This window comes from Pseudomonas sp. Irchel s3b5, assembly GCF_900187435.1.
Classification (GTDB): domain Bacteria; phylum Pseudomonadota; class Gammaproteobacteria; order Pseudomonadales; family Pseudomonadaceae; genus Aquipseudomonas.
On the sequence record NZ_FYDY01000003.1, the window covers coordinates 226,731 to 284,401 of the forward strand.

The following is a 57,671-nucleotide window of genomic DNA, read 5'->3' on the forward strand; positions in this document are numbered from 1 at the left end:
TGGGCACGCAGACTTCCAGATAGCGCTTATCAACAGAGCTGACCAGCAAGGCCCCGCTGGCTCCGCCAATGAAACCGCAAATAACCAGGAATCGGCCCTCGCGCCACTCGATCATTCCTTTGCGAGCAAAGGTTGCGGTTGCCGAAATGGTTGCCGAGGCGGCCTGAAACTTGTTCGTTGCAATGGCACTGATGGGGTCAACCCCAGCCAAAAACAGTGCTGGCAGAGTTATTAACCCGCCGCCACCTGCTATTGCATCAAAGAAGCCAGCGCAAAACGCGACGAGCGCCAACATGCCAATAACGTCCCAAGACATCTCACCCTCTCTTTTACAATTATTGGCCAGTCTTCCACTTGTCCAGCCATTCAATGGATTGAATCTGCGTTAGGCGTCAGCCCTGAAGTCGCAACGGGTCGTCTGTTATTACGATGGGAGAAGAAAACTTCGAGAGTCCGAAGATGCGGACCAGAACGCGCCTGTTGTCTTTGATCCGGTCACGACAGTGCAGAGCCCGGACGTTATTGATGACCATTGCCGACTCTTGCGTCAGGGTGTGCTCGACTGGAGTTGCTTCACCTATGCTCTGGCACAAGGCGGCGAAGGCTGTTTTGGCAAAGTGAGAGGCGTTGTCGCTGACCGAAAAACGATAGGCGTTGAAACGGACCGCGAATCCGACCTTGTCATCGAACTCCAGAATCGAAACGTTGCGCCCGTCCTCTCCTTTGCCGCTGACAAAGGAGTCACTACGGGTGAATTGAAAATTCCCTGTAGTCAAAGCAAGACAGTTGGTTACACCGATTTTTTCCAGAACGGGTGGCAGCGCAATGACCGAGGTCGGCTCCAGGCTTGGGTTCCATAGGGCCGAGAGGATGAGCGACGACGGCGAGGGAGAGTGCCCATCTTTCGCGTTTATTGCGCACCAGTAAGGCGCTTCGGTGTGTGGGCCGAGAGCCAGGCCTGAGTGGGAACTCAGTTCTTTGATGTCCGGCTCGGCAGGGACTTTGATAAGTCCGCCGCCCTTGAAATTCGCCACCAGCCGAACCAGTTTTCCTTCATTGTCCATGTCGTAGGCAAAGGCGCTGTTGTCCACCAGTTTCAACAAGATCTGATTACGCGCGGCCAGGCAAAGGACGTCGTATCGATTCTCCAGGGATGTCAGGGCGGGCAATTCATTGGGGGGGCTGACATCGGTGATTTTTTGCAGCCCCTCAAAGATCAACACGCAAACAAGGCCATCGGAGTAGGTGCCCAGCAGTTCGCATTGGTCTTTCGAGAAAGAGAGCTTCAACTCAATGGCTGCCAAAGAGGCTTTCGAGTCGGCTCCTGGGGCCTGCGGCCCGCCGATCGCGGCCAGTCCTTCGGCGAGCGTGCGAAGCAATGTTGACTGCCGCTTATCAAAATTTAGAGTCCTGATCTCTTGCCCAGAGAAAAGCTCAGTGGTTTCTACCTCTGGTTTGATGACGTTAGTCATTGGCGACATCCCTGTTGTGTCTCTGCTGCCGGGTATGCGGCAGCTCCTCCTGCGATTCTGCACAAACTGTAAGTCGGCGTATGTCATCCCTTTCCGTTAAGGCGTTGGGAGCGTTCTGACAGACAAAAGACAAGCAGAAATAACTGATATCCAATGCCTGAAGGCATTTCTGGACTCAGCCTGGGATGGGGGGATTTTGTCGCTTCGATGATGCCTGGGGGAGTGCCTCGTCAAATCGCAGGCATAAAAACCCCTGAATCTTGCGATTCAGGGGTTTCGGTATTTGGTGCCAGAGACAAAATCGAACCATTGGCTACAGGCTGCGCATGTACTGAGTTGTATGTTGAGTGGGGCCAAGGCTGGGCACAACTGAGGGCGCGACTGAGGAAAAAGGTTCTTCCTGACGTGCCGCTCATGTCGGCTCAAGTTTGACCAGGTGGTTTTTTAACAAGTGCAGACCATGTTGAAAGACCAAGCTTGATCTAAAAACAATATTGGTTTGTTGTTCACAACTGCACGCCCTAGACCGACAAAGCCTAGGGCGTTGAAAATACCAAAAACCAATATTCCGTGAATCGTATTGCTGCTCCGCTTAAGTGCAGCAAACGGAATGGGCTTTTGCATTTCAGGCACTACGACTTAAGAAACCGAACGCGCCACACCTTGAGTTGCATTGGTCGGTTGCAGCTTGAACACGTAGAACAACACCGTCAGCAGCACCAGGAACGCAGGCCCCACATACAGCGCCACGCGGGTGTCCGGGAAGTACGCCATCAGGCCGACCACCAGCACCAGGAACGCCAGCGCCAGGTAGGAGCTGACCGGGTACAGCCACATGCGGTATTTCAGACCGGCACGTTCGCTGGCACTCAGGCCTTTGCGGAATTTCAGCTGGGCCAGCAGGATCATCGCCCAGGTCCAGATCGCGCCGAAGGTGGCAATCGCCGTCACCCAGACGAAGACTTTTTCCGGCACCAGGTAATTGAGCAACACGCCCAGCAGCAAGGCGCCAATCGACAGCAGCAGCGCACGACGCGGTACGCCGTTGTTCGAAGTCTTGGCGAAACCGGCCGGGGCCTGGCCGTTCTGCGCCAGGCTGTACAGCATGCGCCCGGTGCTGAAGATGCCGCCGTTGCACGACGACAATGCCGCGGTGATCACCACGAAGTTGATGATACCGGCAGCGGTCTTGATGCCCAGTCGCTCGAAGGTCATCACGAACGGACTGCCCTGGGTGCCGATTTCGTTCCACGGGTAAATCGACAGGATCACGAACAACGCACCGACGTAGAACAGCAGGATTCGCCAGAACACCGAGCCAATCGCATCGGGAATGGTTTTCTGCGGGTTCTTCGCTTCACCGGCGGTCAGGCCGATCATCTCGACGCCCAGGTAAGCGAACATCACCATTTGCAGGGACATCAGCACGCCTTGCACGCCGTTGGGCATGAAGCCGCCGTGGGTCCACAGGTTGGAAATGCCCAACGCCACACCGTCGTTGCCGAAACCGAAGGCAATGACGCCGATGCCGCCGAACACCATGGCAACGATGGTGACGATCTTGATCAGGGCGAACCAGAACTCGAACTCACCGAAGGCCTTGACCGCGATCAGGTTGATCGAGCCCATGCTGATCAGTGCCGCCAGGGCCCAGATCCAGCGCGGCACATCAGGGAACCAGACGCCCATGTACACCGCCACCGCGGTGATTTCCGCAACGCAGGTCACCAGCCACAGAAACCAGTAGTTCCAGCCAGTCAGGAAGCCCGCCAATGGGCCGAGGTAGTCTTGGGCGTAACGGCTGAACGAGCCGGCGACCGGGTTGTGCACGGCCATTTCGCCGAGGGCGCGCATGATCACCAGAATCGCCAGACCGCCGATGATGTAGGACAGCATGATGGCCGGACCGGCCATTTCGATGGCCTTGGCCGAACCGAGGAACAGGCCGACGCCGATGCAGGCACCGAGTGCCATCAAGCGAATATGCCGTTCGCCGAGTTCGCGTTTGAGCGGGCCGCCCTGAGTGGTATCGCCATGGGGTAAGTGATTGCCTACGGGCATAAGGGGCACCTCATCTTGTTATTGGATATGACCACCGAGCGTCGAAGCGCCGACCCATAAGCCAGTTGCTTCGCGTAACCGGGCCTGCGTTGTGGGCAAGCCCGTTCTGTAGGACAAAGCCTGCAGACCAGCGGGATATGCAGTATAAAAAGCTTATGCCAGTCGTTTTCACTATATAGCCAACAAAATACAGCCATAACTACCTGAAAATTTCCAAATAATGGACTGATTCTGTTTGGTTAAGTATTTTCGACTATATCCATGAACGGTCGGAAAATCCGAAGCCCTCAGATAAGGACTACGTATTTTTTTGTATCCATACACCAGTCCGCTACTGCTGAGGACAGCGGTTCTGACCGCAGCCCCGAAAAAATAAATGGGCTCGCCTGCCGTCGTTGCACTTGGCCATGGCCGTTCGTGTTTGGGGTGCGATGGGCCAAAGGTAACGACTCGGTCTGCCGTTGGATTCAGGTACTCAACAAGAGGCGCTTTAAATCCTCACCTATGGTTGTTTTCTGAAAGATCTCGCAGGCCTTGATCCGCAAGGCCTCCAGGGGATTACCAGAATCTGCGGACTAATACCCGTCTACACGACGCGTAAACGGATTGACCGCGCCAGAGCTTTGAGCCGGTGGGCATAATTTCGAGATACAAGCCTTCACCATCCGCGAGCTTGTAAGGCTACTCCCGGGGTTTGGCTGCGTTGAGAGCGGAGTCGCTCAGGGGCGTGACTTTCAGGGCCGTGAAGCACCATTTTGTTGGGGGCATGACCGAACCGGTCATGCCCCCAACCTTGCCCCCAAAACTTTGGGCTGCCTAGGTCAGTTTAGGAAACCATAGACAACAAAAAGCCCGCACTAGGCGGGCTTCTTGTGTGCTTTCAGGTGTGCTTGGCATCACCTGAAAACGAAAGGTGGTGCCCAGAGACGGAATCGAACCGCCGACACGGGGATTTTCAATCCCCTGCTCTACCGACTGAGCTATCTGGGCAACGGGGCGCATTAAACGGGTTTTTCAGGGGGTCGTCAAGCAAGTTTTCAAAAAAATTTTAATTATTACCGTCGCTTACGTGCCGCCCCCCGATAAATCGGGGTTATTCCGACGGCGGCACGTAGCCTTCGGCCTTGGCGTAATCCTCGCCGGAGAAGTACTTGTCCATTTCTCCCTGAAGATATTTGCGATCTTCGGCGTTCATCATGTTCAGGCGTTTTTCGTTGATCAGCAGGGTCTGGTGTTTTTGCCAGTCGGCCCAGGCCTTTTGCGAGACGTGATCAAAAATGTCCTGGCCTTTGGCGCCCGGGAACGGAGCGCGCTCCAGGCCTGGCAGTTCTTCTTTGTACTTGCGGCACATGATGGTGCGGGTCATGACGACTCTCCTGCGTTCAATACGGCGGCCGCGCGTTCGAGCAAGGTTTTGACCGGGGCGGCAAGGCCCAGGCGCGGCGGGGTGGCGAGGTTATACCAGAGCCAGTCGGCCTCGGCCACGTGATGGCCGGACTCCTGGACCTGAACCAGCCAGGGTTCGATGGATAACTGGAAATGGCTGAAGGTGTGCACCAGGTTTGGCAGCGCCTGTTGTGCGCCCAGCTCCAGCGAGTGCTGCGACGCCAGATGTTGCAGGTCGTCGAGGTCGTCGAGTTCCGGCAAGCTCCAGAGACCGCCCCACAGGCCCGTGGAAGGGCGACGATAAAGCAGGATCGCACCTTCACCGTTGGCGAGCATCGGCATCAACGTGCGCTTCTGTGGGATGGCTTTGCGCGGCTTGGGGATCGGGTAGCGGGTTTCCAGGCCGAGCATGTGCGCTTCACAGCCCTTTTCCAGCGGGCAGAGCAGGCAACTCGGTTTGCTGCGGGTGCAAAGCGTAGCGCCCAAATCCATCATCGCCTGGGTGTAGGCGTTGACCCGATCATGCGGCGTAAAGCGCTCAGCGTTGGCCCAGAGCTGTTTGGCGACCTTCGGCTCGCCGGGGTAGCCCTCCTGCGCGGTAAAGCGCGCCAGCACGCGTTTGACGTTGCCGTCGAGGATCGGCGCGCGCAGGCCCATGCTGATGCTGGCGATGGCGCCAGCGGTGGACAGGCCGATCCCCGGCAAATCAGTGAGTTTTTCCACATCCCGAGGAAATTCGCCGCCGTACTGTTCGACGACGATCTTCGCGGTCTTCTGCAAATTGCGCGCACGGGTGTAGTAACCCAGGCCCGTCCACAAGTGCAGCACTTCGTCTTCCGGTGCCGCTGCCAGGGCTTCGACCGTCGGCAACGAGGCCATGAAACGGTCAAAGTAGTTCAGCACGGTGCTGACCTGGGTCTGCTGCAACATGATTTCCGAGACCCATACCCGATACGGGTTGATGTCCTGCTGCCAGGGCAAATCGTGCCGGCCATGGCGGTCGAACCAGTCCAGCACCGCCGTTGAAAACTGCTCGGCTCTCATTGCTTGAACAGCCCCTTGAGCGCGTCTTTCAGTTTCGGGTCGACCTTGTCGCCCCATTTCTCGTCGATTTTTTCGCTGATTCTGTCGCCAGCCAGCTTGCCCGCGACCTGGCCCATGCGGTCGTTATCCAGGCGGCAAGCCTTGGCGCCCAGCTCCAGCGGGCCGCGGCAGCGCAGTGGCCACTCGATGGCGGCAAACTTCTCGTTGACCTGGCAAGCCGGGTCCGGCATGTCGCTCTTGTCGCCTTCGACGACAATGCCGACGCGGTAATCCATACCCAGGACTCTCAAGTCGATGTCGCCATTGCCGTTGACGGTCATGCCCGGGATGCGCACTTTCAGATCCGGGTTGCTGGCCACGCCATTACGGAACGTCAGGTTACCCTTGAGCTCCTGGAACGGTGTGTCCTTGCCGCGAGGCTCGCCGCTGAGGGATTTGCGGTTGAGCGTGGCGATGCCTTTGCACAGCTGTTGTTCGAGGTTGGCATTGAGCAGCACGCCGTTGTTGATGACGAAGCTGGTGGTGCCGTTGAGGGTTTCGATCAGCGCTTTCTGGCTGTTGCCGTTGCCGGTCAGGTTGCTGTTGAGCGTGACCAGGCCTTTGACCGGCGGATTCTTGCCCTGGCTTTCGAGGATTTTCTCTGCCGGGACGCGGCTGATCTTCGTCAGCAGGTTCAGCGCCGGTACAGGCTGGCGCAGATCGAGGGTGCCAGCGGCGTTGAAGTTGCCTTCGTACAGGTTGCCGCTCAGGTTCACCAGGGTCAGCAGACCGCCCTGGCCGGTGGCCTTGAGCGCGGCGTTTTGAATCGGCAGGTTTTCCAGGGTCAACAGGCCGAAGCTCAGGTCGGCGTCCACATCGAGTTTGCTCAGGCGCTCCACCGGCAACAGGCGTTCGTTGCTCCAGGCCTCCTTGGTCGGCGATGGAGGCAGCGGGGTGCTGCCGGCGCCCGCCATGGCATCGGCTTCGGTACTTGCGACTTCGGCTTGGCGCACTTGCTTGGCGCTGTTGGCCTCAGCAGATTTCGGCGGCAGGTAACGGTCAACGTTGAAGGTGTCTGCCTTGAGGTTGGCGCGCAGTGATTGCTTGGCGAAGTCTTCGACGGCGATGCGGCCGCTGAAAGTGCTTTCATCGAGTTTCAGGTTGATGTTGTCGAATGCCACGCTGGTCGGCGTGCCCGTCAGGCGAGTGACCAGCTCGACTTTACTCAGGCTGCCTTCGGCCATGGCCGGGAGTTTCTGACCGATGCTGTCGACGAATTTCGCCAGGTCGAATTGGGCAATCGAAAGGCCGCCGTTGACCTGTGGGGTCTTGTCGAGGTCGTTGACCTTCAGTTCACCCAGTGCCCGCAACTGGTTCGCGGAAATTTTGATACCGGTCCACTCGGCGACATTGGCAGCCTTGTCCAGCAGCAGCTGGCCCTGAGCGGCGAAGGTCATGGTTTTGCCTTGCAGCGGGTCGCCGGAGACTTCGCCGGACAGCTTCATGTCTTCGAATTTGTAGCGCTGCAAGGCGCGCTCGAAGCGCAGCTCGCCATTGAGTTCAGTGCGCACACGCAAGACCGGTTGATTGGTGCCCAGGAATGCGGTGAGTTTGACCGGAATGTTGGTGGAATCATGCACTGCGCCGGTGCTCAGCTGGATACTTTCAGCGCTGAACTGCTTGCCGGTTTTTTCGTCGTTGTACTCGACGCGGGCGTTGTTGACGGTGAGGCTGTCGATGTCCAGCCGCATCGGCTGCGACGGTTTTTCCGCTTGGGCGGTCGTGTCCGGGGCAGGCTCGCCGGCGTTCGCCGCAGGCGCGGTGGTGGCGTCGGCAGTGGTCGGGACAGGCTTCTTGCCCACGTCTTCCCAGTTGCCGTGGCCATCCTTGTCGCGGTTCAGGCGCAGGTTCAGGCCTTCGACGCGTACGTCGCTCATTTGCACTTCGCGGCGCAGCAGCGGCAGTACGCGCACCGACAGACCGAGCATTTGCAAGTCGGCGAACGGTTCGGCCGGTTTGACCAGGGTCGCGACACTGGCGTCGTGCAATTCCAGGCCCAGCCACGGGAACAGGCTCCAGCCGATATCGCCATTGAGCGTCAGCTCGATGTGGGCCTTGTCGCGGGCAATCTGGCGAATCTCGTCTTTGTAGTCGTTGGGATCGAAGAGGTGGGTCAGGGCAAAGCCCAGTGCCACAATGATCAGCAACAGCCCGAGAAGTACCAGACCCAGGATTTTGCCGAACGCTTTCATGGGCGAGTCCTTGTAGTTAGTCGAATTCGAAATTTAGCCGGGGAGTATAGCGCCCCGGAACGGACGACCGGTCAGCGATCAGTCGGTCAATACCTGCAGGGACACGTTCAGTTTGGTCGCCAGCGCCTGAGCCTCCAAATGCCCGGCAGGTGCCAGCAGACACAATGTCGCGCCCGATTGCGCAGCCATACTCCGGGCTTCAGTCACCAGGCGTTCGGCGACCCCACGGCGACGGGTAATTTTTCGTACGCAAATTTGGGACAAGTACCAAACGTCTTGGTGCCGTTGCAAACGAGCGGCTCCGAGCAGGCGGTCATTGAAGCGGCCAGCGATCAGCGAGCCGTCTCGCAAACAGTCTTCGATCAGTTGTGCATCCCCGGAAAACGGGGCGAACAGCCATTCGGGAGCGTCGCGGTAAATTTTTTGCAGATCCTGCTGATCCTGATTAGTGGCCTGGTTTAGCGGCTCGACAATGATCGGCATGGGGACTCCTGTGCAGTTAGAGGGTGCCATTTTCTGTAGGCGTTCACATAATGATGAGATCAGTCGACGTACGAGTCGTGATGTCAGTTTGGTTTTTCTGTCAGCTGCAAATGGTAACCTTCGCCCGTTCGTCCGTCTTTCTGCGACCTGTTGTCGCGCAACAAGGTGTTCACTCAAAAAAACGGTCATGCCTGCGTGCATAAAGGCCCGGGGTGAGCAGTGGCTGGCGAACCATACTAATAATTGGGGATTCACAATGACCACGAGTATCACGGCGGACGGCTTAAATGCCGACCAGCCTGCGTTCTTGTCCAAGGAACGCATTATCGCCAGGCCCGGTTTCAACCGCTGGCTGGTGCCACCGGCCGCGTTGGCCATTCACCTTTGCATCGGCATGGCCTACGGGTTTTCGGTGTTCTGGTTGCCGCTGTCCAAGGCGCTGGGCGTCACCGCACCGGTCGCCTGCGCGCCGGACATGAGCTTTATCGCACAAGTCTTTTCATCCCAGTGTGACTGGCCGATCTCGATGCTCGGCTGGATCTACACCCTGTTCTTCATCTTCCTCGGCTGCTCGGCCGCGATCTGGGGCGGCTGGCTGGAACATGCCGGGCCACGCAAGGCTGGCGTTGTATCGGCCTTGTGCTGGTGCGGTGGCCTGCTGATTTCGGCGCTGGGGGTGTATACCCACCAGATCTGGCTGATGTGGATCGGCTCCGGGGTCATTGGCGGTATCGGCCTGGGCCTGGGTTACATCTCGCCGGTGTCGACCTTGATCAAGTGGTTCCCGGACAAGCGCGGCATGGCAACTGGCATGGCGATCATGGGCTTCGGCGGTGGCGCGATGGTCGGTGCGCCGTTGGCTGCAGCGCTGATGGGCCACTTCGCTTCGCCAACCAGCGTCGGTGTGTGGCAGAGCTTTTTGGTGATGGCCGCGATTTACTTCGTGTTCATGATCGGTGGCGCGTTGTCCTACCGCGTTCCGCCAACCGGCTGGAAGCCTGAAGGCTGGACCGCTCCGGCGAAAAAAGCCTCGAACGCCATGATCACTCACCGTCACGTACACGTGAACGTAGCGTGGAAAACGCCGCAATTTCGTCTGGTGTGGCTGGTGCTGTGCCTGAACGTATCGGCCGGTATCGGCATCCTGGGCATGGCGTCGCCGCTGTTGCAGGAAGTGTTCGCGGGCAAATTGCTGGGCAATGACCTGACCTTCGGTCAACTGGACGCCTCGCAACTGGCTTCGATTGCCGCCATCGCTGCCGGTTTCACCGGTTTGCTGAGTCTGTTCAACATCGGTGGGCGCTTCTTCTGGGCTTCGTTTTCGGACTACCTGGGCCGTAAAAACACTTACTTCGTGTTCTTCGCTCTGGGCTTTGCCTTGTACGGACTGATTCCGAACCTGGGTCACCTGGGCAGCATCGCGCTGTTCGTGGCGGCGTTTTGCATCATTCTGTCGATGTATGGCGGTGGTTTCGCGACGGTTCCAGCGTATCTGGCCGACCTGTTCGGTACGCAAATGGTCGGCGCGATTCACGGTCGCCTGCTGACGGCGTGGGCTGCTGCTGGCGTATTGGGTCCGGTGTTGGTGAACTATCTGCGTGAGTATCAGCTGAGTATCGGCGTCGAGCGCGCGGCAGCGTACGACATCACGCTGTACATCCTCGCCGGCCTGCTGGTGCTGGGTTTCCTGTGCAACCTGCTGGTGCGTCCGGTGGCGGACAAGTACTTCATGACCGACGCTGAACTGGCTGCCGAACAGGCCCTGGGCCACGACAAAGGCGCGGACAGCAGCACGTCGCTGGAGTGGAAAGCGGCGCCGGGCACCAAGCCGTTGGCGATTGCCGCGTGGTTGGTAGTGGGTATTCCGTTGGCGTGGGGTGTTTGGGTGACCTTGCAGAAGACGGCAGTGCTGTTCCACTAACGCCCAACTTCTGTAGGAGCCGGCTTGCTGGCGATCAATGCGACGCGGTGTGTCAGGCACACCGCCATCGCTGGCAAGCCAGCTCCTACATGTCATGACAGGTATAGCTCCAGGGTTGATGAGTTCACTCCGTCAGCCATATCACCTCCCATGTTTCTGTTTCGCGCCCGCGCCCCTATAATGGCTGCCTTTTTCGCCCAATGATTTTGCGGAGCTGGTGATGGCCGAACGTAAGGCGTCTGTCGAGCGCGACACTCTGGAAACCCAGATCAAAGCCTCGATCAACCTCGATGGCACCGGAAAGGCCCGATTCGATATCGGTGTTCCTTTTCTTGAGCACATGCTGGACCAGATCGCCCGTCACGGGTTGATCGACCTGGATATTGTCAGCAAGGGCGACCTGCATATCGATGACCACCACACCGTGGAAGACGTCGGTATCACCCTCGGCCAGGCATTTGCCAAAGCCATCGGCGACAAGAAAGGCATCCGTCGCTACGGCCACGCCTACGTGCCTCTCGATGAAGCGCTGTCGCGCGTGGTGATCGACTTCTCCGGTCGCCCAGGCCTGCAAATGCACGTGCCGTACACCCGCGCCACTGTGGGCGGCTTCGACGTTGACCTGTTCCAGGAATTCTTCCAGGGCTTCGTCAACCACGCGCTGGTCAGCCTGCATATCGACAACCTGCGTGGCACCAACACCCACCACCAGATTGAAACCGTGTTCAAGGCTTTCGGCCGCGCCCTGCGCATGGCCGTCGAGCTCGATGACCGCATGGCCGGGCAAATGCCGTCGACCAAAGGCGTTCTGTAATGCAGACAGTCGCGGTTATCGATTACGGCATGGGTAACCTGCACTCGGTGGCCAAGGCCCTCGAGCACGTCGGTGCCGGCAAGGTCCTGATCACCAGCGATGCCAACGTGATTCGCGAAGCCGACCGGGTGGTTTTCCCCGGCGTTGGCGCGATTCGCGATTGCATGGCGGAGATCCGTCGCCTCGGTTTCGATTCGCTGGTACGTGAAGTCAGCCAGGACCGGCCGTTCCTCGGCATCTGCGTCGGCATGCAAGCCTTGCTCGACACCAGCGAAGAGAATGATGGCGTTGACTGCATCGGCCTGTTCCCGGGCCAGGTGAAGTTCTTCGGCAAGGACCTGCATGAAGACGGCGAACACCTGAAAGTCCCGCACATGGGCTGGAACCAGGTGAAGCAGAAGGTCAGCCACCCGCTGTGGCACGACATTCCGGACATGGCGCGTTTCTACTTCGTGCACAGCTACTACATCGCCGCCACTAATGCGCGGCAGGTGGTCGGTGGCGGTCATTACGGTGTCGATTTTGCTGCGGCGCTGGCCGAAGGCTCGCGTTTCGCCGTGCAGTTCCACCCGGAGAAAAGCCATACCCATGGCCTGCAATTGCTGCAGAACTTCGCTGCGTGGGACGGTCGCTGGTAAATGGCAGTCAAGAAGAAGCCGCCGATCCTGACCCTCACTCCCGAACAGGAGAACGAGGCCAATCACAAGATCAAGCGTTTCATGGAGGACCGCTTCGAACTTGACCTCGGTTCGTTCGAGGCGGGGGAGATTCTTGAGCTGTTTACCCGCGAAATTGCTCCGCACTACTACAACAGGGCGATTTTCGATGTGCAGGCGCACCTCAAAGAGAGGTTCGAAAGCATTGAAAGCGACCTGTGGGCGCTCGAGAAAAACTGATTTCCGAGCCAAGCTGATCATTCAAATTTGAAGGTTTGCCAGATGCTGATTATTCCCGCTATCGATCTTAAAGACGGTGCCTGTGTTCGTCTGCGCCAGGGCCGTATGGAAGATTCCACAGTGTTCTCCGATGACCCGGTGAGCATGGCTGCCAAGTGGGTGGAGGGCGGTTGCCGTCGTCTGCATCTGGTCGACCTGAACGGCGCCTTCGAAGGCCAGCCAGTCAACGGCGAAGTTGTCACCGCGATTGCCAAGCGCTACCCGAACCTGCCGATCCAGATCGGCGGTGGTATCCGCTCCCTGGAAACCATCGAGCACTACGTGAAAGCGGGCGTGAGCTACGTCATCATCGGCACCAAAGCCGTGAAAGACCCGGCTTTCGTCGCCGAAGCCTGCCGCGCTTTCCCGGGCAAAATCATCGTGGGTCTGGATGCCAAGGACGGGTTCGTCGCCACTGACGGCTGGGCTGAAATCAGCACCGTTCAGGTGATCGATCTGGCCAAGCAGTTTGAAGCTGACGGCGTGTCTTCGATCGTTTACACCGACATCGCCAAAGACGGCATGATGCAGGGCTGCAACGTACCGTTCACCGCTGCGCTGGCGGCTGCCACGAAGATCCCGGTGATCGCTTCCGGCGGCATCCACAACCTCGGTGACATCAAGTCGCTGCTCGACGCCAAGGCGCCAGGCATCATCGGTGCGATCACAGGCCGCGCGATTTATGAGGGCACTCTGGATGTTGCTGAGGCTCAAGCTTTTTGTGATGGCTACGCGGCCAGCTCCAAGCTGTAAGCTGCAAGCTGCAAGTTAAAAGCGCGACCGCGATCCGCTCTTACTTGCAGCTTATAGCTTGAAGCTTGCAACTCTTAATCGGAGATTAAGTATGGCTCTGGCCAAACGCATCATCCCTTGCCTGGACGTGGACAACGGCCGGGTGGTCAAGGGTGTGAAATTCGAAAACATCCGCGACGCCGGTGACCCGGTGGAAATCGCCCGTCGTTACGACGAGCAGGGTGCCGACGAGATTACCTTTCTCGATATCACCGCCAGCGTCGACGGTCGCGACACCACGCTGCATACCGTCGAGCGCATGGCCAGCCAGGTGTTCATCCCGCTGACCGTGGGCGGTGGCGTGCGTACCGTGCAAGACATCCGCAACCTGCTCAATGCCGGTGCGGACAAGGTCTCGATCAACACCGCAGCGGTGTTCAACCCTGAATTCGTCGGCGAAGCGGCGCAGCATTTCGGCTCGCAGTGCATTGTCGTCGCGATCGACGCGAAGAAGGTTTCCGGACCGGGCGAAACCCCGCGCTGGGAAATCTTCACCCACGGCGGTCGCAAGCCGACCGGCTTGGACGCTGTCGAATGGGCGAAGAAGATGGAAGGCCTGGGTGCCGGTGAAATCCTGCTGACCAGCATGGATCAGGACGGCATGAAGAACGGCTTTGACCTGGGGGTTACCCGCGCCATCAGCGATGCGCTGGGCATTCCGGTGATTGCTTCCGGCGGTGTCGGCAACCTGCAACACCTGGCCGATGGCATTATCGAAGGTCACGCCAGCGCGGTGTTGGCGGCGAGTATTTTCCACTTCGGCGAATACACCGTGCAGGAAGCCAAGGCCTACATGGCTCATCGCGCAATTGTGATGCGCTAAACAAACCGATGCAGGCCAGTGGACATCATGGCGTGCCCAAGGCACTCTTGGGTACGCCAAGGATCTCGGTAGCCAGACATGCTTAAACGCTTTCTTTTAGTTCTCGCCAGCGCTTCCCTGTTGTTGATCAACGGGGTACACGCCAAAGACAGCCCCGATACCGACCTGGTGTTGCTCACGGAAAACTTCCCTCCGTACAACATGGCGAAGAACGGCAAGAACTTCGCTCAGGACGAGAACATCAATGGCATCGCCGTGGACATCGTCCGCGAGATGTTCAAACGCGCCGATATTACCTACAGCCTGACGCTGCGTTTCCCTTGGGAGCGTGTCTACAAACTCGCCCTGGAAAACCCCGGTTACGGTGCATTCGTGATGGCGCGCCTGCCGGATCGCGAGAGGCTGTTCAAGTGGGTCGGGCCGATCGGCCCGGACGACTGGATCATGCTGGCCAAGGCGGACAGTAAAATCACCCTGGGAACCCTGGATGACGCCCGCAAGTACAAGGTCGGCGCCTACAAGGGCGATGCCATTGCCACGACGCTGGCCAAGCAAGGCTTGAACCCGGTGGTGGTTTTGCGCGATCAGGATAACGCGAAGAAACTGGTCAGCGGCCAGATCGATTTGTGGGCTACCGGAGATCCTGCCGGACGTTATCTGGCGCGGCAAGAAGGCGTGAGCGGCCTCAAGACAGTGCTGCGCTTCAACAGCGCAGAACTGTATCTGGCCCTGAATAAAGAGGTGTCCGACGAGGTCGTCGCCAAGCTTCAGGCCGCGCTGGATCAATTGCGCAAAGAAGGTGTGGTTGACGACATCATGGCACGGTATCTGTAGCGGTTGGCAGATCGGGTGATGCCTGTGCAATGACATTGGCGTCGCTGGTGTTTTCAACAGTGTCTGTGCTCGTCGTCAGTGGAGGGCACTCTTCTTTTTCTGGTGGATATTGCGTCAGGTGAACGCTGGAGTCGTCGGTATAGCCGATTTTTCCAGTCACTTGGGTGCCGTCCTCACGTGTTAACTCGTAGTGACTTTCCAACAGGTAAACCGCCACAGATTTGTGTTTTGCAGCCATGGCGATGATCACCAGAGGGGGCGATTCGCTCCATCCGTTCGAGCCTGATTCGGTGTGAGTGAAGTTCTTGGGCAGGCAGGCCGAGAACTTTGTCGTCCGGACATCGCTTGGTGCGGTGTTCGGCCAGGCCCTTTCGAAATCAACAGAAGTTTGTCTATTGAATGACTGCATTTGCCTTGGGCTTTGAACAGGGTCAATTGTCCATTTGATTGGCCGGGTCTTGTCCGTTGTGTTTCGCTCGTATCCGACCAACACGTAGTGGTCGGTTCTTTTCAGGTCGTAGTACGGGGATTTCAGGAGTTGTTCGCTGGGCTGCACGTAGTCCATGACCGCGAACCAGGGGAGTCGGGCTATTTGCGTAACGTTGGCTGCTTCGTCCACTGGTGGTTTGGCGTGTCCGGAGAGTGCCGGCGCTTGTGGTGGGGAAGTGACTTGCAGTGGGATCTGCATCCGCAATGCGTACGCGGTGACCGGTGTTACAGGCTTGCTGTAGCTTTGGTTGCCTGTGAATGTGCCTGGGGTGAAGTAGAGATCGCCCGGCTCGGCGGTCGGCGGCTCAATGCTCCAGGCGCTGAAGCTCATCTTTGCACCGCTGCCTTTGTCGTTCCAGATCAGATCGCTGACATTTGCAGCGATAACCAGATCCGCCCTGACGCAGCGGACAGCATTGAGCGAAGGTTTGTTGTAGTCGTTGGCGCAGACCAGCCCCAACGCAACATAGCCGGCAGGCGGAATCGGGCGCCAGATCGAAGCGCGTGTGACTGCGCCCGACCCTGAGTCTTTCCAATAAAGTTCGAAGTCGGTGGGCCGGCTGAGTGCGTTTCCTTTCGTGTCGTCGCCAGGTGAATTTCCCTCGCGCACGACGACCGCGATCACTTCGCCGTTGATGTTGCCGTCGCGGTGAATGGCAATGTCACCCAGCGGGAAGTATCCCGGCAATGCATCCGGGGCGGGTGTGGGGCGCCAAAAGGCAACGGTTTTTGCCCGTGTTCCGTTGGTATCCCAGATCCGCTGAAATTCTGTCGTGAAGTTGATCAGCAGGTTGTCGAGCTTAATGGGTTCCATTTGCCGGGTTGGCAATGTGGCATCGTCATGGGTAGTCATAGTCAATCCTGATAGTTGAAAGGCGACTCAAGAGGGTCGCGACCTTTGGGAGGTCTCACTATCCGGAATGACGCTGGGTATTTGGTGGTAACTATTTATAGGATGTAACGGGGTGTTTATCTGTAAACGCCGTCTTTGCCATGAGCGGCCGTGGCGCGATTGCCGCGCACGCTGATCATCTGCTTGATATCAATCCACTCGATCCCCTGGGCTTTCAGCTTGGGCAGTTCTCGCTCCAGCACTGCCAGCGTTTGCGGATACGGATGCCCGATCATGACCGCCGAGCCCTGTTTGTGCGCAAGACTGATTGCCGTCTGTAGCTGTGTGAAGATCGCCGCTTCCGTTGCTTCATCATCCAGAAAAACATCCCGCGAAACGCTCGCCAACCCGATCTTCTGCGCTTCGGCCGCCGCGACGGTTTGCGCGCTGGTGCGGCTGTCGACAAAGAGTTTGTGCCGGCGCTGCAGGTCGGCCATCAACCAGGTCATGGCCGGTCGCTGGGCGGTCATGCGACTGCCCATGTGGTTATTGATGCCGCTGGTGTACGGGACCATTTTGAACGCGGCGTTCAGGCGTTTTTCCAGTTCTTCGATGGGCAGCTCAGGGTGCCAGGCGAACGGCCCGGTGGCCGGGTCCATCGGCATGTGCAGGATGACGATCTTGCCGGCGCGATGGGCTTCGCGGGCGAATTCGGTGGCGTGGGGGGTGTCGGGCATGATTGCCGCAGTCACCGGGCCGGGCAGGGCCAGTACGCGGCGATCTCGGGGCAGGTTCTGCCCCAGGTCATCGATGATCAGGCTTAAGTAGGCCTTGTGAGGCGTTGAGTCGGCGGGCGCTGCGTGAGCAACACCCGCCAGGCAAAACAACAGACCGATCAGTAATCGCAGAAACATCTCAGCGGCCGGACGTGATGCTCAGCCCTTTGAGCAGGCTCAGGGCCTGGGCCAATTGGTAATCGTCGTCCTGCGGCATCGGCTTGGCTTTGCCGCCGGAACCGGTCGGTTTGTCGGCGCCGCCGTTGCCATTGCCCAGGTGACCCTGCAGGTCGGCTTCCTTGAAGTAGTCGCTGTCCTGCTCGCTGGTGATCTTGGCCTTGCGCACTTCGATGTCCGGCACGATGCCCTGGGCCTGGATCGAGCGACCGTTCGGCGTGTAGTACAACGCGGTGGTGATCTTCAGCGCACGGTCGTTGTTCAGTGGCAGCACGGTTTGTACCGAACCTTTGCCGAAACTGGTGGTGCCCATGACGACTGCGCGTTTCTGGTCCTGCAGGGCACCGGCGACAATTTCCGACGCCGAGGCACTGCCGCCGTTGATCAATACGACCATCGGCACGGCTTCGCTTTCGTCCTTGCCGGTGGCGGAGAAGCGCAGTTCGGAGTTGGCGATGCGGCCCTTGGTATAGACGATCAGGCCCTTGGTGATGAAGTGGTCGACCACTTCCACCGCGGCTTGCAGTACACCGCCAGGGTTGTTGCGCAGGTCGAGGATGATGCCCTTGAGCTTCTTGCCATTGTCCTTGCGCAGCTTGGCCAGGGCCTTGGAGACCTCTTCGCCGGTCTTGACCTGGAACTGGGTTATGCGGATGTAGCCGTAGCCCGATTCCAGCAACTGGCTCTTCACGCTCTTCACTTGAATGACCGCGCGGGCCAGCGTTACGTCGAACGGCGTGCCGCCATCGCGTACCAGGGTCAGGGTGATTTTTTCGCCGATCTTGCCGCGCATCTTGTCCACGGCTTCGGTCATGCTCTGGCCGCGTGTTGGCTGGCCGTTGATCTTGACGATGAAGTCGCCAGCCTGAATGCCGGCTTTGGAGGCTGGCGTGTCGTCGATGGGCGAGACCACCTTGATGAAACCGTCTTCGGCGCCGACTTCGATACCCAGGCCGCCGAATTCGCCGCTGGTGCTTTCCTGCAGCTCGGCGAAATCTTCAGGGCCCAGGTACGCGGAGTGCGGATCGAGGTTGCTGAGCATGCCCTTGATGGCGTTTTCCAGCAGGGTCTTGTCGTCCACCGGCTCGACATAAGCGGCCTTGATCCGGTCCATTACCTCGGCAAACGTGCGCAACTCATCCAGCGGCAATGGCGCCTTGGTGGTCGCAGCAGTGCCCGCTGGCGCGACCGCCGGGGCTGGTTGAGCGGCAAACGCCAAAGGCGCGCCGATCACCAGGGCGATCGTCAGGGCCAGCGAGGTAAGGCGGGACAAATGCAGCATGTCGAACAAACTCCTGAATTAGGTAACGCGCTTATCCTTGCGCGCGGCACCATTGCGCCGGATCACTCGGGTGACCCTGCTGACGAATAGCAAAATACAGCGCTGGCGTGTCCTGCCCGCCACTGTTGCCGACAGTGGAGATGGACTCGCCGGCTTTAACCACATCACCCGCAGACTTGAGCAGTGTCTGGTTGTGACCATAAAGACTCAAAAAACCGTTGCCGTGGTCGAGGATCACCAGCAGCCCGGCGCCTCGTAGCCAGTCGGCAAACACTACGCGACCACCATGCACCGCATGTACGGTGCTGCCGGCAGACGCGCTGATCATCACGCCGTCCCACTTGGTCCGGGAGTCGTCGCCACGGCCTTCACCGAAACGTGCCAGCAGTCGACCGTCGACAGGCCATGGAAGTTTGCCGCGGGTTGACGCAAAAGGGCCACCAAAGGTCTCGCCGGAACTGGACACCAGTGCTCCGGGTGACGACTTAACGGGTTTGCGTGGGGCATCATCGCCGGCATCTGCCTGCGCCTGGGCCTCACGTAAACGCTTTTTTTCGGCTTCCTGCTGGGCGATCAGCGCTTTTTGCCGCGCTTCTTCTGCCTCACGAGCCTGGCGGGCCAGGGTTTCTTCAATGGTTTTAAGGACTTTAGACAGATCTGCCTGATCCTGCTCGCGGGCTGCCAGTTTCTGGTCGCGAGCCTTTACATCGGTATTGAGCTTGGCCAGGACTTGCTGGCGTTCCTGGCGGACTTTGTCGAGCTCGTCGCGCTGGGTGTCGAGGCTGCTTTTCTGCACCAGCAACTGCGCCTGCTGCATGGCGATGTCTTTTTCGACATTGGCCAACTGGCGCAGGGTTTCGTTGAAATTCTTCAGCTGCTCCAGGCGGGCCTGGCTCAGATAGTCGTAATAGGTGAGGGTGCGGGCGAATTTTTCCGGGTTCTGCTGGTTGAGCAGCAGCTTGAGGTACTCCTGACGACCATTCTGGTAAGCCGCACGGGCCTGAATGGCGATCAGGTGTTGCTGTTCAGTGCGCGCGCTCTGGAGTTTTTTTTTCTCTGCATCGAGTCGCTGCAGCTCGGTTTCGCTTTTCTTCAGCTCTTTTTGCAGGGCGTCGACCTGCTTCTCAAGCTTGCCCATTTCGGTTTCGGTGCCCTTGAGCTCCTTCTGCACACCGGATTTTTCTTCCTGGAGCTTGCCCAGCAGCTTTTTCAGCTCGGCAATGTCTTGACGCGTGGCGTCCAACTGTTGTTGGGTGTCCGCGCGCTCGTCAGCGAAAGCCGGTTGGAGCAGGCAGGTCAGGGCTAGGGCAGTCAGGATGCGGAGCATAGGGGCGGGCGGCACCAGGGAAAGGGACGGCCTAGTATGCCCGCCATGGACGGCAAAAAAAACGCCCATTTCTGACTGCGTGATAACTGGCCCCAACGTCAGGCTGAATTTCATTTCGAAAACACCACAAACCACTGTGGGAGCTGGCTTGCCAGCGATTGCGTCGGCACATTCAACATAGCAGTTGGTGCCAGATTGCTATCGCTGGCAAGCCAGCTCCTACAGGGTTTAGCGGTGTTTCGGGGAAGCCGATCAGACCAGAATCGAAGTTCCGGTCATTTCCTTCGGCTGCTCCAGACCCAGCAGCTTCAGCATGGTCGGCGCCACGTCCGCCAGTACGCCGCCTTCACGGACTTTCAGGTCGCGTTTGCCGACATAGATGAACGGCACAGGTTCAGTGGTGTGCGCAGTGTGCGCCTGGCCGGTGGATTCGTCGGACATTTGCTCGACGTTGCCGTGGTCAGCCGTGATCAGCGCTTCGCCGCCGACTTTTTCCAGCGCCTCGACGATACGGCCGACGCAGACGTCCAGGCATTCAACGGCTTTGACAGCGGCTTCGAACACGCCGCTATGGCCGACCATGTCGCCGTTGGCGTAGTTGACCACGATCACGTCGTATCGCTGGTTTTCGATGGCGTCGACGATGCGGTCGGTCACTTCAGGCGCGCTCATTTCCGGCTGCAAGTCGTAGGTGGCGACTTGCGGCGACGGGATCAGGATGCGCTCTTCGCCCGGGAACGGTTCTTCGCGACCGCCGGAGAAGAAGAAGGTCACGTGGGCATACTTCTCGGTTTCGGCAATACGCAACTGAGTCTTGCCGTTTTTCGCGAGGTAATCGCCCAGCACGTTTTCCAGGCTGCCGGCAGCGAAAGCCGACGGTGCAGGGATGCTGGCGGCGTATTGGGTCAGCATGACGAAACCGGCCAGTTTCGGCTGGCGGGCACGCTCGAACTCACTGAAGTTGTCTTCGACGAACACGCGGGTCAGCTCGCGGGCACGGTCGGCGCGGAAGTTCATGAACACCACGGCGTCGCCGTCTTCGACTTTTACCGGCTCGCCGATGGAAGTGGCTTTGACGAATTCGTCGCTCTCGCCACGTTCATAAGCTGCTTGCAGGCCTTCCTGGGCGGTGGCGGCGTTGAATTGGCCGTGACCGTCAACGATCAGGTTGTAGGCCTGGGAAACGCGGTCCCACCGGTTGTCGCGGTCCATGGCGAAGTAGCGGCCAATGATGCTGGCGATCCGGCCTTTGCCCAAGGCCTGGAACGTGGCATCGAGCAGCTCGATGGACGATTGCGCGCTTTTCGGCGGGGTGTCGCGGCCGTCGAGGAAAGCGTGCAGGTAAATTTTTTCGGCGCCGCGCTTGAAGGCCAGTTCGGCCATGGCGACCAGGTGATCCTGGTGGCTATGCACGCCGCCATCGGACAGCAGACCCATGAAATGCACGGCTTTACCGGCAGCGACGGCTTTGTCCACGGCGGCGCAGATGGTCGGGTTCTCGAAGAACTCGCCGTCGCGGATCGATTTGGTCACGCGAGTGAAGTCCTGATACACCACGCGGCCGGCGCCGAGGTTCATGTGGCCGACTTCGGAGTTGCCCATCTGGCCATCCGGGAGGCCGACGTCCATGCCGCTGCCCGAGATCAGGCCGTTCGGCACGGTGGCCCACAAACGGTCGAGCACAGGCTTCTTCGCGGCAAAGATTGCGTTGGATTCTGGGTTGTCGCTGTGACCGAAGCCGTCGAGAATCATCAGGACCAAAGGTTTAGGCGTGGTAGTCATGGAATCCGCTCTGGCTTAAGTAAAAAAGGGGCGATGGAAAAGGGAGTCGCAGTTTAAAGCTAAGTTCCGGCCACGTCACCGCCGGACGGGGTTTGGCCCACCATAGGGGCTGTGTATACTGGCCGACATTTTAACGCCCTGGAACCTCCTTCGATGGTTGCTCACCTGATTGAATTTGCCACTAACCACTACATTCTCGTCGGTATCTTCGTCGTACTGCTGGCGTTGCTGATTGCCTATCAAATGCAGGGCGGCGGCCGTAGCCTGAGCACCGGCGAACTGACCGGGCTGGTCAACAAGGACGCAGGCGTGGTGATCGACATTCGTCCGACCAAGGATTTCGCCGCCGGTCACATTGTCGGCGCGCTGAACATTCCTCAGGACAAGCTGACCGCCCGCGTCGGTGAACTGGAAAAGCACAAGGCCAAGACCATCATCCTGGTCGACGCCATGGGCCAGACCGCCGGCACCCACGCTCGCGAGCTGATGAAGTCCGGCTTCACCGCCGCCAAGCTGTCCGGTGGTATCTCCAGCTGGAAAGCCGACAATCTGCCGCTGGTGAAGTGATATGAGCAACGTCGTCGTCTACTCCAGCGATTACTGCCCTTACTGCTCGCGAGCCAAGTACCTGCTCGAGAACAAAGGCGTGGACTTCGAAGAGATCAAGGTCGATGGCAAGCCGCAGGTACGCGCCGCCATGGCCCAGAAAGCCGGACGCACGTCCGTGCCGCAGATCTGGATCGGCAGCACCCACGTCGGCGGTTGTGATGATTTGTTCGCTCTGGAGCGCGCCGGCAAGCTCGACGCGCTACTCAGGGCCTGAATTCCATACCCTATAAAAGCCCAAGATCAGAAAGGATCTGAGATGACTGACCAACAGAACACTGCAGCTAGCGAAGAAGAAACCGCACCGCAATTCTCCTTGCAGCGCATCTACGTACGTGACTTGTCCTTCGAAGCTCCGAAAAGCCCGGCGATCTTCCGCCAGCAGTGGGAGCCGAGTGTCGGTCTGGACCTGAACACCCGTCAAAAGGCGCTGGAAGGAGACTTCCACGAAGTCGTGCTGACCCTGTCGGTGACCGTGAAAAACGGTGACGAAGTGGCGTTCATTGCTGAAGTGCAACAGGCCGGTATCTTCCTGATCAAGAATCTGGACGACGCTTCGATGAGCCACACCCTGGGTGCGTTCTGCCCGAACATCCTGTTCCCGTACGCTCGCGAAACCCTGGACAGCCTGGTCACCCGTGGTTCGTTCCCGGCACTGATGCTGGCTCCGGTGAACTTCGACGCGCTGTACGCGCAAGAGCTGCAACGCATGCAGGCTGCCGGCGAAACTCCAACCGTTCAATAAACGGCGGATGGAAAAAAAAGCGCCGTAACAGGCGCTTTTTTATTGGGAAAACGAAGCCGTGTGATCCATGGAGACCTTTGTAGGAGCTGGCTTGCCAGCGAAGGGGCCGTAACATTCGACATCTCTGTTGGCAGTTACATCGCTTTCGCTGGCAAGCCAGCTCCTACAAGGACGGTGGTGTTACTTGAAGCCGTTCTGACGCCAGGCTTCGTACACGGCGACGGCCACGGTGTTGGACAGGTTCAGGCTGCGACAGCCTTCACGCATCGGCAAACGCAAGCGTTGCTCGGCGGGCAATGCGTCGAGCACTTCAGGCGGCAAACCACGGCTTTCCGGGCCAAAGATAAACGCATCGCCCGGGGCAAAGCTGGCATCGTGGAACGGCCGCGAGCCCTTGGTGGTAAAGGCGAACAGCCGTGGATGACCGAGGCTTTCCAGGCAGCTGGCGAGGTCCGCGTGGCGTTGCAGGGTGGCATACTCGTGGTAGTCGAGGCCAGCCCGGCGCAGGCGCTTGTCATCCATGTCGAAGCCCAGCGGTTCGATCAAATGCAGGTGGCAGCCACTGTTGGCGCACAGCCTGATAACGTTGCCGGTATTCGGCGGAATTTCTGGTTGGAAAAGGATGACGTGAAACATGCACGGCTCCGAAGGTAAAGATGAGCGGCATTCTACGCCGCAAGCCGACCTGCGTTCGAAACTATTCCTGAGGGTGATGGCGTCGCTGGCGATTGTCGGGGTGATGGTGGGGCTGATGATCGGTCGCCTGACCACGCCAGACCCCAGCGTGCTGCAGCAGATTGAAGTGACGAGCGATGGCCTGGTGGTGTGGTTCAACAACGAACCCAAGACTCACGGCGAGATCGTCGAGGGCAGCGTCGCGCTGTTGTTCGGCGCTGAAGGCAAGGCACAGAAAGGCCAGCTCAAGTTGGGCGACAAGGACGTGAACTGGCGGGTGCGATTGAGTGATGGCGGGTTGTTGCTGACACTGGTGGCGGCCCGGCCCCTGCAGGGCGACTGGGCCGGTAGTGAGGTTGATAACCGCTGGCGGCTGGTGATTCATCTGCGGGAGCAATAAAAGAGGGAATCCCCGGCCTGCCTGTACCAAGGTCCCCAAAACGGGAGGCTCGTCGCGAGTGCGGTGTGAGCCTGGTGTAAAGAAGGAACCCCTGACCTGCCTGTATCAAGGGCCCCAAAACGGGTGGGCTCGTCGCAAGTGCGGTGTGAGCCCGATGTAAAGAGGGGAATCCCCGGCCTGCCTGTACCAAGGTCCCCGAAACCGGGTAGTGAACTGAATCACTGAATGGACTATTGCAGGCGGCGTGCCAGTTTTCACAAAGAGAAACAAAAAACCGATTTAGAACGCTGAAAGCCCCGGAATCCGGGGCTTTCGTGTTTTTTCGGAAAGGATTCGATTGCGAAAGAGGGCAGGGTTTCGAAGTGGTTTTTGTGCGCGATTGCGGTTCACGGTGCATTGCGGCGGTGCACAAACAAAAAAAGATCGCAGCCTTCTGCAGCTCCTTGTATCTACGGGTGTTCGCATTAACCCTGTAGGAGCTGCCGAAGGCTGCGATCTTTTCGCTGGCGGCTAATTTCTGAAGACGAACCTAGCCCTCATCCCCCTCATCCTCATCCCCGCCATCCACCTTCATCCCCAGTTCCTTGATCTTGCGCGTCAGGGTGTTGCGGCCCCAGCCCAGCAGAACGGCGGCATCGCGACGGCGACCGGCGGTGTGCTTGAGGGCGGTCTCGATCATGATCCGCTCGAAGGCCGGCACGGCACTGTCGAGCAAGCTCGATTGACCGCGAGCCAGCGCCTGATCGGCCCACTGACGCAGCGCCTGTTCCCAGTTGGTCACGGGCGCCGAATCCTGAGGCAGGCTCAGCAGCTCTGGCGGCAAATCGCCGATGTGCACTTCGCGACCCGAAGCCATCACCGTGATCCAGCGGCAGGTGTTCTCCAGCTGGCGCACGTTGCCCGGCCATGGCAGGTTTTTCAGGTATTCCTCGGTCTCGCTTTTCAGCAGCTTCGGCTCGACGGCCAGCTCCTGGGCGGCACGGCTGAGGAAGTGCTTGGCCAGGGTCGGGATGTCTTCGCGACGGTCCGACAGGCGTGGAATGTGGATGCGGATCACGTTCAGACGGTGGAACAAGTCCTCACGGAATTTTCCGGCATGCACCAGGGTTTCCAGATTCTGGTGGGTCGCGGCGATGATGCGCACATCGACCTTCACCGGCACATGACCGCCAACGCGGTAGAACTCGCCGTCGGCCAGTACGCGCAGCAAGCGGGTTTGAGTGTCGGCCGGCATGTCGCCGATTTCATCGAGGAACAGCGTGCCGCCATCGGCTTGCTCGAAACGCCCGCGACGCAGATTGGCCGCGCCGGTGAACGCGCCTTTCTCGTGGCCGAACAGTTCGGACTCCATCAGGTCTTTGGGGATCGCCGCCATGTTCAGGGCAATGAACGGCGAAGCGGCGCGAGGGCTGTGTCGATGCAGGGCGTGGGCCACCAGTTCTTTACCGGTACCCGATTCGCCGTTGATCAGCACAGTGATGTTGGAATGGCTCAAGCGCCCGATGGCGCGAAACACTTCCTGCATCGCCGGTGCTTCGCCGATGATTTCCGGGGTGCGGGTCAGGGTAGGGACCACTTCCAGACCCTGTTGCTCCTGGGCGTGCTGGTTGGCGCGCTTGACCAGGGAAACCGCTTCGTCGACATCGAACGGCTTTGGCAGGTACTCGAATGCGCCGCCCTGATAGGACGCGACAGCGCTGTCCAGATCCGAGTGGGCCGTCATGATGATCACCGGCAGCCGTGGGTGCGATTCGCGAATCCGCGCCAGAAGGTCCAGGCCGCTGGCGCCGGGCATGCGGATGTCGGAGATGATCACATCCGGTTGCTGGCGCGCCAGGCGGCTCATCACGCCATCGGCGCTGTCGAAGCTTTGCGTCGTCATGCCTTCCTGTTGCAAGGCTTTTTCCAGGACCCAGCGGATAGAACGGTCGTCATCGACGATCCACACGGTTTCACTACGGCTCATGTCGATGTGGCTCCTTGTTCCAGTGGCAGAAAGATCGAGAAGGTGGTGTGGCCTGGATGGCTGTCACATTCGATCAGGCCCTGGTGCTGGCTGATGATGTTCTGGGTGATGGCCAGGCCGAGCCCGGTACCGTCCGGGCGTCCGCTGACCATGGGGAAGAAAATGGTTTCCTGGAGTTCAGCAGGAATGCCTGGGCCGTTGTCGATGATCTCGATCTTGGTCACCAGGCGATGGCGCACATGGCCGATGGTGAACTGGCGCATGGCGCGGGTGCGCAGGCTGATGCGGCCCAGGCGCAACTCGTTCTGGCTGCTGATGGCCTGCATTGCGTTGCGCACGATGTTCAATACGGCCTGGATCATTTGTTCGCGGTCGATCAGGACGTCGGGAATGCTCGGATCGTAATCACGCACCAATGTGATGCGCCCCTGGCTTTCAGCCTCGACCAGATGACACACGCGCTCCAGCACTTCGTGAATGTTGCACATCGCCAACGAAGGCAGCTTGTTGGAGCCGAGCATGCGGTCGACCAGGTTACGCAGGCGGTCCGCTTCTTCAATGATGACGTTGGTGTAATCCTTCAGGCTTTCTTCCGGCAGTTCACGGGCCAGCAATTGCGCTGCGCCACGAATCCCGCCCAGTGGATTCTTGATTTCGTGAGCGAGGCCGCGCACCAGCATCTTGCTGGTTTCCTGTTTGGAGAGTTGTGCTTCTTCCTTGGTGATGCGCAGTAAGCGATCCCGGGGATGGACTTCGAGCAGCAACAAAGTGTCGCCATTGCTCAGAATCGGCGTGACCGCGTAATCGACGGTCAGGGTCTGGCCGGTGAGGGCCGTGAGCATGGCTTCGCGCTTGGTGAACGGATGCGCCTGCTCGACGGCCTGACGCAAGGAATTGAGCGCCTCGGTGGATTCGGTGAACAGTTCGCTGATGAACTGCCCATGACTTCGCTGGCCGCTGATGGCCAGCAGCATCTCCGCCGCCGGGTTCATGTACTCAAGGCGCAGTTCCGCGTCGAGCAGAATGGTGGCGGTCGTCAAGTTGTCGAGTAGCAGACGATGCAGTGCGTCACTGATGGTCATTCAGGACCTCTTTTGGAGCAGGGCGCGCGCATGAATAAAGCGCTGATACGGACAAAATGCAAAAACCAAACCAAGGCTCCGAAAAGAAGCGCTAAAGGCCTGAAACAGGCGTTTAACGCTCGGTTGCGTGGCGTTCTGCCGGCTTTTGCGGGTACTTTCGAACCAAAATGGGGTGGAGTTGGGCGGTAGTGCAACCATTCGCACCAATATAGTGCGCAAAGCTGAGCGATGTCAGAAAAGTATCAGGAACGAGGAAAAGCTTGGCGCAGGCCTTCAGCGTTTGTGCACTCGCTGAACGGTGAAGGTGATGGAAGGGCTTTGCTGGATGAGCGTCTCGCCGTCGATTACCTGTACCGCCAGGCTGTGTTCTCCGCGATCAATGTTGACCAGTTGCAGGCTCGGGACATTGCTTGGCTGACCGTAAGGTTGGTTGTCCAGCAGCAGACGCAACCGATGGGGAGCTTGCAGGCGTGGGTTGATCAAGACATTCACCGTGAACGTGCCATTGTTGGCGCGCAGGGCTTCGGTGGTGGGCAGTCCGGTGAGCTCCAGTGTCTCGTAGGCCTTGGGGGGTGGTTTGTTCGCTTGGGTTGGCGCCGGGGAGGTTGGCGTGACCTGGGGTTCAACGGTATTGAGCGGTGGCAGTTCGACCGTTTGAGTCTTCACGCCATCCGGGGGTTGATTGCTGTACGCGGTGTTGCCATTGGCATCCGTGTACTTGTAGATCTGCGCGGTGGCGGGCAATGCGATCAGCAGCAGAATGAAGAGAAGTCCACGACCCATGGAATCGACCGGAAACGAAAGCGTTGGGTTGCAGCATAGGTCAGACGGGGTGGTTATCCCAAGCCGAAAACATTTGGGCAAGATTTAACGAGATGCTCCAGACACCCGAAAAAGCGCCCACAGGAAAATTTGGCAATAAAAAAGGCCTCCCGAAGGAGGCCTCTTTTTTGTCACGCCGCGTGCTGCGGCGCTACCGGATCAGCAGCTGTAGTACAGCTCGTATTCCAGTGGGTGTACGAAGGTGCGTACTTTGATTTCTTCTTCGCTTTTCAGAGCGATGTAAGCGTCGATGAAGTCGTCGGAGAACACGCCGCCTTTGGTCAGGAACGCGCGACCTTTGTCCAGCTCTTCCAGGGCTTCTTTCAGGCTGCCGCAAACTTGTGGGATCTCTTTCGCCTCTTCAGGCGGCAGGTCGTACAGGTTTTTGTCAGCAGCGTCGCCAGGGTGGATCTTGTTCTGGATGCCGTCCAGGCCAGCCATCAACAGTGCGGCGAAGCACAAGTATGGGTTGGCAGCCGGATCCGGGAAGCGGGCTTCGATACGGCGGGCTTTCGGGCTCGACACGTAAGGAATACGGATCGAAGCGGAGCGGTTGCGAGCCGAGTAGGCGAGCATCACTGGCGCTTCGAAGCCTGGAACCAGACGCTTGTAGGAGTTGGTGGCCGGGTTGGTGAAGCCGTTCAGCGCCTTACCGTGCTTGATGATGCCGCCGATGAAGTACAGAGCGGTGTCGGACAGGCCGGCATAACCTTCGCCAGCGAAGGTGTTCTTGCCATCTTTCCAGATGGACATGTGCACGTGCATGCCCGAGCCGTTGTCGCCGTACAGAGGCTTAGGCATGAAGGTCGCGGTGCGGCCGTAAGCGTCAGCAACGTTGTGGACAACGTACTTCAGGGTCTGGGTTTCGTCGGCTTTCTTCACCAGGGTGTTGAACTTGACGCCGATTTCGTTCTGGCCGGCAGTCGCCACTTCGTGGTGGTGAACTTCGACGGTCAGGCCCATTTCTTCCAGTGCGTTGCACATGGAGGTACGGATTTCGTGGTCGTGGTCGAACGGCGGAACCGGGAAGTAGCCGCCTTTGACGCCTGGACGGTGGCCCTTGTTGCCGCCTTCTACGTCCTGGTCGGACATCCACGAACCTTGTTCGGAGTAGATCTTGAACATGGAACCGGAGATGTCGGACTTGAACTTCACTTGGTCGAAGATGAAGAACTCTGGCTCTGGACCAGCGAATACGGTGTCACCGATACCGGTGGCTTTCAGGTGTTCTTCGGCGCGACGGGCGATCGCACGTGGGTCGCGGTCGTAGCCTTGCATGCTCGAAGGTTCGATGATGTCGCAGACCAGGATCAGGGTCGGCTCTTCGGTGAACGGGTCGAGAACGGCAGTGCTGTCGTCCGGCATCAGGATCATGTCGGAAGCTTCGATGCCTTTCCAGCCAGCGATGGAGGAACCGTCGAACATTTTGCCTTCTTCGAAGAAAGCGTCATCCAGCGCGTCGCGAGCCGGCATGGTCACGTGGTGCTGAGTGCCTTTGGTGTCCGTGAAGCGCAGATCAATCCATTTGACGTCATGATCTTTGATGAGTTGAACCGACTTCGACATAGTGTCCTCCGGGGTGGCTTCGGGCTTAGTAATGGATAGCCCTTGGAATGTGGGTGATGCCGGCGCGAATACTCTGCCAAGGCAACCTGCCTCACAAGGGAGCAAATTGCATGCCAGTGCCCCACCATGGGTTTTTTGCCCCAAAAACACGCTTATAAGCCTTCTATACGCGTTAAAGCAGAAAATGGCGCCCTTTAATGTAGCGTCGAATTCAACAAATGACCTGTTTTGGTGCGCGCGAAACCTTCTGCACATTAACTGGTTAAACCTTGAGCAATTTCCGCTATAATCCGCGCCCCCCTTTTTCGGCAGGCCATGCGCGCGCTGTTTCCATGAAATTAATCGTAAAAGTCTTCCCCGAGATCACCATCAAGAGCCGCCCGGTACGGATGCGTTTCATCCGTCAATTGGCCAAGAACATCCGTGCCGTGCTCCGCGATCTGGACCCGGCCGTGGTGGTGAACGGCGTGTGGGACAACCTCGAGCTGGAAACCCGCGTCACCGAGCCCAAGGCCTTGAAGGAGATGACCGAGCGCCTGAGCTGCATGCCGGGCATCGCGCACTTCCTGCAGATCGATGAGTACCCGCTGGGCGATTTCGACGACATCGTTGAAAAGTGCAAGCAGCACTACGGTGATGCGCTGGCCGGGAAGATTTTCTCGGTGCGTTGCAAACGGGCCGGCAAGCACCCATTTAGCTCCATAGACATCGAAAAATATGTCGGCAGCCAGTTGCGCCGTCAGTGTGGTGCCGCCGGGATCGACCTGAAAAAGCCGGAAATCGAAGTCCGGATCGAAGTTCGCGACCAACGGTTGTTTGTGATCCACAGTCAGCACACCGGCATCGGCGGTTATCCGCTGGGAGCACTGGAGCAGACGCTCGTGCTGATGTCCGGTGGCTTCGACTCCACCGTGGCGGCCTACCAGATCATGCGCCGCGGCCTGATGGCCCACTTCTGCTTCTTTAACCTGGGCGGACGGGCCCACGAACTGGGCGTCATGGAAGTCGCGCATTTCATCTGGAAGAAGTACGGCAGCTCTCAACGCGTGCTATTTGTCAGTGTGCCGTTCGAGGAAGTCCTGGGCGAAATTCTCGGCAAAGTCGATAACAGTCATATGGGCGTAGTATTGAAGCGTATGATGTTGCGCGCTTCCTCCCAAATTGCCGATCGACTGCAAATCGAGGCGCTGGTGACGGGTGAGGCGATCTCCCAGGTGTCGAGCCAGACGTTGCCGAACCTGAACGTGATCGACTGTGTGACCGAGAAGCTGGTCTTGCGCCCGCTGATCGCCAGCCACAAGCAGGACATCATCGACCTGGCCAACGAAATCGGCACCGCCGATTTCGCCCGGCACATGCCGGAGTACTGTGGCGTCATTTCGGTCAATCCGAAGACCGCAGCCAAACGCCATCGCGTCGAGCATGAAGAGAAAGAGTTCGACATGGCAGTGCTCGAGCGTGCGCTTGAGAATGCCAAACTGGTGCCGATCGATCGCGTGATCGATGAATTGGGCCAGGATCTGCAAATTGAAGAAGTCAGCGAGGCGCTGGCCGGTCAGATCGTCATCGATATCCGTCACCCGGATGCCGCTGAAGACGACCCGCTGGATCTGGCTGGCATCGAGGTACAAACGATGCCGTTTTATGCACTGAACGCTCGTTTCAAGGAACTGGACCCTACTCGCCAGTACCTGCTTTATTGCGACAAAGGCGTGATGAGTCGCCTGCATGCCCACCATTTGCTCAGTGAGGGGCATGCCAATGTGCGCGTTTATCGACCGAGCTAAGAGCCCGGGGCTGTATGCCTGTGGCCTGCGTCACCGGCCCCCCGACTCTGCCGTCAAGCTGTAACGGCAAGGCCTGACTCTACTGTAAATCGCTGCCAAGACTTGTCAGCACACCGAATCCTCTGATCGAGATACACAAGTGATCGAAAATCTACGCAACATCGCCATCATTGCTCACGTTGACCATGGTAAGACCACCCTGGTAGACAAACTCTTGCGTCAATCCGGCACCCTGGAGCGCAACGAGCTCAACGACGAGCGCGTGATGGACTCCAACGACCAGGAAAAAGAGCGCGGTATTACCATTCTGGCGAAAAACACCGCCATCAACTGGAACGGCTACCACATCAACATCGTGGACACCCCGGGCCACGCCGACTTCGGCGGCGAAGTTGAACGCGTAATGTCGATGGTTGACTCCGTTCTGCTGCTGGTTGACGCTCAAGACGGCCCTATGCCGCAAACCCGTTTCGTGACCAAGAAGGCTTTCGAAGCCGGCCTGCGTCCAATCGTGGTAATCAACAAGGTTGACCGTCCAGGCGCGCGTCCGGACTGGGTTCTGGACCAGATCTTCGACCTGTTCGACAACCTGGGTGCCACCGAAGAACAGCTGGACTTCAAAGTCGTCTACGCCTCGGCCCTGAACGGTATTGCTGGTCTTGAACACACCAACATGGCTGAAGACATGACCCCGCTGTACCAGTCGATCATCGACGACGTACCTGCGCCGAAAGTCGACCGCGATGGCCCGTTCCAGATGCAAATCTCGGCACTGGACTACAACAGCTTCCTGGGTGTTATCGGCGTTGGCCGTATCGCTCGTGGTCGCGTCAAGCCGAACACCCAGGTTGTGGCGATCGACGCTGACGGCAAGCGCCGTAACGGTCGTATCCTGAAGCTGATGGGTCACCACGGTCTGCACCGCATCGACGTTGAAGAAGCAGCTGCCGGCGACATCGTCTGCATCAGCGGCTTCGACCAGCTGTTCATCTCCGACACTCTGTGCGACCCACTGAACGTCGAAGCGATGAAGCCGCTGACCGTTGACGAGCCAACCGTTTCGATGACCTTCCAGGTTAACGACTCGCCGTTCTGCGGCCGTGAAGGCAAGTTCGTGACCAGCCGTAACATCAAGGAACGTCTGGACAAAGAGCTGCTGTACAACGTTGCACTGCGCGTTGAAGAAGGCGACTCGGCTGACAAGTTCAAGGTTTCCGGCCGTGGTGAGCTGCACCTCTCGGTACTGATCGAAACCATGCGTCGCGAAGGCTTCGAAATGGGCGTTGGTCGTCCGGAAGTGATCATCCGCATGGTTGATGGCGTCAAGCACGAACCGTACGAAAACGTGACCATCGACCTGCCGGAAGAATCCCAGGGCGCGATCATGGAGCAAATGGGTCTGCGTAAAGGCGACCTGACCAACATGGTTCCGGATGGCAAGGGCCGTGTGCGCCTTGAGTACAACATCCCGGCCCGTGGCCTGATCGGTTTCCGTAACGAGTTCCTGACCCTGACCTCCGGCGGCGGCATCCTGACCTCGATCTTCGACCGTTACGACGCGATGAAGTCCGGCGACATGTCCGGCCGTCAGAACGGCGTGCTGGTATCGGTAGCTACCGGTAAGGCTCTGACCTACTCGCTGGAAACCCTGCAGGCACGTGGCAAACTGTTCGTTGAACACGGCCAGGACATCTACGAAGGTCAAATCGTTGGCTTGAACAGCCGCGACAACGACCTGGGTGTGAACCCAACCAAAGGCAAGAAGCTCGACAACATGCGTGCTTCGGGTAAAGACGAAACCATCGCTCTGGTTCCGCCTGTCAAGTTCACTCTGGAGCAAGCTCTGGAATTCGTACAGGAAGATGAGCTGTGTGAAGTGACTCCTAAGTCCATCCGTCTTCGCAAGAAGATCCTGGGCGAAAGCGAGCGTACCCGCGCTGCCAAGAAGTCCGGTAACTAAGTCATTTAGTTAGCTGGCAAAAAAACGCCCCCGGTCGAAAGGCCGGGGGCGTTTTTGTTTGTCTGGGATTTATGCGGTTGTTTGTTCCGGCCTCATCGCTGGCAAGCCAGCTCCTACACGGTTGCGTGTCGTACGCATTGTAGGAGCTGGCTTGCCAGCGATAGCGGTGGATCAACCGCCGCAAATTTCAAGAGCTATCAGAACCGCTCGATACTCCGCGAAGTTCGCTCGCGCTCCACTTCCTTCGGCTTGTACGCGCAATACCCCGGCCGCGGGCCGATTTTCGGGTGGTTGCGGCAGGTATCCGGGCGCTTTTCATAAATAGTGCACAGACGGCTCTTACGATCCAGATAGTAGCAATCGTTATTGCTCATGCGCTGGAGGGTGAAGATCCCCGACTTCTGGTTAAAACGCTCGACCAGGCCTTCTTTCTGCAGACGCTTGGCGATGTTCTTCGGCGGATCACCCAGCTCGAACTCGTCGACGATGCCGATACGGATCAGATCCTTGATCTTGACCTCGACGGGCAGGGTGCAGCAGCTGGACACGCACGAGCCGCACATCGGGGCGGAGTACTTGGCCCAGGTATCGAGTCGGTCGATCTCCGCGGCGGCGATCAGGTTGGGCTTCATCATCGGTTGTTACCAGCGTGTGCATCAGGGCGCGCGATCATACCGGGACTGGTGGATTTTTGAACAACCTTTCGCCAGATTTTTTTCATGTGCGGCTCAACAAGATCAAAATTCGGCACGGCCCCTGCATTCATTCAGGTACACGATCCAGCTCACACTCATGGGAAAAACTGCCGAACCAGAGTCTCTACCGCCTGTCAGACCGTCTAGGCTCAGACAATTCCAAGCTCGCTCGAGGTCCTATCGATGACTCAAGAACCACTTGTTCGCGAAGCAGAGGTGGCCGCATTCCGCGACGCCGTCTTGACCAAACTCACCTACGCGGTGGGCAAAGACCCGGATCACGCCTTCGACCATGACTGGTTCGAAGCCATTGCCCTGGCGGCGCGTGATCACATGGTCGAGCACTGGATGGACCACACGCGACAGATCTACCGCAAAGGTCAGAAGCGCGTTTATTACCTCTCCCTGGAATTTCTCATCGGCCGGCTGCTCTACGACAGCTTGAGCAACCTCGGCCTGCTCGACGTGGCGCGCGAGGCCATGACCGAGCTCGGCGTCGACCTTGAACGCATCCGCCTGCTGGAGCCTGACGCGGCCCTGGGCAACGGTGGTCTCGGGCGATTGGCGGCGTGTTTCATGGAGAGCATGTCGACCCTCGGCATTGCGGGTCACGGTTACGGCATTCGTTACGAACACGGCTTGTTTCGGCAGGCCATCGTCGACGGCTGGCAGCAAGAACAAACCGAGCATTGGCTGGATTTCGGCAACCCATGGGAGTTCGAGCGCCCGGAGGTGGTTTACCCGATCGGCTTTGGCGGCAGTGTCGAGACCGTGACCGATGACAGCGGCAAGTCCAGGCAAGTCTGGCATCCGGCAGAAACCGTGCGGGCCATTGCCTACGACACGCCGGTGGTCGGTTGGCGCGGGGCGAGCGTCAATACGCTGCGGCTGTGGCGAGCCCGGGCCATGGAAGATTTGCACCTGGAGCGCTTCAACGCCGGCGACCACCTGGGCGCCGTGGCCGAAGTGGCCCGGGCCGAAAGTATCTCCCGCGTGCTTTACCCGGCGGACAGCACCGAAGCGGGGCAGGAATTGCGTCTGCGTCAGGAATATTTTTTCGTCGCCGCGTCGTTGCAGGACCTGCTGCGCCGTCACCGCAACATGCACACTTCGGTGCTGACCCTGGGCGACCACGCGGCGATCCAGCTCAACGACACCCACCCTTCGATTGCCGTGGCCGAACTGATGCGGCAACTGGTCGACGTGTACGACGTCGCGTGGGACGCGGCGTGGCAGGTCACTGTCGATACGCTGTCCTACACCAACCACACGTTGCTGCCGGAGGCGCTGGAAACCTGGCCGGTCGGGCTGATGGAACGCATGCTGCCGCGGCACATGCAGATCATCTACCTGATCAACGCCCATCACATCGACTCCCTGCGGGCCAAAGGCATCCACGATTTCGACGTGTTGCGCGCGGTGTCGCTGATCGAGGAAGACAACGGACGCAGAGTGCGCATGGGTAACCTGGCGTTTCTCGGTTCCCACAGCATCAACGGCGTGTCCGGGCTGCACACGCAGCTGATGCGCCAGACGGTGTTCTCCGAACTGCACAAGCTCTATCCGCAGCGGATCAACAACAAAACCAACGGCATTACCTTCCGCCGCTGGCTGTATCAGGCCAATCCCGAGCTGACCTCGATGCTGGTGGATTCCCTTGGGGCGCAGCTGCTGGATAACCCCGAAGAGCGTTTGCTCGCCCTCGAACCGTTCGCCGAGAAAGCCGGGTTCCGCAAGGCCTTTGCCGAGCAGCGGCTGCACAGCAAGAAAGCCCTGGCGTACCTGATTCATGAGCGGCTGGGCGTGGCGGTCAATCCGGCGGCGATGTTCGACGTGCAGGTCAAGCGGATCCACGAGTACAAACGGCAATTGCTTAACCTGCTGCACACCGTGGCGTTGTACCAGGCGATCCGTGCCGAACCGGAAGTCGACTGGGTGCCGCGGGTGAAGATCTTTGCGGGTAAAGCGGCGGCCAGTTATCACCAGGCCAAGCTGATCATCAAACTGACCAACGACATCGCCCGGGTCGTGAACAACGATCCGACCGTGCGCGGTCTGCTCAAAGTGGTGTTCCTGCCCAACTACAACGTCAGCCTGGCGGAGAGCATCATTCCGGCGGCGGATCTGTCCGAGCAGATATCCACCGCCGGGTTTGAAGCGTCCGGCACCAGTAACATGAAATTCGGCCTGAACGGGGCGCTGACCATCGGCACCCTGGACGGTGCCAACGTGGAAATGTGCGATCGCATCGGCGCCGAGCACATGTTCATCTTCGGCCTCAGCGCGCAGCAAGTGGAAGCGCGCAAGCAGAACCATGAGTTCAATGCCACGCAGGACATTACCGCATCGCACCGATTGGGCGATGTGCTGCAAGCGATTCGCAGCGGGGTGTTTTCGCCGGATGATCCGTCCCGTTACACCGGGCTGATCGATTCGCTGGTAGATTACGACCGCTTTCTGGTCTGCGCCGATTTCGATTCGTACTGGAACGCCCAGATGCGCGTCGAAGCCCATTGGCACGATTCGAAGGAGTGGTGGCGTTCGGCAGTGTTGAACACATCGCGGATGGGCTGGTTCTCGTCCGACCGGACCATTCGCGAGTACGCGACGGAAATCTGGAAGGCGTTGGAGTAACTTTCCACTCTGCTCGACAGGTTGGTGGGCTGGAAAAGATCGCAGCCTTCGGCAGCTTCTACACAGCGCGGTATTGCGCTATCCCGTAGGAGCTGCCGAAGGCTGCGATCTTTTTGTATCCGGCTGGGCTAATCTTTCCAGGTTGGCCAATACGATTAGGGATATCGACCATGCAATGGATGTTGATGCTGATTGGGCTGGTGCTCGGCTGGATACTCGACGAAGAGTTCAGCGAAGCGCTGCTGGGCGCGTTGCTCGGGTTGGGAATCGGCCAGGCCATTCGCATCGGGCGTCTGGACTCGCAAGCGGCCGGACAGCATCGTCTGTTGGAGCAGACGAAAGTTGCGCTGCACGCGGTCGAGCAGCGGCTGGCGGTGTTGGAGGTGCCGGGTGCCAAGACGTTCGAAAGCGCCGAGCCTGTTGTCTCCGCTGAAACCGTAAAGGATGAAAACCAGATCACCACCGAGCTGATCTGGGAACTCCCCCCCGAACTCGAACCGACTCCCGCGATGGCCAGCGAACCCGTTCGTGCGCTGCCGGTCGATGCCTGGAAGCCCGATCCGGTTGCCCGTGAGCCACAACAACCTGCCGAGCCGCGCGGCCCGAATGTGATTGATCGAGCTATTGCCCACGCCCGCGCCTGGCTGTTCGGCGGCAACACCGTGTTGCGCGTCGGTGTGGTGCTGTTGTTTCTCGGCCTGGCTTTCTTGCTGCGATACGCCACCGAAGGCGTGGTGGTGCCGGTCGAGCTGCGTTACGCCGGTGTTGCGGCGGCGGCCTTGGGTTTACTCGGCTTGGGTTGGTGGCTGAGAACCCGCAATCCCGGTTACGCATTGATCCTGCAAGGCACCGGCATCGCCGTGCTGTACCTGACGGTGTTCGCCGCGATGCGCCTGCATCCGTTGCTTGACCCATCGGCGGCGTTTGGCCTGCTGGTGGCGGTGACAGCGTTCTCGGCGATTCTCGCCATTACCCAGGACTCCCTCGGCCTGGCCGCCGCCGCCGCGTTGGGCGGTTTCGCTGCGCCGCTGTTGGCGTCCACGGGCACCGGCAGCCATGTCGCATTGTTCAGTTACTTTGTCCTGCTCAACAGCGGCATCCTTGCCATCGCCTGGTTCAAGGCCTGGCGGGTGCTCAATGTCATTGGCTTCGTCGGCACGTTCGGCATCGGTTTTGCCTGGGGCATTCGCTCCTACCATCCCGAGATGCTGTGGAGCACCGAGCCGTTCCTGATGGTGTTCTTCCTGATGTACCTGGCCATCGGTCTGTTGTACGCCCGCCGCACGTTGCTGCAGATGAGCGACGCGCCCGAGGAGAGCGATCGCGAGGCGCTGCTGCGCTGGTCGGCGCGCAAGGGTGATTACGTCGATGGTTCGCTGCTCTTCGGTCCGCCGCTGGTGGGTTTCGGTTTGCAATTCGCGTTGGTCCAGCATCTGGAATTCGCAGCCGCGTTCAGTGCCCTGGTGCTGGGCATGATCTACATGGGCCTGGCCCGTTTGTTGATGGGCGGCCGCGCGACGTTGCTGGGAGAGACCTGCCTGGCGCTGGGCGTCATTTTCACCAGCCTGGCGATTCCGCTGGGGCTGGATGCGCGCTGGACGACAGCGGCGTGGGCAGTGGAGGGCGCGGGGATTTTCTGGCTCGGCCTGCGCCAGCAACGCGCGCTGGCCCGGGCATTCGCCCTGTTGCTGCAACTGGGGGCGGCGCTGGCGTTTCTCAGCGAGTTGCACAGCAGCGAGAGCAGCCTGCTCGATGGCTCGACCTTGGGTGCATTGATGCTGGGTACTGCGCTGTTGTTCAGCTTCTATCGACTACGCAAAGCGCTGCCCGAACAAACCTCGTCGTGGGAACGCCAAAGTTTGCCGGTGCTGGCGGGACTTGGCCTGGCGTTTCTTTATCTGCTGGCGCCGCTGTTTTTCTTCGGACACGGCACGGCGATCAGTTGGGCCTTGGCCGGATTGCTCACGTTGTTTGCCGGTTTGCACCTGCAATCACGCACCTTCCTGTTTGCCGGGCTTGCCGTGCAGACGCTGGGCGGCGCGTTGTACCTGGTGGCGGGGTCGGTGTTGGGTGACGAGGTGCGGCCCTTGGCCCATGGCGAGTTCTGGGCGCCGTTGGTGCTGGGGCTGGTGGCGTTTGTCGGCGCCTGGCGTTTGCAGCGCGATAAGCCTGCCACGACGTTTGAAGGGGTGAGTGTGCAGCGCTTGTCCCAGGCGTTGCTGGTGTGGGGCGCGGGTTGGTGGGCGCTGGCATGGATCAGCGAAGTGCTGCGGTTTGCGCCGTTACCCTTGCAAGCGACGCTGTTGCTGGCCATAGCGGCGGTGAGCGCTGCGTTGTGGGCGGTGTTGGCGCTGCGCCTGAAATGGCCCTCGTTGGGGTTGCTGTGCACCTTGCTGATTCCAACCGCCGCGTGGGTGTTGTTGGCCGCCTGGCATTCGCGGTATCACCCGGCGGCCGATTGGGGTTGGCTGATGTGGGCGGCGGTGTTTGTCGTGCATTTCGTTTCGCTGCGACGTCTGGCTTCGATGTTGCCGGCGCAAGCCTTGAGCGCCGCCCATGTGCTGGGTTGCTGGTTGCTGATCGGGGTGCTGGCGCTGGAGTTGCGCTATGTCTTGCTGCTGATGTCCGAGCAGTACAACGCCTGGCGCTGGCTGGGTTGGGCGATTTTGCCGAGCCTGTATCTGGTGCTGATGGCCGCAACCCGCGCCTGGCCATGGCCGGTATCGGCTTACCCTCGTGAATATCGTCTTTACGCCGCTGCGCCGCTGGCACTGTTGATGCTCGGCTGGTTCTGGCTGGCGAACGCTTTCAGTGACGGCACCGCCGAGCCGTTGCCCTACGTGCCGCTGATCAACCCGCTGGAATTGGGCCTGATGTTTGCGCTGTTCGGCATCTACGTCTGGTCCCGCAGCGCGGCGACGCAACTGACACTGCGCCAGAGCTCCGCCGCGAACGCGACACAAGTGATCGCCGGCGTGTCGCTGTTCATGTTCTTTACTGCAATGGTCATGCGCACGGCACATCACTGGAGCGGCGTGCCGTTTGAACTGGATCTGTCGCTGGCGTCGATGCGGGTGCAGGCCGGGCTGTCTATCGTCTGGACCTTGATAGCATTGAGTCTGATGATCGGCGGGCACCTGCGCCAGCGTCGCGAAGTCTGGTTGATTGGCGCGGCGTTGATCGGCGTGGTCGTGGCCAAGCTGTTCTTTGTCGAACTGAGCAATCGCGGCGGACTGGCGCGGATCGTGTCGTTTATCGGCGTTGGCGTCCTGTTGCTGGTGGTGGGCTATTTCGCACCGCTGCCGCCCAAACGTGTCGAGTCTGTGCCGGATGCTGAAAAACCGGGCGCGGACACCGAAGGAGTGTCGTCATGAGCCAGAAGCTGAACCTGGGCTGGTTAGGCGCTGTTGCCGTGGCGGTGACCCTATCGGCCGGCGCTCAGGAAAAACCGGCGGACTTCAGCACTCAAGTGCCCTTGTCGGTGACGGGTGACGGCCCGTGGTATCGCCTCGAATTGCCGTTGGTGGTGCAACTGAGTGCGCGGCAGACCGACTTGAGCGATGTGCGCGTGTTCAACGCCGCCGGGGATGTTCAGGCGTATGCCCTGGCCCGGGAGGCGGCGAAGACCGACGACAATCGCTCGCTCACTGACGTGAAGTGGTTTCCGCTGTACGACGCGGCGGGCGCCACCGGGCAAGCGCCGAGCGTGCGCGTGCAATCGAACACCAATGGCACGTTGGTTGAAGTGCAGCCTTCCAGTCAGTTGGAGGCCGGCGAGGAAGAACTGCGCGGCTGGTTGCTCGACGCGTCCGCCATCAAGGCACCGTTGCGGCAGTTGATCCTCGACTGGACCAGCGAACGCGACGGCTTCCAGCGTTTCACCATCGAAGCCAGCGACGATTTGCAACACTGGCAGTCCTGGGGTGAAGGGCAGGTGGCGCGCCTGACGTTTTCCGATGAACGGGTCGAGCAGCATGAAATTGGTTTGCCGGGCCAATCGGCGCGTTACTTGCGACTGCTATGGAGCACGCCGCAATCGGCGCCGACATTGACCTCGGCGCAACTGGTCAGCGTCAGCCCCCGTAGTCTGCCGCTGCCGTTGGTCTGGTCACAACCGTTGGCCGGCAGCACCGGGAAGGCCGGTGAATACACCTGGCAGTTGCCGATGGACCTGAGCGTAGAGCGGGTGCAGGTTGAGTTGAGTCAGCCCAACAGCCTGGCGCCGGTGACCCTGTGGGGTCGTCGCGATAACAGCCTGCCATGGCAAACGCTGAGCAGCGGTTTGCTCTATCGCCTGACCCAGAACGGTCAGGATGTGGTGCAAAACGAATTGCAGCTGCCGGGGCAAACGGTTCAGCAATTGAAACTGACCGTGGACGAGCGCGGCGGTGGCTTGGGCGCAGAGGCGCCCACTGTGAAGTTCGCCGTACGTGCAACGCACCTGGTGTTTCTGGCCCGCGGCCCAGGGCCCTATACGCTGGCGCTGGGCAATTCGACGATGAAGGCAGCCAACTTGCCGTTGTCGACACTGATACCGGACTACAGCGCGGCGAAACTGGCGACGCTGGGCAGGGCGATGGTGGACGGTGGGGCGGTGGTTACCCCGGCAGTTTCGACAGCGCCGGCAGCATCGGGTATCCACTGGAAGAAATTCGGCCTGTGGTCGGTGTTGTTGCTCAGCGTTTTGTTTTTGGCGGCAATGGCGTTCAGCTTGTTGCGCAAGCCTTCGGCCAAAACTTGAATCTGTGACGAGGGCGCTTGCTCCCGTTCGGTTGCGAAGCAGCCGTGAGAGGTACGGAACAGGGCCGCTTCGCGCCCCGACGGGAGCAAGCGCCCTCGCCACAATTGGGTGGATTTGCAACTACGCTCAACCCCGCGCCTGAACTCTCTTTGGCCGATCACGTCTGATAGGAGGAAATGCGCCCCGACTCGCGTTAAACTGCGCGGGTTTTTAGCCCCCCATTCCTCCGGAGCCTTCCATGTCCCGCGTTACCTTGAGTCGCTATTTGATTGAGCAGACCCGCAGCAACAACACTCCTGCCGATCTGCGCTTCCTGATCGAAGTGGTGGCGCGTGCCTGCAAGGAGATCAACCACGCCGTGTCCAAAGGCGCCCTCGGCGGCGTTCTGGGCAGCATGGGCACTGAAAACGTCCAGGGCGAAGTGCAGAAGAAGCTCGACGTGATCTCCAACGAGATCCTGCTCGAAGCCAACGAATGGGGCGGTCACCTGGCCGGCATGGCGTCCGAAGAAATGGACAATGCCTACCAGATCCCGGGCAAATACCCGAAAGGCGCCTACCTGCTGGTATTCGACCCGCTGGACGGTTCGTCGAACATCGACATCAACGCCCCGGTCGGCACGATCTTCTCGGTACTGCGTTGCCCGAACGAATACCTGAGCCAGAACGAGCCTTTGAATGAAAAGGCCTTCCTGCAGCCAGGTACTCAGCAAGTGGCCGCCGGTTACGCGATCTACGGTCCACAGACCATGCTGATCCTGACCCTGGGCGACGGCGTGAAAGGTTTCACCCTGGACCGTGAAATGGGCAGCTTCGTACTGACCCACGAAAACATCACCATTCCTGAAAGCACCCAGGAATTCGCCATCAACATGTCCAACCAGCGTCACTGGGAAGCTCCGGTCCAACGTTACGTCGGCGAGTTGCTGGCTGGCGAAGAAGGTCCGCTGAAGAAGAACTACAACATGCGTTGGGTCGCAGCGATGGTTGCCGACGTACACCGCATCCTGACCCGTGGCGGTCTGTTCATGTACCCACGCGACAACCGCGAGCCGTCCAAGCCGGGCAAACTGCGTCTGATGTACGAAGCCAACCCGATGTCGTTCCTCGTGGAACAAGCGGGTGGCGCTTCGACCAACGGCCACCAGCGCATCCTCGACATCCAGCCGGAAGGCCTGCACCAGCGTGTAGCGGTGTTCCTGGGTTCGAAGGAAGAAGTTGCACGCGCCACGGCTTACCACAAGGAATAAACCATGAACGCGCCCTGGCAGCCGCTGCTCGATTGGTGGTTCGGAAGTTCCGGATCAGCGAGCGAAGTAGCGGCGCAGAAGGGCAAGTTGTGGTTCGGCAAGCGCGACAGCCAGGACCTCGAAGCGCGCACGCGCTTCGAGGACCAGGTCGAGCAGGCACTGGCCGGCGGATTGACCGAGTGGATGCAACGTCCCGAAGGTTGGCTGGCACTGGTGCTGTTACTCGATCAACTCCCGCGAATGATCTTTCGCGACACACCCAAAGCGTTTTCCGGCGATTCCCGGGCACAGAAACTCGTGGCCCAAGGCATTGCGGCGGATTTCGATCGGCAGTTGCGGCCGATTCAACGGGTGTTCATCTATCTGGTGTTCGAGCACAGCGAAAACCTCGCGGTGCAGAACGAAGGCGTCTCGCGTTACATCGAATTGGTGGCGCAGCAGCCTGAAGGTGACCGGGCACTGTTTGCCGATTACCTGGATTACGCCGAGAGGCACCAGAAAATCATTGCGCAGTTCGGACGGTTTCCCCATCGCAATGCGGTGTTGGGAAGGGAGAGTACTGCACAGGAACTCGCGTTTCTGTCGAAGCCGGGCTCTCGGTTCTGATTTTTCGCTGTTGCTGATGCCGCCATCGCTGGCAAGCCAGCTCCTACAGTAGATCTCCAGTACGACAAAGATCCCTGTAGGAGCTGGCTTGCCAGCGATGGGGCCCGCGAAAGCGCCTCAGATCCTGAAACTACCCACCAACTGCTTCAACCGCGCCGCCTGCTGCTCAAGATCGGCACACGCATGCAAGGTCGACTGCAGGTTCTCCACACCTTCCTGGTTCAGCGTGTTGATCTCGGTAATGTCGACGTTGATCGACTCCACCACAGCCGTTTGCTCTTCTGTCGCGGTCGCAACCGACTGGTTCATGCCATCAATCTCGCCGATACGCTGGGTCACGCTCTCCAGTCGCTCACCCGCCTGATTGGCGATGCCGACACTGCTTTCGCTCTGGCGCTGGCTGTCGGTCATGATGCCCACCGCTGCGCGGGCGCCGACTTGCAGCTCTTCAATCATGGTTTGCACTTGCTGCGCAGAATCCTGCGTGCGGTGGGCGAGGTTGCGCACTTCGTCGGCAACTACCGCGAAACCGCGTCCGGCTTCACCCGCTCGTGCGGCTTCAATGGCGGCGTTGAGCGCCAGCAGGTTGGTCTGCTGGGAGATGCTGGTGATCACTTCCAGAATCTGCCCGATGTTGACCGTGTTGCTGTTGAGCGTCTCGATGTTGCCGCACGAATCGCTGATCTTCGCCGAGAGCTGTTGCATGGCGGCGATGGTTTTATCCACAACCTGTTGGCCGTCTTCAGCCAAGGCACGGGCGTCGCTCGAATGTTGCGAGGCAAGGGCGGCGTTCTGGGCGATTTCCTGGGCGGCAGCGCCGAGCTGGTTGATTGCGGCGGCCACGCTGCTGGTGCGCGAGGCTTGCTGGTCGGAGTTGAACATCGACGAATTGGACGCCGCCACAACGCGCAGGGCGACTTCGTTGACCTGGCCGGTGGCCGAGGACACTTCGCTGATCGAGGCGTGAATACGCTCGACGAAACGGTTGAACGACAACCCCAGCGCGCCGAACTCGTCGTGACCGTGGATGGTCAGGCGTTTGGTCAGGTCACCGTCGCCTTCGGCGATGTCATGCATGGCGCGGCCCATGGTCAGCAGCGGTTGCATCAACAGGCTGATCAGCATGCCCAGCAACGCGATGATGATCACCACCGCAATCACCATGGCAATGATCGCCGAAGTGCGGAATTCGCTGAGCATCGAAAACGCGGTGTCCTGGTCGAGCACCAGTGCCACGTACCAGTCTGCCGACGGCACGCCGTTGACGTGGGTGAAAGAGATGAACTGACGCTTGCCGTCGATCTCGACTTCTTTCATGCCCGGGCTGACTTTTGGCGCGCCATTGGGGTAGGCCTCGGTCAGGTTCTTGAGCACCAGTTTGCTGTTCGGGTGGATCAGGATCTTGCCGTCGGCACTGACGATGAAGGCATGGCCGTGACCGCTAAAGTTCAGCGAGTTGATGATCGCACTGACGCTGGACAGATCAATGTCAGCGCCTGCTACACCGATCATCTGGCCCTGGTGCTGCACCGGGGTTGCCACGGTGATCACCAGTTTTCCGGACGATGCGGCGATGTACGGTTCGGTGACGATGGTCTGCTGCGCGCTGTTGGCTGCCTTGTACCAGCCACGGGCGCGCGGATCGTAGTCCGCTGCGCGATTGCCCGCCGGGACCGAGAACATCACGCCGTCGGTACCGCCAAAGTAGCTCAGCTGGAAATTGCCGGTGTAGGCGGGCAGGTCAATGATGCGCTTCAGGCTGGCCGGGGCATTGCCATCGGCTGTGACCTGTTGAGCCATCGACTGCAATAACTGCATGCGGCTTTCCAGCCAGGTCTGGATGTTGCTGGTGGTCAGGCTGCCGAGTTCCTGCATCGACGCTTCGGTGCTGCTGCGCAGGGTCTGGCGCTGGCGATAGTCGTTGAACAGGATGAAACAAGCGAATGCGACGGCCACCACGAGGGCGGCAGCCAGCAAGATCTTGTGGCTGAACTTCATGTTTCTGGTCATTTGGATGAGCTACCGCAGAGGGTCGGGTCAACAAAGGGGAGGCAAACGCCACAGGCGTGGCTTTCGCGTTGCACCTATGTCGACTGTGCGGCGCCAAAGATTAGGCGGATTTGATGAAAATCGACGAAAAACCGGATAGACAAAAAAAGTGATTGGTTTTTCGGCCGATGGATGACGAGCGGGCCAACAAATAGCCATGGGGTCAGGGAACCAGAGAGGGGTTTTCTCTTCTAAGCTTCAGCTTGGCAGCCATGCCATTCCCCTACACCCCGGAGTTACACCATGTCGCTGCGTTCCATCGCCCTGCTTTCCTTCTGCGTGTTGCTCGCTGCGTGCGGCAAGGTCAATCAGGAAAACTATTCGAAGCTCTCGTCAGGAATGACCAAGGCCGAGGTCGAAACCCTGTTGGGCAAGCCCGCCGATTGTTCAGGCGCGCTCGGCATGTCCAGCTGCACCTGGGGTGACAAGAACAGCTTTATCAGCGTGCAGTATGCCGGTGAAAAAGTGCTGATGTTTTCTGGCCAAGGCCTGAAGTAAACCGGGGCGGACTGCCCACGGGAGAAGAACAATGAAGCGGTTATTTATCATCCTTTTTGCCGGCCTGGTGTTGGCTGGCTGTGCCACGTCTGGCCAGGATACGTTGGCGCCAAAAACCGTCAACAGCGTCAACCTCAAGCGTTACCAGGGCAAGTGGTACGAATTGGCCCGTTTGCCGATGTACTTCCAGCGCGACTGTGCGCAATCCGAAGCTCATTACACGCTCAAACCCGACGGCAACGTCGGGGTGTTGAATCGCTGCCTGACGGCGCAGTGGCAATGGGAGGAGGTCAAGGGCACCGCTTATCCACAGGTGCCGGGCAAGACCGACAAATTGTGGGTCGAGTTCGATACCTGGTTTTCGCGGCTGATTCCGGGTACGGCGAAGGGCGAGTATTGGGTGTTGTACGTCAGCGATGACTACAAGACCGCCATCGTCGGTGATCCGAGCCGCAAATACTTGTGGCTGTTGTCGCGCACACCCACCGTAAACGGTGTGGTGCGTGAAGAACTGCTAAGCAAGGCGCGTCAGCAGGGTTACGACACCACGCGGCTGATCTGGCGGGCGTCGGATACGCAGATGGCGAAGACCTCGAACTAATCACGCAACCCCTGTAGGAGCTGGGTTGCCAGCGATGGCGGCCTGTCAGGCAACAATGATGTTGAATCTGACGGCCTCATCGCTGGCAAGCCAGCTCCTGCAAGGGTTTTAGGTCAGCCCAGAAGATCGCGCAGGACCTGGGTGAAGGCGCGATTGCTGTCCTCTTCATCCGCATGCCGCCCGTCACGCACCACCCACTGGCCATTCACCAATACATCCCGCACCTGACGATCTCCACCGGCAAACAACCAGCGATTCAGAATCCCGTCACCATTGGCTGTCGCCAGGTACGGATCGTTGCCGTCCAGCACCAGCCAGTCGGCGCGCTTGCCGACTTCCAGCGCACCAATCGGTTGCCCCAGCGCCTGAGCGCCGCCGTCCAGCGCCGCATCAAACAAGGTGCGTCCGACCATTGGTTGATCTGCGCCATACAAGCGGTTGCGTCGCTGATCTCGCAGACGCTGGCCGTATTCCAGCCAACGAAGTTCTTCCACCACACTCAGCGACACATGGCTGTCGGACCCGATACCCATGCGTCCGCCCTGGGCGAGGAAATCCACTGCCGGGAAAATTCCGTCGCCGAGGTTGGCTTCGGTCGTCAGGCACAGGCCGGCAATGGCGCGACTCTTGGCCATCAGCGTGACTTCTTCCGGGTTGGCGTGGGTGGCGTGGACGAGGCACCAGCGCTGATCGACTTCAGTATTTTCGTACAGCCATTGCAGCGGACGACGACCGCTCCAGGTCAGGCAGTCGTCGACTTCTTTCTGCTGTTCAGCGATGTGGATGTGCACCGGGCATTGCTTGTCGCTGGCTGCCAGCACTTCGCTGATCTGCTGCGGCGTGACCGCACGCAACGAGTGGAAACACAGGCCCAGCGATTGCGCCGGTTGCTGCGCCAGTAACGGTTGCAGCCTCGATTGCAGCGTGAGGTAGTTTTCAGTGCTGTTGATAAAGCGGCGCTGACCCTCGTTTGGCGCTTGGCCGCCGAAACCGGAATGGCTGTACAGCACCGGCAGCAGGGTCAGGCCGATCCCGGCGGAGCTGGCGGCCTGACTGATGCGCAGCGCCAGTTCGGCCGGATCAGCGTAAGGCTGACCGTTGTTGTCGTGGTGCACGTAATGAAACTCCGCCACCGAGGTGTAACCGGCCTTGAGCATTTCGATGTACAGCTGACGGGCGATGACGCCGAGTTGCTCCGGGCTGATTTTTCCGACGAGGCGGTACATCAAGTCGCGCCAGGTCCAGAAACTGTCGTTCGGATTGCCCGCCACTTCCGCCAGCCCGGCCATGGCCCGCTGGAAGGCGTGGGAGTGCAGATTCGGCATGCCCGGCAGTAGCGGACCGCTCAACCGTTCGGCGCCATCTGCATGGGAATCGGCCTGGATATGGGTCAATACGCCCTCGGCGCTGACCTCAAGACGTACATTGTTGGCCCATCCACTAGGCAGCAGCGCGCGTTCGGCAAAGAAGGCGGACATGGTTCAGCACCCCATCGTGTGTTATTTGTATATACATATACAGACGTTTGCCTGCTCGGTAAACTCCGGCAAGCTAGCGACATTCACTAAACGACCAAGGATTAACCGTGCCGACTCCGCCTCCAGTTTCTCCGTTGGCCGCGAACATGGGCGACAGTCCGGCGCCCTTGTACGCCCGCGTCAAACAGATGATCACCCAGCAAATCGACAGTGGTAACTGGCCGCCGCACTATCGCGTTCCGTCGGAAAGCGAACTGGTCAGCCAGTTGGGCTTTAGCCGCATGACCATCAACCGCGCCTTGCGCGAGATGACCGCCGACGGTCTGTTGGTGCGCATGCAAGGGGTCGGCACTTTCGTAGCCGAGCCGAAAAGCCAGTCCGCCCTGTTCGAAGTGCACAACATCGCCGACGAAATCGCCTCTCGCGGTCATCGCCACACGTGCAAGGTCATCACCCTCGAAGAAGAGGCTGCCGGCTCCGAGCGCGCTTTGGCGCTGGACATGCGCGAAGGTCAGAAAGTGTTCCACTCGCTGATCGTGCATTTCGAAAACGATATTCCGGTGCAAATCGAAGACCGTTTCGTCAACGCGCTGGTGGCGCCGGACTACCTCAAGCAGGACTTCACTCTGCAAACGCCTTACGCCTATCTCAATCAGGTCGCGCCACTGACCGAAGGCGAACATGTGGTCGAGGCGATCCTGGCCGAGGCGTCTGAATGCAAATTGCTGCAGATTGAAAAAGGCGAGCCGTGCCTGCTGATCCGTCGCCGCACCTGGTCCGGCCGTCAGCCAGTGACTGCTGCTCGCTTGATCCACCCGGGTTCCCGTCATCGTCTGGAAGGTCGGTTTCACAAATGAGCAGTTTGAAAGTTCTACGCGCCAAAGATTACCCGCGCATGCCGTGGAAAAACGGCGGCGGCAGTACTGAAGAAATTACCCGTGATGCCGGCACTGGCCTGGATGGCTTTGGCTGGCGCCTGTCGATTGCCGACATTGGCGAGTCGGGCGGGTTTTCCACCTTCGCCGGTTACGAGCGGGTGATCACCGTGTTGCAGGGCGATGGCATGACCCTGACGGTGGATGGTCAGGACACTCGGTCGCTGTTACCGCTGGACCCGTTTGCCTTTAGTGGTGAGAGCAAGGTTTCCTGCACATTGCTCGCTGGCCCGATTCGCGATTTCAACCTCATCTATGCACCGCAGCGTTATGCCGCGCGGTTGCAGTGGTTGAGTGGGGAGCAACGGTTCTTCAGTTCGGCGGGCACCGTGTTGGTGTTCAGCATCAGCGAAACGTTGGAAGTGAAAGTCGGTAACAGTGCTTCGCAGCTGGGTCGCCATGATTGCCTTCAGCTTGTTGGTAACATAGGTCTTCTCGAGGTTTCCATTCGCGGCGCCTGTTGCGTGATCGAATTGACAGAGCGCTGAACCCCACCCTGTAGGAGCCGGCTTGCTGGCGATAGCTATCTTAAGGACGCTATCGCCAGCAAGCCGGCCCCTACGAAAAGCTGTTCCCCATCGCGCACCACTTTGTTACCGAACGCCCCAGCGTGGCTCAAAACCACGCTTCAGTAACAATCGTCGCGACCTCCAAAAAATCCCCGCAGAAAATTTCATCTTCGCCACAACCCTTGTTCCATGAGCTCTCCAGCCCTTTCAGAATTTTTCTTGAACACCCATCCAACAAGTTGGCCGCTTGATTGCATATGCTTGTATGTACAAGTAAAGACGTATGCGTATGAGTCACGAAGACTCAACCGTCGTCCACTGATTCGCCGGTGTGCACTGATGCCCATCGGCTTGCTCGCCCACTACCCGGGCTGGTTTTGGATTGATTGCTGAGGAGTTCTTTTCGTGACTAAATTTCGTGACGTTGAAATCCGCGCTGCCCGCGGTAACAAGCTGACCGCCAAGAGCTGGCTGACCGAAGCACCGCTGCGCATGCTGATGAACAACCTCGACCCGGAAGTCGCCGAGAACCCTAAAGAACTGGTGGTTTACGGTGGTATCGGTCGTGCGGCACGTAACTGGGAATGCTACGACAAGATCGTCGAAAGCCTGACCAACCTGAACGACGATGAGACCCTGCTGGTGCAATCCGGCAAGCCGGTCGGCGTATTCAAGACCCACACCAATGCACCACGCGTACTGATCGCCAACTCCAACCTGGTGCCGCACTGGGCGAGCTGGGAACACTTCAACGAACTGGACGCCAAAGGCCTGGCCATGTACGGCCAGATGACCGCCGGCAGCTGGATCTACATCGGCAGCCAGGGCATCGTCCAGGGCACCTACGAAACCTTCGTCGAAGCCGGTCGCCAACACTACAACGATGACCTCAAAGGCAAGTGGGTCCTGACCGCTGGCCTGGGCGGCATGGGTGGCGCCCAGCCGCTGGCTGCAACCCTGGCCGGCGCTTGCTCGCTGAACATCGAATGCCAGCAGGTCAGCATCGATTTCCGTTTGAAAAGCCGCTACGTCGACGAGCAAGCAAAAGACCTCGACGACGCACTGGCCCGCATCGCCAAATACACCAAAGAAGGCAAGGCGATCTCCATCGCGCTGCTGGGTAACGCGGCTGAAATCCTGCCGGAACTGGTCAAACGCGGCGTGCGCCCGGACATGGTCACCGACCAGACCAGCGCCCACGACCCGCTTAACGGTTACCTGCCGGCCGGCTGGACCTGGGACGAGTACCGCGCTCGTGCCAAGACCGAGCCTGCTGCTGTGATCAAAGCCGCCAAGCAATCGATGGCCGTGCACGTCAAAGCGATGTTGGACTTCCAGAAAATGGGCGTACCGACCTTCGACTACGGCAACAACATCCGTCAGATGGCGCAGGAAGAAGGCGTGGAAAACGCATTCGACTTCCCGGGCTTTGTACCGGCCTACATCCGTCCGCTGTTCTGCCGTGGCATCGGCCCGTTCCGTTGGGCCGCACTGTCGGGCAACGCTGAAGACATCTACAAGACCGACGCCAAGGTCAAAGAACTGATCCCGGACGACGCCCACCTGCACAACTGGCTGGACATGGCCCGCGAGCGCATCAGCTTCCAGGGTCTGCCGGCACGTATCTGCTGGGTTGGCCTGGGTCTGCGCGCCAAGCTGGGTCTGGCGTTCAACGAAATGGTGCGCAGCGGTGAGTTGTCCGCGCCAATCGTCATCGGTCGCGACCACCTGGACTCCGGTTCGGTCGCCAGCCCGAACCGCGAAACCGAATCGATGCAGGACGGTTCCGATGCCGTGTCCGACTGGCCACTGCTCAACGCTCTGCTCAACACCGCGAGCGGTGCGACCTGGGTGTCCCTGCACCACGGCGGCGGCGTCGGCATGGGCTTCTCCCAGCACTCGGGCATGGTGATTGTCTGCGACGGTACTGATGAAGCGGCCGAGCGTATCGCTCGCGTGCTGCACAACGACCCGGCCACTGGTGTGATGCGTCACGCCGATGCGGGTTACCAGATCGCGATCGACTGCGCCAAGGAACAAGGGCTGAACCTGCCGATGATCACCGGCAAGTAATGCTTGCCCTGTAGGAGCCGGCTTGCTGGCGATAGCATCAATGCGGTGCACCAGATACACCGCGCCGCATGGATCGCCAGCAAGCCGGCTCCTACAGGGGTTACACAACCCAGAATAACAATCCACAGAGGTTGAATCATGGCTGTCAGCAACGAACGTGCAGGCAACAAACCTTTGATCGAGAAACGCTCGATCGACTACATCCCTGAAGCGGAAAGACACGGTCGTCTGTTGAGTCAGTTCACTCTGTGGATGGGGGCCAACCTGCAAATCACTGCGATTGTCACCGGGGCCCTGGCCGTGGTGCTGGGCGGCGATGTGTTCTGGTCGTTGATCGGTCTGTTGATCGGCCAACTGCTTGGCGGTGGCGTGATGGCGCTGCATGCCGCGCAAGGGCCCAAGCTTGGCCTGCCGCAGATGATTTCCAGCCGGGTGCAGTTTGGCGTTTACGGCGCGGCCATCCCGATCGTGCTGGTGTGCCTGATGTACCTGGGCTTCACTGCAACGGGCACGGTGCTTTCCGGCCAGGCGCTGGGCCAGTTGTTTGGCGTGAGCGACACCGTCGGTATTCTCATTTTCGCCAGTGTCATCGTGCTGGTTACAGTGCTTGGTTATCGGGTGATCCATTGGATCGGCCGTGTTGCCAGTGTCATCGGCGTGATTGCCTTTGTTTATCTGTTCAGCCGCCTGATGAGCCAGGTTGACGTTGGCGCCTTGTTGGAAATCCGCCACTTCAGCTGGAGCAGTTTCCTGCTCGCGGTGTCGCTCGCGGCGTCCTGGCAGATCGCCTTCGGCCCTTATGTGGCTGACTATTCCCGCTACCTGCCGAGCAAGACTTCCTCGGTGAAAACCTTTTTCGCCGCAGGCGCAGGTTCGGTCATTGGTGCACAGGTGGCGATGGTCCTCGGCGTGTTCGCGGCCGCTTCGGCCAACGGGCAATTCGCCGGTCACGAAGTGGCCTACATCGTGGGTCTGGGGGGTGCCGGTGCCACCGCTGCGCTGCTGTATTTCAGCATTGCGTTCGGCAAGGTCACCATCTCCACGCTGAACTCCTACGGCAGCTTCATGTGCATCGCGACCATCATCAGCGGTTTCCGTGGTGAGCTGAAGGTCACGCGCTTGCAGCGTCTGGTGTTCGTGCTGGTCATCGTCGGTGCGGCGACCCTGATGGCGTTGCTCGGCCAGCACTCGTTCCTCGGTGCATTCAAGTCCTTCATCCTGTTCTTGCTGGCGTTCTTCACGCCCTGGAGCGCGATCAACCTGGTGGATTACTACTGCATCACCCGCGAACGCTATGACGTACCGGCGCTGGCCGACCCGAACGGTCGCTACGGCCGCTGGAACATTCTCGGGATCAGCGTCTATGTTTTCGGTGTGTTGGTGCAGCTGCCGTTCATCTCCTCCAAGTTCTATACCGGTCCGCTGGTGGATGCCCTGGGGGGTGTGGATATTTCCTGGATCATCGGCCTGGTGCTGCCCGCCGCCCTGTATTACGTGTGCGCAAAAAAATGGCACGGCACAGTGCCTGATCATTTGATCCTGCCGGTCGAGCAGGGCGCGATCACCGAACAAAAGCTGAATGTGGGTCGCGCTGCGGCGCAGGCCTGACTGGACGTGGACAGGGCTGGATGCCTCTTGACTGCCGTAAGCCCATTCATGATTAGGAGCGTCAATACAATGAAATCGAACAAGACCCTGCTGACCACATTGCTTTCCATGGGCCTGCTGGCCAGCGCCGGCGCCACTCAGGCGGCGGGTTGGTGCGAGTCGGGCAAGCCGGTGAAATTCGCCGGTTTGAACTGGGAAAGCGCCATGCTGCTGACCGACGTGATGCAAGTCGTGTTGGAGAAAGGCTACGACTGCAAGACTGACAGCCTGCCGGGCAACTCCATCACCATGGAAAACGCGTTGGGCAGCAACGATATTCAAGTGTTTGCCGAAGAGTGGGTCGGCCGCAGCGAGGTCTGGAACAAGGCCGAAAAAGCCGGCAAGGTCGTTGGCGTCGGCGCGCCGGTTGTTGGTGCGATCGAAGGCTGGTACGTGCCGCGCTACGTCATCGAAGGCGATGCCAAGCGAAAGCTGGAAGCCAAGGCCCCTGACCTGAAAAACATTGCCGACCTGGCCAAATACGCCGCGGTGTTCAAGGACGCCGAAGAGCCAGGCAAGGGCCGTTTCTACAACTGCCCGGCCGGCTGGACCTGTGAGCTCGACAACAGCGAAATGCTCAAAAGCTACGGTCTGGAAAGCAGCTACACCAACTTCCGCCCAGGCACCGGCCCGGCGCTGGATGCCGCGGTGCTGTCGAGCTACAAGCGTGGCGAACCGATCCTGTTCTACTACTGGTCGCCAACCCCGCTGATGGGCCAGATCGACGTGGTGAAACTCGAAGAAAAACCAGGCGTGAACAAGACCGTGGATATCAAGGTCGGCCTGTCCAAGACGTTCCACGACGAAGCCCCGGAGCTGGTGGCCGTGCTGGAAAAGGTCAACGTGCCAATCGACCTGCTGAACCAGAACCTGGCACGCATGAGCAAAGAGCGAATCGAGTCGCCAAAACTGGCCAAGATCTTCCTGAAGGAACATCCTGAAGTCTGGCACCAGTGGGTGAGTGAAGACGCAGCCAAAAAGATCGACGCGGCCTTGTAGGTCGAGCTTCTCCGGCTGTCGGCAACGGCAGTCGGATGCTTGATCGCAACCCCTTGATTGAGAGTCTCTTATGTTTCCCGAAAGCTTTACCTTTTCCATCGCTGACTGGGTCAACGGTTGGGTCGACTCGCTGGTGACCAACTACGGCGACGTGTTCCGCAGCATTTCCGACACTCTGCTGTGGGCCATCGTCAATCTCGAAAGCCTGCTGCGTGCGGCGCCCTGGTGGCTGATGCTGGCCATCGTGGCCGGTGTGGCCTGGCACGCGACCCGTAAAATCGTGACCACCTCCGTGATCGTCGGTCTGCTGTTTTTGGTGGGTGCGGTCGGCCTCTGGGACAAGCTGATGCAGACCCTGGCGCTGATGATGGTCGCGACCGTCATCTCGGTGCTGATCGGCATTCCGCTGGGCATTCTCTCGGCGCGCAGCAACCGCCTGCGTTCTGTGCTGATGCCACTGCTGGACATCATGCAGACCATGCCGAGTTTCGTGTACCTGATCCCGGTGCTGATGCTGTTCGGCCTGGGCAAGGTCCCGGCGATTTTCGCCACGGTGATCTACGCCGCACCGCCGCTGATCCGTCTGACCGATCTGGGCATCCGCCAGGTCGACGGCGAAGTGATGGAAGCGATCAACGCCTTCGGCGCCAACCGCTGGCAGCAACTGTTCGGCGTGCAACTGCCGCTGGCCTTGCCCAGCATCATGGCGGGTATCAACCAGACCACCATGATGGCCCTGTCGATGGTGGTGATTGCCTCGATGATCGGTGCCCGTGGTTTGGGTGAAGACGTACTGGTGGGGATTCAGACCCTCAACGTCGGACGCGGCCTGGAGGCGGGTTTGGCGATTGTGATTCTGGCAGTGGTCATCGACCGCATTACACAGGCGTACGGTCGGCCACGGCATGAGGTGAGCAAATGAACAACGCATCCGTAAGCAAGATCGAAGTCAAAAACGTCTTCAAGATTTTCGGTAACCGCTCCAAGGATGCGCTGGCCATGATCGGCCAGGGCAAAACCAAAGAGCAGGTGCTGTCCGAGACGGGTTGCGTGGTCGGTGTGAATGACCTGTCGCTGAGCATCGGCAGCGGTGAGATCTTCGTGATCATGGGCCTGTCGGGTTCCGGCAAGTCGACCCTGGTGCGCCACTTCAATCGCCTGATCGACCCCACCAGCGGCGCGATCCTGGTGGACGGCGTGGACATCCTGCAATACGACATGGAAGCCCTGCGCGAATTTCGTCGGCGCAAGATCAGCATGGTGTTCCAGAGCTTCGGCCTGTTGCCGCACAAGACGGTGCTGGACAACGTCGCCTATGGCTTGAAAGTCCGTGGCGAAAGCAACGCCCTGTGCAGTGAACGTGCGCTGCACTGGATTAACACCGTGGGCCTCAAGGGCTACGAAAACAAATACCCGCATCAGCTCTCCGGCGGCATGCGTCAGCGTGTGGGCCTGGCCCGCGCCTTGGCGGCGGACACCGACATCATTCTGATGGACGAAGCCTTCAGCGCCCTCGATCCGCTGATCCGTGCCGAGATGCAGGACCAGTTGCTGGAACTGCAAAAGACCCTGCACAAGACCATCGTCTTCATCACCCACGACCTCGACGAGGCCGTGCGCATCGGCAACCGCATCGCGATCCTCAAGGACGGCCGCCTGATCCAGGTCGGCACGCCGAAAGAGATCCTGCATTCGCCGGCGGATGAATATGTCGACCGCTTTGTGCAGCGTCGGGCGGCGGTGGTTTAAGAAATTTGTGGTGGTTGTGCTGGCCCCCATCGCCAGCAAGCCGGCTCCTACAAGGTGTACACAATCCCTGTAGGAGCTGGCTTGCCAGCGATGGGGCCGGTGAAGCTGCATCAATAATCAGGTACGAGGTTAAAGATGTCCCAGGCTGAAAAAATCGTTATCACCCAAGCGCAGGTCACTTGGCAGGATGTGGTCGCCGTGGCCCGCCATGGCGCACAGCTTGAGCTGTCGGCGCCGGTCTGGGCACGCATCGACAACGCGCAAGCCATCGTCCAGCGCATCGTTACCAGCGGCGAACGCGCCTATGGCATCAACACCGGGCTGGGCGCGCTGTGCAACGTCTCGCTGCAGGACGAGCAACTCAGCCAATTGTCGCGCAACACGCTGCTCAGCCACGCCTGCGGCGTCGGTACACCGCTGACCAACGAACAGACCCGTTCGATCATGTGCGCCGCCGTCATCAACTACAGCCATGGCAAATCCGGCCTGCACCGCCAGGTCGTCGAAGCCCTGCTGGCGCTGCTCAACCGTGGCATCACCCCGCAAGTACCGTCCCAGGGTTCCGTGGGCTACCTGACCCACATGGCGCACATCGGCATCGCGCTGCTGGGTGTCGGCAATGTCAGCTATCGCGGCCAGGTCGTTTCCGCGCAGCAAGCGCTGGCTGAAGAAGGCCTGCAACCGGTCAAGCTGGGTGCCAAGGATGGTTTGTGCCTGGTCAACGGCACGCCGTGCATGACCGGCCTGAGCTGCCTGGCGATTGGCGATGCCACGCGCCTGCTGGAATGGGCCGACGTGGTCGGCGCCATGAGTTTTGAAGCTCAGCGCGGACAAATCGATGCGTTTGACGCCGAGATCATCGCGCTCAAGCCGCACCCGGGCATGCAACAGGTCGGGATCAATCTGCGGGCACTGCTCGACGGCAGTGAAGTGATCGCCCAGAGCAAGGGCATTCGCACGCAAGACGCCCTGAGCATTCGCTCGATCCCGCAGGTGCACGGCGCCGCGCGCGATCAACTGGCGCACGCGACCAAGCAGATCGAAACCGAGCTCAACAGCGCCACCGATAACCCATTGGTGCTGGGCACCGCGGACAACTACCGCGTCGTTTCCCAGGCCAACCCGCACGGTCAGTCCGTGGCAATGGCAGCGGATTTGCTGGCCATCGCGATGGCAGAAATCGGCTCCATCGCCGAACGTCGCCTGGACCGCTTGATCAACCCGCATGTCAGCGGTCTGCCGGCGTTTCTGGTGGCCAACCCGGGAGTGAATTCCGGGATGATGATCGTGCAATACGTCGCCGCCTCGCTGTGCGCGGAAAACCGCCAGTTGGCGCAACCGGCAGTGTTGGATAACTACGTGACGTCGGGTCTGCAAGAAGACCACCTGAGCCTGGGCACCAACGCGGCGCTGAAACTGCACCGCGCCTTGGAAAACTGCACGCAGATCCTCGCCATCGAGTATCTGCTGGCGGCCCAGGCGTTTGAATTCCTGAAAGAGCAGCGCTTCGGCGCGGGTACCGATGCGGCCTGGCGTCTGCTGCGTGAGCGCGTTCCGGCTTACGATCAGGATCGTTGGCTGGCGCCGGACATTGCCGCTGCGGCCAGTGTTCTGAAAGACCCTGCTTTGTTGCAAAAAGCTTTACCGAACTTGAACTGATTTCCATACAAAACCAGCGTGCCAAGGCGCCAGCCCCCTCAAAAAGGCGGAAGCGACGGACAACGGACATCTCCGGAGCGTCTGGTAGTTGATAAAAAACTCTCAAAAGGAGCACAAAAATGACTGCGCTAAACCTGATTCCCGGCCAACTGACCCTCGCTCAACTGCGTGACGTGTATCAGCAACCGGTGAAACTGACCCTCGACAACAGCGCCTCGGCCCAGATCGAAGCCAGCGTGGCCTGCGTGGAACAAATCCTCGCCGAGAACCGCACCGCTTACGGCATCAACACCGGTTTCGGCCTGCTGGCGTCGACCCGCATCGCCAGCGAAGACTTGGAAAACCTGCAGCGCTCGTTGGTGCTGTCCCATGCGGCCGGTGTCGGCCAGCCGATCAGCGACGAGCTGGTACGACTGATCATGGTGCTCAAGGTCAACAGCCTGTGCCGTGGTTTCTCCGGCATTCGCCGCGTGGTGATC

The 57,671-nt window shown here is 59.5% G+C and carries 49 protein-coding genes, 1 tRNA gene and 1 pseudogene (2 of these 51 cut by a window edge); 29 read left to right on the forward strand and 22 right to left on the reverse strand.

Annotation, left to right across the window (positions count from 1 at the left end):
- From CKW15_RS04985 to CKW15_RS05025, 8 genes are all read right to left on the reverse strand, one after another.
- A protein-coding gene (locus tag CKW15_RS04985; protein WP_095151733.1) for a TSUP family transporter crosses the window boundary here: on the reverse strand, positions 1-316 show its beginning. The gene continues 476 nt to the left of window position 1, outside the view; the window shows 316 of its 792 coding nt (coding positions 1-316); its start codon is at positions 314-316; its stop codon lies beyond the left edge, outside the window.
- 76 nt (positions 317-392) lie between these two features.
- On the reverse strand, positions 393-1,472 hold the full coding sequence (locus CKW15_RS04990; protein ID WP_095151734.1) for a hypothetical protein: 1,080 nt from the start codon (positions 1,470-1,472) through the stop codon (positions 393-395).
- A gap of 639 nt (positions 1,473-2,111) precedes the next feature.
- The gene (locus tag CKW15_RS04995) at positions 2,112-3,533 is read right to left on the reverse strand and encodes an amino acid permease (protein ID WP_095151735.1); all 1,422 of its coding nucleotides are present in this window, start codon (positions 3,531-3,533) and stop codon (positions 2,112-2,114) included.
- 914 nt (positions 3,534-4,447) lie between these two features.
- Positions 4,448-4,523: transfer RNA gene (locus CKW15_RS05005), tRNA-Phe, on the reverse strand.
- 103 nt (positions 4,524-4,626) lie between these two features.
- Entirely contained in the window at positions 4,627-4,899 is a 273-nt protein-coding gene (locus tag CKW15_RS05010) for an oxidative damage protection protein (protein ID WP_007989188.1), read from the reverse strand.
- Positions 4,896-5,963, reverse strand: a complete 1,068-nt coding sequence (gene mutY / locus CKW15_RS05015; protein WP_095058280.1) for an A/G-specific adenine glycosylase — start codon at positions 5,961-5,963, stop codon at positions 4,896-4,898. Before mutY ends, CKW15_RS05010 begins: the two co-directional genes overlap by 4 nt.
- Complete coding sequence (locus tag CKW15_RS05020; protein WP_095151736.1) at positions 5,960-8,194, reverse strand: AsmA family protein; 2,235 nt, start codon at positions 8,192-8,194, stop codon at positions 5,960-5,962. The genes mutY and CKW15_RS05020 overlap by 4 nt, the downstream gene beginning before the upstream one ends.
- Positions 8,195-8,272: 78 nt before the next feature.
- Positions 8,273-8,677: an acetyl-CoA sensor PanZ family protein gene (locus CKW15_RS05025; RefSeq protein WP_095151737.1), complete on the reverse strand. Its 405-nt coding sequence runs from the start codon at positions 8,675-8,677 to the stop codon at positions 8,273-8,275.
- Between the two features lie 256 nt (positions 8,678-8,933).
- Between CKW15_RS05025 and CKW15_RS05030 the strand changes: the two genes are divergently transcribed.
- The 7 genes from CKW15_RS05030 to CKW15_RS05060 all read left to right on the forward strand — a co-directional run bounded on the left by CKW15_RS05030 (position 8,934) and on the right by CKW15_RS05060 (position 14,796).
- Positions 8,934-10,598 (forward strand): OFA family MFS transporter, encoded by a 1,665-nt coding sequence (locus tag CKW15_RS05030; RefSeq protein WP_095151738.1) that lies wholly within the window; start codon positions 8,934-8,936, stop codon positions 10,596-10,598.
- 220 nt (positions 10,599-10,818) lie between these two features.
- Entirely contained in the window at positions 10,819-11,412 is a 594-nt protein-coding gene (hisB, locus tag CKW15_RS05035; protein ID WP_003218037.1) for an imidazoleglycerol-phosphate dehydratase HisB, read from the forward strand.
- Positions 11,412-12,050, forward strand: coding sequence for an imidazole glycerol phosphate synthase subunit HisH (gene hisH, locus CKW15_RS05040; protein WP_095058284.1), 639 nt, complete (start codon positions 11,412-11,414; stop codon positions 12,048-12,050). Before hisB ends, hisH begins: the two co-directional genes overlap by 1 nt.
- A complete protein-coding gene (locus CKW15_RS05045) occupies positions 12,051-12,308 on the forward strand; it encodes a DUF2164 domain-containing protein (RefSeq protein WP_095058285.1) in 258 nt (85 codons plus the stop codon).
- Positions 12,309-12,350: 42 nt separating this feature from the next.
- Positions 12,351-13,100 carry a 1-(5-phosphoribosyl)-5-[(5-phosphoribosylamino)methylideneamino]imidazole-4-carboxamide isomerase gene (gene hisA, locus CKW15_RS05050; protein ID WP_095058286.1) on the forward strand — a complete coding sequence of 250 codons (750 nt, stop codon included), beginning with the start codon at positions 12,351-12,353 and terminating at the stop codon, positions 13,098-13,100.
- Between the two features lie 91 nt (positions 13,101-13,191).
- On the forward strand, positions 13,192-13,962 hold the full coding sequence (gene hisF / locus CKW15_RS05055) for an imidazole glycerol phosphate synthase subunit HisF (RefSeq protein WP_095058287.1): 771 nt from the start codon (positions 13,192-13,194) through the stop codon (positions 13,960-13,962).
- Between the two features lie 78 nt (positions 13,963-14,040).
- On the forward strand, positions 14,041-14,796 hold the full coding sequence (locus CKW15_RS05060) for an ABC transporter substrate-binding protein (RefSeq protein ID WP_095151739.1): 756 nt from the start codon (positions 14,041-14,043) through the stop codon (positions 14,794-14,796).
- Here CKW15_RS05060 and CKW15_RS05065 read toward each other — a convergent pair.
- The 5 genes from CKW15_RS05065 to gpmI all read right to left on the reverse strand — a co-directional run bounded on the left by CKW15_RS05065 (position 14,777) and on the right by gpmI (position 21,461).
- Positions 14,777-16,138: a Vps62-related protein gene (locus CKW15_RS05065; protein ID WP_095151740.1), complete on the reverse strand. Its 1,362-nt coding sequence runs from the start codon at positions 16,136-16,138 to the stop codon at positions 14,777-14,779. The genes CKW15_RS05060 and CKW15_RS05065 overlap by 20 nt on opposite strands.
- A 116-nt stretch (positions 16,139-16,254) precedes the next feature.
- Positions 16,255-17,031 (reverse strand): divergent polysaccharide deacetylase family protein, encoded by a 777-nt coding sequence (locus CKW15_RS05070; RefSeq protein WP_095151741.1) that lies wholly within the window; start codon positions 17,029-17,031, stop codon positions 16,255-16,257.
- Position 17,032: 1 nt separating this feature from the next.
- Positions 17,033-18,352, reverse strand: a complete 1,320-nt coding sequence (locus CKW15_RS05075; RefSeq protein ID WP_095058291.1) for a S41 family peptidase — start codon at positions 18,350-18,352, stop codon at positions 17,033-17,035.
- 31 nt (positions 18,353-18,383) lie between these two features.
- On the reverse strand, positions 18,384-19,679 hold the full coding sequence (locus CKW15_RS05080; protein ID WP_095058292.1) for a murein hydrolase activator EnvC: 1,296 nt from the start codon (positions 19,677-19,679) through the stop codon (positions 18,384-18,386).
- A 252-nt stretch (positions 19,680-19,931) separates the two neighbouring features.
- Positions 19,932-21,461: a 2,3-bisphosphoglycerate-independent phosphoglycerate mutase gene (gene gpmI / locus CKW15_RS05085; RefSeq protein ID WP_095151742.1), complete on the reverse strand. Its 1,530-nt coding sequence runs from the start codon at positions 21,459-21,461 to the stop codon at positions 19,932-19,934.
- A gap of 153 nt (positions 21,462-21,614) precedes the next feature.
- Here gpmI and CKW15_RS05090 point away from each other — a divergent pair, with 153 nt between their 5' ends.
- From CKW15_RS05090 to secB, 3 genes are read left to right on the forward strand one after another with little or no spacing between them, the layout of a single operon-like run.
- Positions 21,615-22,028 (forward strand): rhodanese-like domain-containing protein, encoded by a 414-nt coding sequence (locus tag CKW15_RS05090; protein WP_053153177.1) that lies wholly within the window; start codon positions 21,615-21,617, stop codon positions 22,026-22,028.
- A 1-nt stretch (position 22,029) separates the two neighbouring features.
- A complete protein-coding gene (grxC, locus tag CKW15_RS05095; protein ID WP_095058294.1) occupies positions 22,030-22,284 on the forward strand; it encodes a glutaredoxin 3 in 255 nt (84 codons plus the stop codon).
- 42 nt (positions 22,285-22,326) lie between these two features.
- On the forward strand, positions 22,327-22,812 hold the full coding sequence (gene secB, locus CKW15_RS05100) for a protein-export chaperone SecB (RefSeq protein ID WP_007949026.1): 486 nt from the start codon (positions 22,327-22,329) through the stop codon (positions 22,810-22,812).
- Between the two features lie 180 nt (positions 22,813-22,992).
- Here the strand turns inward: secB and CKW15_RS05105 are convergent, their stop codons facing one another.
- Positions 22,993-23,448 carry a tRNA (cytidine(34)-2'-O)-methyltransferase gene (locus CKW15_RS05105; RefSeq protein ID WP_095151743.1) on the reverse strand — a complete coding sequence of 152 codons (456 nt, stop codon included), beginning with the start codon at positions 23,446-23,448 and terminating at the stop codon, positions 22,993-22,995.
- On the opposite strand from CKW15_RS05105, the gene CKW15_RS05110 reads away from it, so the two are divergent.
- Positions 23,447-23,887 (forward strand): hypothetical protein, encoded by a 441-nt coding sequence (locus CKW15_RS05110; RefSeq protein WP_095151744.1) that lies wholly within the window; start codon positions 23,447-23,449, stop codon positions 23,885-23,887. The two genes, CKW15_RS05105 and CKW15_RS05110, sit on opposite strands and share 2 nt — an antisense overlap.
- Before the next feature lie 529 nt (positions 23,888-24,416).
- On the opposite strand, the gene ntrC is transcribed toward CKW15_RS05110, so the two are convergent.
- The 4 genes from ntrC to glnA form a co-directional block, all read right to left on the reverse strand.
- A complete protein-coding gene (ntrC, locus tag CKW15_RS05115; RefSeq protein ID WP_095058297.1) occupies positions 24,417-25,853 on the reverse strand; it encodes a nitrogen regulation protein NR(I) in 1,437 nt (478 codons plus the stop codon).
- On the reverse strand, positions 25,850-26,935 hold the full coding sequence (gene glnL / locus CKW15_RS05120) for a nitrogen regulation protein NR(II) (RefSeq protein WP_095058298.1): 1,086 nt from the start codon (positions 26,933-26,935) through the stop codon (positions 25,850-25,852). The genes ntrC and glnL overlap by 4 nt, the downstream gene beginning before the upstream one ends.
- 273 nt (positions 26,936-27,208) lie before the next feature.
- A complete protein-coding gene (locus CKW15_RS05125; protein ID WP_095058299.1) occupies positions 27,209-27,718 on the reverse strand; it encodes a DUF4124 domain-containing protein in 510 nt (169 codons plus the stop codon).
- Between the two features lie 198 nt (positions 27,719-27,916).
- A complete protein-coding gene (glnA, locus tag CKW15_RS05130; RefSeq protein WP_095058300.1) occupies positions 27,917-29,323 on the reverse strand; it encodes a glutamate--ammonia ligase in 1,407 nt (468 codons plus the stop codon).
- A 332-nt stretch (positions 29,324-29,655) separates the two neighbouring features.
- On the opposite strand from glnA, the gene thiI reads away from it, so the two are divergent.
- Both thiI and typA read left to right on the forward strand, forming a co-directional pair.
- The gene (gene thiI, locus CKW15_RS05140; protein ID WP_095151745.1) at positions 29,656-31,110 is read left to right on the forward strand and encodes a tRNA uracil 4-sulfurtransferase ThiI; all 1,455 of its coding nucleotides are present in this window, start codon (positions 29,656-29,658) and stop codon (positions 31,108-31,110) included.
- 139 nt (positions 31,111-31,249) lie between these two features.
- Positions 31,250-33,070 (forward strand): translational GTPase TypA, encoded by a 1,821-nt coding sequence (typA, locus tag CKW15_RS05145; RefSeq protein WP_095058303.1) that lies wholly within the window; start codon positions 31,250-31,252, stop codon positions 33,068-33,070.
- 197 nt (positions 33,071-33,267) lie between these two features.
- Here typA and CKW15_RS05150 read toward each other — a convergent pair whose 3' ends face one another.
- Complete coding sequence (locus CKW15_RS05150; RefSeq protein ID WP_095058304.1) at positions 33,268-33,705, reverse strand: YkgJ family cysteine cluster protein; 438 nt, start codon at positions 33,703-33,705, stop codon at positions 33,268-33,270.
- A gap of 243 nt (positions 33,706-33,948) precedes the next feature.
- Here CKW15_RS05150 and CKW15_RS05155 point away from each other — a divergent pair, with 243 nt between their 5' ends.
- The 5 genes from CKW15_RS05155 (at position 33,949) to CKW15_RS05175 (ending at position 42,995) form a co-directional block, all read left to right on the forward strand.
- Positions 33,949-36,399, forward strand: coding sequence for a glycogen/starch/alpha-glucan phosphorylase (locus CKW15_RS05155; protein ID WP_095058305.1), 2,451 nt, complete (start codon positions 33,949-33,951; stop codon positions 36,397-36,399).
- Between the two features lie 170 nt (positions 36,400-36,569).
- On the forward strand, positions 36,570-39,773 hold the full coding sequence (locus tag CKW15_RS05160; protein ID WP_095151746.1) for a DUF2339 domain-containing protein: 3,204 nt from the start codon (positions 36,570-36,572) through the stop codon (positions 39,771-39,773).
- Positions 39,770-41,140: a DUF3999 domain-containing protein gene (locus CKW15_RS05165; protein ID WP_095151747.1), complete on the forward strand. Its 1,371-nt coding sequence runs from the start codon at positions 39,770-39,772 to the stop codon at positions 41,138-41,140. Before CKW15_RS05160 ends, CKW15_RS05165 begins: the two co-directional genes overlap by 4 nt.
- 238 nt (positions 41,141-41,378) lie before the next feature.
- Positions 41,379-42,389, forward strand: a complete 1,011-nt coding sequence (locus CKW15_RS05170) for a class 1 fructose-bisphosphatase (protein WP_095058308.1) — start codon at positions 41,379-41,381, stop codon at positions 42,387-42,389.
- Between the two features lie 3 nt (positions 42,390-42,392).
- Positions 42,393-42,995 carry a DUF924 family protein gene (locus CKW15_RS05175; RefSeq protein WP_095058309.1) on the forward strand — a complete coding sequence of 201 codons (603 nt, stop codon included), beginning with the start codon at positions 42,393-42,395 and terminating at the stop codon, positions 42,993-42,995.
- Between the two features lie 117 nt (positions 42,996-43,112).
- On the opposite strand, the gene CKW15_RS29005 is transcribed toward CKW15_RS05175, so the two are convergent.
- Together CKW15_RS29005 and CKW15_RS29010 are read right to left on the reverse strand one after the other, a co-directional pair.
- Entirely contained in the window at positions 43,113-43,877 is a 765-nt protein-coding gene (locus CKW15_RS29005; RefSeq protein WP_371856285.1) for a methyl-accepting chemotaxis protein, read from the reverse strand.
- A gap of 90 nt (positions 43,878-43,967) precedes the next feature.
- Positions 43,968-45,005: pseudogene (locus CKW15_RS29010) on the reverse strand (cache domain-containing protein); the annotation flags it as partial.
- A 282-nt stretch (positions 45,006-45,287) separates the two neighbouring features.
- On the opposite strand from CKW15_RS29010, the gene CKW15_RS05185 reads away from it, so the two are divergent.
- Both CKW15_RS05185 and CKW15_RS05190 read left to right on the forward strand, forming a co-directional pair.
- Positions 45,288-45,542 carry an outer membrane protein assembly factor BamE gene (locus CKW15_RS05185; protein ID WP_095058311.1) on the forward strand — a complete coding sequence of 85 codons (255 nt, stop codon included), beginning with the start codon at positions 45,288-45,290 and terminating at the stop codon, positions 45,540-45,542.
- Between the two features lie 31 nt (positions 45,543-45,573).
- Complete coding sequence (locus CKW15_RS05190; RefSeq protein WP_095151749.1) at positions 45,574-46,143, forward strand: lipocalin family protein; 570 nt, start codon at positions 45,574-45,576, stop codon at positions 46,141-46,143.
- A gap of 113 nt (positions 46,144-46,256) precedes the next feature.
- Here the strand turns inward: CKW15_RS05190 and CKW15_RS05195 are convergent, their stop codons facing one another.
- Positions 46,257-47,621 carry a formimidoylglutamate deiminase gene (locus CKW15_RS05195; protein WP_095151750.1) on the reverse strand — a complete coding sequence of 455 codons (1,365 nt, stop codon included), beginning with the start codon at positions 47,619-47,621 and terminating at the stop codon, positions 46,257-46,259.
- A gap of 146 nt (positions 47,622-47,767) precedes the next feature.
- Between CKW15_RS05195 and hutC the strand changes: the two genes are divergently transcribed.
- From hutC to hutH (CKW15_RS05240), 9 genes are all read left to right on the forward strand, one after another.
- Positions 47,768-48,478: a histidine utilization repressor gene (hutC, locus tag CKW15_RS05200; protein WP_172435301.1), complete on the forward strand. Its 711-nt coding sequence runs from the start codon at positions 47,768-47,770 to the stop codon at positions 48,476-48,478.
- Positions 48,475-49,044 (forward strand): HutD family protein, encoded by a 570-nt coding sequence (locus tag CKW15_RS05205; protein ID WP_095151751.1) that lies wholly within the window; start codon positions 48,475-48,477, stop codon positions 49,042-49,044. The genes hutC and CKW15_RS05205 overlap by 4 nt, the downstream gene beginning before the upstream one ends.
- A 426-nt stretch (positions 49,045-49,470) precedes the next feature.
- A complete protein-coding gene (hutU, locus tag CKW15_RS05210) occupies positions 49,471-51,138 on the forward strand; it encodes a urocanate hydratase (protein WP_095151752.1) in 1,668 nt (555 codons plus the stop codon).
- 138 nt (positions 51,139-51,276) lie between these two features.
- Positions 51,277-52,746 carry a cytosine permease gene (locus CKW15_RS05215; RefSeq protein WP_095058316.1) on the forward strand — a complete coding sequence of 490 codons (1,470 nt, stop codon included), beginning with the start codon at positions 51,277-51,279 and terminating at the stop codon, positions 52,744-52,746.
- Between the two features lie 69 nt (positions 52,747-52,815).
- Positions 52,816-53,784, forward strand: coding sequence for an ABC transporter substrate-binding protein (locus tag CKW15_RS05220; RefSeq protein ID WP_095058317.1), 969 nt, complete (start codon positions 52,816-52,818; stop codon positions 53,782-53,784).
- A gap of 70 nt (positions 53,785-53,854) precedes the next feature.
- Entirely contained in the window at positions 53,855-54,706 is an 852-nt protein-coding gene (locus CKW15_RS05225; RefSeq protein ID WP_095058318.1) for a proline/glycine betaine ABC transporter permease, read from the forward strand.
- On the forward strand, positions 54,703-55,533 hold the full coding sequence (locus CKW15_RS05230) for a glycine betaine/L-proline ABC transporter ATP-binding protein (protein ID WP_095151753.1): 831 nt from the start codon (positions 54,703-54,705) through the stop codon (positions 55,531-55,533). The genes CKW15_RS05225 and CKW15_RS05230 overlap by 4 nt, the downstream gene beginning before the upstream one ends.
- Before the next feature lie 135 nt (positions 55,534-55,668).
- Positions 55,669-57,192 carry a histidine ammonia-lyase gene (gene hutH, locus CKW15_RS05235; RefSeq protein ID WP_095058320.1) on the forward strand — a complete coding sequence of 508 codons (1,524 nt, stop codon included), beginning with the start codon at positions 55,669-55,671 and terminating at the stop codon, positions 57,190-57,192.
- A 119-nt stretch (positions 57,193-57,311) separates the two neighbouring features.
- Positions 57,312-57,671 carry the beginning of a histidine ammonia-lyase gene (hutH, locus tag CKW15_RS05240; protein ID WP_095151754.1) on the forward strand. 1,173 nt of this gene lie beyond the right edge of the window, so only the first 360 of its 1,533 coding nucleotides appear in the window; it begins with the start codon at positions 57,312-57,314; the stop codon falls past the right edge of the window.

Coding starts and splice junctions, on each gene's coding strand:
- CKW15_RS05170 (WP_095058308.1), top strand. CDS start 41,379: ATGTCCCGCGTTACCTTGAGTCGCTATTTGATTGAGCAGACCCGCAGC.
- CKW15_RS05175 (WP_095058309.1), top strand. CDS start 42,393: ATGAACGCGCCCTGGCAGCCGCTGCTCGATTGGTGGTTCGGAAGTTCC.
- glnL (WP_095058298.1), bottom strand. CDS start 26,935: ATGACCATCAGTGACGCACTGCATCGTCTGCTACTCGACAACTTGACG.
- CKW15_RS05190 (WP_095151749.1), top strand. CDS start 45,574: ATGAAGCGGTTATTTATCATCCTTTTTGCCGGCCTGGTGTTGGCTGGC.
- hisB (WP_003218037.1), top strand. CDS start 10,819: ATGGCCGAACGTAAGGCGTCTGTCGAGCGCGACACTCTGGAAACCCAG.
- thiI (WP_095151745.1), top strand. CDS start 29,656: ATGAAATTAATCGTAAAAGTCTTCCCCGAGATCACCATCAAGAGCCGC.
- CKW15_RS05125 (WP_095058299.1), bottom strand. CDS start 27,718: ATGGGTCGTGGACTTCTCTTCATTCTGCTGCTGATCGCATTGCCCGCC.
- hisH (WP_095058284.1), top strand. CDS start 11,412: ATGCAGACAGTCGCGGTTATCGATTACGGCATGGGTAACCTGCACTCG.
- hisF (WP_095058287.1), top strand. CDS start 13,192: ATGGCTCTGGCCAAACGCATCATCCCTTGCCTGGACGTGGACAACGGC.
- CKW15_RS05155 (WP_095058305.1), top strand. CDS start 33,949: ATGACTCAAGAACCACTTGTTCGCGAAGCAGAGGTGGCCGCATTCCGC.
- CKW15_RS05105 (WP_095151743.1), bottom strand. CDS start 23,448: ATGTTTCACGTCATCCTTTTCCAACCAGAAATTCCGCCGAATACCGGC.
- CKW15_RS04990 (WP_095151734.1), bottom strand. CDS start 1,472: ATGACTAACGTCATCAAACCAGAGGTAGAAACCACTGAGCTTTTCTCT.
- CKW15_RS05010 (WP_007989188.1), bottom strand. CDS start 4,899: ATGACCCGCACCATCATGTGCCGCAAGTACAAAGAAGAACTGCCAGGC.
- glnA (WP_095058300.1), bottom strand. CDS start 29,323: ATGTCGAAGTCGGTTCAACTCATCAAAGATCATGACGTCAAATGGATT.
- grxC (WP_095058294.1), top strand. CDS start 22,030: ATGAGCAACGTCGTCGTCTACTCCAGCGATTACTGCCCTTACTGCTCG.
- CKW15_RS05205 (WP_095151751.1), top strand. CDS start 48,475: ATGAGCAGTTTGAAAGTTCTACGCGCCAAAGATTACCCGCGCATGCCG.
- CKW15_RS05230 (WP_095151753.1), top strand. CDS start 54,703: ATGAACAACGCATCCGTAAGCAAGATCGAAGTCAAAAACGTCTTCAAG.
- hutH (WP_095058320.1), top strand. CDS start 55,669: ATGTCCCAGGCTGAAAAAATCGTTATCACCCAAGCGCAGGTCACTTGG.
- CKW15_RS05185 (WP_095058311.1), top strand. CDS start 45,288: ATGTCGCTGCGTTCCATCGCCCTGCTTTCCTTCTGCGTGTTGCTCGCT.
- CKW15_RS05060 (WP_095151739.1), top strand. CDS start 14,041: ATGCTTAAACGCTTTCTTTTAGTTCTCGCCAGCGCTTCCCTGTTGTTG.
- CKW15_RS05220 (WP_095058317.1), top strand. CDS start 52,816: ATGAAATCGAACAAGACCCTGCTGACCACATTGCTTTCCATGGGCCTG.
- CKW15_RS05045 (WP_095058285.1), top strand. CDS start 12,051: ATGGCAGTCAAGAAGAAGCCGCCGATCCTGACCCTCACTCCCGAACAG.
- CKW15_RS05110 (WP_095151744.1), top strand. CDS start 23,447: ATGCACGGCTCCGAAGGTAAAGATGAGCGGCATTCTACGCCGCAAGCC.
- CKW15_RS05080 (WP_095058292.1), bottom strand. CDS start 19,679: ATGCTCCGCATCCTGACTGCCCTAGCCCTGACCTGCCTGCTCCAACCG.
- CKW15_RS05020 (WP_095151736.1), bottom strand. CDS start 8,194: ATGAAAGCGTTCGGCAAAATCCTGGGTCTGGTACTTCTCGGGCTGTTG.
- CKW15_RS05215 (WP_095058316.1), top strand. CDS start 51,277: ATGGCTGTCAGCAACGAACGTGCAGGCAACAAACCTTTGATCGAGAAA.
- hutC (WP_172435301.1), top strand. CDS start 47,768: ATGGGCGACAGTCCGGCGCCCTTGTACGCCCGCGTCAAACAGATGATC.
- CKW15_RS29005 (WP_371856285.1), bottom strand. CDS start 43,877: ATGTTCAACTCCGACCAGCAAGCCTCGCGCACCAGCAGCGTGGCCGCC.
- secB (WP_007949026.1), top strand. CDS start 22,327: ATGACTGACCAACAGAACACTGCAGCTAGCGAAGAAGAAACCGCACCG.
- CKW15_RS05195 (WP_095151750.1), bottom strand. CDS start 47,621: ATGTCCGCCTTCTTTGCCGAACGCGCGCTGCTGCCTAGTGGATGGGCC.
- hisA (WP_095058286.1), top strand. CDS start 12,351: ATGCTGATTATTCCCGCTATCGATCTTAAAGACGGTGCCTGTGTTCGT.
- CKW15_RS05025 (WP_095151737.1), bottom strand. CDS start 8,677: ATGCCGATCATTGTCGAGCCGCTAAACCAGGCCACTAATCAGGATCAG.
- CKW15_RS05065 (WP_095151740.1), bottom strand. CDS start 16,138: ATGACTACCCATGACGATGCCACATTGCCAACCCGGCAAATGGAACCC.
- CKW15_RS05225 (WP_095058318.1), top strand. CDS start 53,855: ATGTTTCCCGAAAGCTTTACCTTTTCCATCGCTGACTGGGTCAACGGT.
- mutY (WP_095058280.1), bottom strand. CDS start 5,963: ATGAGAGCCGAGCAGTTTTCAACGGCGGTGCTGGACTGGTTCGACCGC.
- CKW15_RS05160 (WP_095151746.1), top strand. CDS start 36,570: ATGCAATGGATGTTGATGCTGATTGGGCTGGTGCTCGGCTGGATACTC.
- gpmI (WP_095151742.1), bottom strand. CDS start 21,461: ATGACTACCACGCCTAAACCTTTGGTCCTGATGATTCTCGACGGCTTC.
- CKW15_RS05090 (WP_053153177.1), top strand. CDS start 21,615: ATGGTTGCTCACCTGATTGAATTTGCCACTAACCACTACATTCTCGTC.
- CKW15_RS04995 (WP_095151735.1), bottom strand. CDS start 3,533: ATGCCCGTAGGCAATCACTTACCCCATGGCGATACCACTCAGGGCGGC.
- CKW15_RS05150 (WP_095058304.1), bottom strand. CDS start 33,705: ATGATGAAGCCCAACCTGATCGCCGCCGCGGAGATCGACCGACTCGAT.
- CKW15_RS05030 (WP_095151738.1), top strand. CDS start 8,934: ATGACCACGAGTATCACGGCGGACGGCTTAAATGCCGACCAGCCTGCG.
- CKW15_RS05075 (WP_095058291.1), bottom strand. CDS start 18,352: ATGCTGCATTTGTCCCGCCTTACCTCGCTGGCCCTGACGATCGCCCTG.
- CKW15_RS05070 (WP_095151741.1), bottom strand. CDS start 17,031: ATGTTTCTGCGATTACTGATCGGTCTGTTGTTTTGCCTGGCGGGTGTT.
- CKW15_RS05165 (WP_095151747.1), top strand. CDS start 39,770: ATGAGCCAGAAGCTGAACCTGGGCTGGTTAGGCGCTGTTGCCGTGGCG.
- ntrC (WP_095058297.1), bottom strand. CDS start 25,853: ATGAGCCGTAGTGAAACCGTGTGGATCGTCGATGACGACCGTTCTATC.